Origin of the sequence: Flavobacterium sp. N2820 (genome assembly GCF_025947285.1) — a bacterium.
Lineage (GTDB): Bacteria > Bacteroidota > Bacteroidia > Flavobacteriales > Flavobacteriaceae > Flavobacterium.
The window spans coordinates 1,210,238-1,252,500 of sequence record NZ_CP110008.1 but is presented as its reverse complement, the minus strand read 5'-3'; the positions used below and the strand labels follow the sequence as shown (position 1 = coordinate 1,252,500).

Annotated in this window: 38 protein-coding genes, 1 tRNA gene and 3 pseudogenes (2 of these 42 running past the window's edge); 20 read left to right on the top strand and 22 right to left on the bottom strand. The window is 33.3% G+C overall.

Annotated elements, in window-relative coordinates; genetic code table 11:
- Nucleotides 1-783, bottom strand: partial view of an acyl-CoA dehydrogenase gene (locus tag OLM52_RS06000; RefSeq protein ID WP_264550229.1) — the 5' portion only. 357 nt of this gene lie to the left of the window's left edge; 783 of the gene's 1,140 nt are visible here — the first part of the coding sequence; it begins with the start codon at nt 781-783; its stop codon lies off the left edge, out of view.
- 96 nt (nt 784-879) lie between these two features.
- On the opposite strand from OLM52_RS06000, the gene OLM52_RS05995 reads away from it, so the two are divergent.
- The 10 genes and pseudogenes from OLM52_RS05995 (at nt 880) to OLM52_RS05950 (ending at nt 8,914) form a co-directional block, all read left to right on the top strand.
- Nucleotides 880-1,941 (top strand): anhydro-N-acetylmuramic acid kinase, encoded by a 1,062-nt coding sequence (locus OLM52_RS05995; protein WP_264550228.1) that lies wholly within the window; start codon nt 880-882, stop codon nt 1,939-1,941.
- A 91-nt stretch (nt 1,942-2,032) separates the two neighbouring features.
- Nucleotides 2,033-3,259: a Glu/Leu/Phe/Val dehydrogenase dimerization domain-containing protein gene (locus OLM52_RS05990; RefSeq protein ID WP_264550227.1), complete on the top strand. Its 1,227-nt coding sequence runs from the start codon at nt 2,033-2,035 to the stop codon at nt 3,257-3,259.
- Between the two features lie 12 nt (nt 3,260-3,271).
- The gene (nhaD, locus tag OLM52_RS05985) at nt 3,272-4,648 is read left to right on the top strand and encodes a sodium:proton antiporter NhaD (protein ID WP_264550226.1); all 1,377 of its coding nucleotides are present in this window, start codon (nt 3,272-3,274) and stop codon (nt 4,646-4,648) included.
- Nucleotides 4,649-4,697: 49 nt separating this feature from the next.
- On the top strand, nt 4,698-5,402 hold the full coding sequence (locus tag OLM52_RS05980; RefSeq protein ID WP_264550225.1) for a MotA/TolQ/ExbB proton channel family protein: 705 nt from the start codon (nt 4,698-4,700) through the stop codon (nt 5,400-5,402).
- On the top strand, nt 5,402-5,797 hold the full coding sequence (locus OLM52_RS05975; RefSeq protein WP_264550224.1) for an ExbD/TolR family protein: 396 nt from the start codon (nt 5,402-5,404) through the stop codon (nt 5,795-5,797). The genes OLM52_RS05980 and OLM52_RS05975 overlap by 1 nt, the downstream gene beginning before the upstream one ends.
- Before the next feature lie 115 nt (nt 5,798-5,912).
- Nucleotides 5,913-6,704 (top strand): energy transducer TonB, encoded by a 792-nt coding sequence (locus OLM52_RS05970; protein WP_264550223.1) that lies wholly within the window; start codon nt 5,913-5,915, stop codon nt 6,702-6,704.
- Between the two features lie 3 nt (nt 6,705-6,707).
- Complete coding sequence (locus OLM52_RS05965; RefSeq protein ID WP_264550222.1) at nt 6,708-7,121, top strand: hypothetical protein; 414 nt, start codon at nt 6,708-6,710, stop codon at nt 7,119-7,121.
- A gap of 126 nt (nt 7,122-7,247) precedes the next feature.
- Complete coding sequence (locus tag OLM52_RS05960) at nt 7,248-8,462, top strand: bifunctional folylpolyglutamate synthase/dihydrofolate synthase (protein WP_264550221.1); 1,215 nt, start codon at nt 7,248-7,250, stop codon at nt 8,460-8,462.
- 79 nt (nt 8,463-8,541) lie between these two features.
- Nucleotides 8,542-8,619: transfer RNA gene (locus OLM52_RS05955), tRNA-Val, on the top strand.
- Nucleotides 8,620-8,672: 53 nt separating this feature from the next.
- Nucleotides 8,673-8,914, top strand: a pseudogene (locus OLM52_RS05950) (GIY-YIG nuclease family protein).
- 119 nt (nt 8,915-9,033) lie between these two features.
- Here the strand turns inward: OLM52_RS05950 and OLM52_RS05945 are convergent.
- Nucleotides 9,034-9,894 carry an alpha/beta hydrolase gene (locus OLM52_RS05945; RefSeq protein WP_264550220.1) on the bottom strand — a complete coding sequence of 287 codons (861 nt, stop codon included), beginning with the start codon at nt 9,892-9,894 and terminating at the stop codon, nt 9,034-9,036.
- Nucleotides 9,895-10,059: 165 nt separating this feature from the next.
- Between OLM52_RS05945 and OLM52_RS05940 the strand changes: the two genes are divergently transcribed.
- From OLM52_RS05940 to OLM52_RS05910, 7 genes and pseudogenes are all read left to right on the top strand, one after another.
- Nucleotides 10,060-10,878: a M48 family metallopeptidase gene (locus OLM52_RS05940; protein WP_264550219.1), complete on the top strand. Its 819-nt coding sequence runs from the start codon at nt 10,060-10,062 to the stop codon at nt 10,876-10,878.
- A gap of 55 nt (nt 10,879-10,933) precedes the next feature.
- Nucleotides 10,934-12,229, top strand: a complete 1,296-nt coding sequence (locus OLM52_RS05935) for an MFS transporter (protein ID WP_264550218.1) — start codon at nt 10,934-10,936, stop codon at nt 12,227-12,229.
- A gap of 39 nt (nt 12,230-12,268) precedes the next feature.
- A complete protein-coding gene (locus OLM52_RS05930) occupies nt 12,269-12,811 on the top strand; it encodes a DUF6252 family protein (protein ID WP_264550217.1) in 543 nt (180 codons plus the stop codon).
- Nucleotides 12,812-13,008: 197 nt separating this feature from the next.
- Nucleotides 13,009-15,470 (top strand): annotated as a pseudogene (gene lon, locus OLM52_RS05925) (endopeptidase La).
- A gap of 247 nt (nt 15,471-15,717) precedes the next feature.
- Nucleotides 15,718-16,737, top strand: coding sequence for a type IX secretion system protein PorQ (gene porQ, locus OLM52_RS05920; protein ID WP_264550216.1), 1,020 nt, complete (start codon nt 15,718-15,720; stop codon nt 16,735-16,737).
- 161 nt (nt 16,738-16,898) lie between these two features.
- Nucleotides 16,899-17,582, top strand: coding sequence for a (d)CMP kinase (gene cmk, locus OLM52_RS05915; RefSeq protein ID WP_264550215.1), 684 nt, complete (start codon nt 16,899-16,901; stop codon nt 17,580-17,582).
- Between the two features lie 39 nt (nt 17,583-17,621).
- Entirely contained in the window at nt 17,622-18,380 is a 759-nt protein-coding gene (locus OLM52_RS05910) for a hypothetical protein (protein ID WP_264550214.1), read from the top strand.
- 14 nt (nt 18,381-18,394) lie between these two features.
- On the opposite strand, the gene OLM52_RS05905 is transcribed toward OLM52_RS05910, so the two are convergent.
- The 10 genes from OLM52_RS05905 to truA all read right to left on the bottom strand — a co-directional run bounded on the left by OLM52_RS05905 (nt 18,395) and on the right by truA (nt 29,810).
- Nucleotides 18,395-19,351: an MlaD family protein gene (locus OLM52_RS05905; protein ID WP_264550213.1), complete on the bottom strand. Its 957-nt coding sequence runs from the start codon at nt 19,349-19,351 to the stop codon at nt 18,395-18,397.
- A 6-nt stretch (nt 19,352-19,357) separates the two neighbouring features.
- Entirely contained in the window at nt 19,358-20,101 is a 744-nt protein-coding gene (locus tag OLM52_RS05900; protein ID WP_264550212.1) for an ABC transporter ATP-binding protein, read from the bottom strand.
- Between the two features lie 2 nt (nt 20,102-20,103).
- On the bottom strand, nt 20,104-20,886 hold the full coding sequence (locus tag OLM52_RS05895) for an MlaE family ABC transporter permease (protein WP_264550211.1): 783 nt from the start codon (nt 20,884-20,886) through the stop codon (nt 20,104-20,106).
- A 102-nt stretch (nt 20,887-20,988) separates the two neighbouring features.
- Nucleotides 20,989-21,552, bottom strand: a complete 564-nt coding sequence (locus OLM52_RS05890) for a helix-turn-helix domain-containing protein (RefSeq protein ID WP_264550210.1) — start codon at nt 21,550-21,552, stop codon at nt 20,989-20,991.
- 175 nt (nt 21,553-21,727) lie between these two features.
- Nucleotides 21,728-22,462 (bottom strand): heavy-metal-associated domain-containing protein, encoded by a 735-nt coding sequence (locus OLM52_RS05885; protein WP_264550209.1) that lies wholly within the window; start codon nt 22,460-22,462, stop codon nt 21,728-21,730.
- 472 nt (nt 22,463-22,934) lie between these two features.
- Complete coding sequence (locus OLM52_RS05880) at nt 22,935-24,236, bottom strand: T9SS type A sorting domain-containing protein (RefSeq protein WP_264550208.1); 1,302 nt, start codon at nt 24,234-24,236, stop codon at nt 22,935-22,937.
- A 233-nt stretch (nt 24,237-24,469) separates the two neighbouring features.
- Nucleotides 24,470-25,387: a hypothetical protein gene (locus tag OLM52_RS05875; protein WP_264550207.1), complete on the bottom strand. Its 918-nt coding sequence runs from the start codon at nt 25,385-25,387 to the stop codon at nt 24,470-24,472.
- A gap of 224 nt (nt 25,388-25,611) precedes the next feature.
- Nucleotides 25,612-27,000, bottom strand: a complete 1,389-nt coding sequence (gene lpdA, locus OLM52_RS05870) for a dihydrolipoyl dehydrogenase (RefSeq protein WP_264550206.1) — start codon at nt 26,998-27,000, stop codon at nt 25,612-25,614.
- Nucleotides 27,001-27,238: 238 nt separating this feature from the next.
- Nucleotides 27,239-29,059 (bottom strand): ABC transporter ATP-binding protein, encoded by a 1,821-nt coding sequence (locus OLM52_RS05865; RefSeq protein ID WP_264550205.1) that lies wholly within the window; start codon nt 29,057-29,059, stop codon nt 27,239-27,241.
- The gene (gene truA / locus OLM52_RS05860; protein WP_264550204.1) at nt 29,052-29,810 is read right to left on the bottom strand and encodes a tRNA pseudouridine(38-40) synthase TruA; all 759 of its coding nucleotides are present in this window, start codon (nt 29,808-29,810) and stop codon (nt 29,052-29,054) included. The genes OLM52_RS05865 and truA overlap by 8 nt, the downstream gene beginning before the upstream one ends.
- 96 nt (nt 29,811-29,906) lie before the next feature.
- Between truA and OLM52_RS05855 the strand changes: the two genes are divergently transcribed.
- On the top strand, nt 29,907-30,401 hold the full coding sequence (locus tag OLM52_RS05855; protein ID WP_264550203.1) for a metallophosphoesterase family protein: 495 nt from the start codon (nt 29,907-29,909) through the stop codon (nt 30,399-30,401).
- A gap of 150 nt (nt 30,402-30,551) precedes the next feature.
- On the opposite strand, the gene OLM52_RS05850 is transcribed toward OLM52_RS05855, so the two are convergent.
- Nucleotides 30,552-30,962, bottom strand: coding sequence for a DUF4293 domain-containing protein (locus OLM52_RS05850; protein ID WP_264550202.1), 411 nt, complete (start codon nt 30,960-30,962; stop codon nt 30,552-30,554).
- A 187-nt stretch (nt 30,963-31,149) separates the two neighbouring features.
- Here OLM52_RS05850 and rho point away from each other — a divergent pair, with 187 nt between their 5' ends.
- A complete protein-coding gene (gene rho / locus OLM52_RS05845) occupies nt 31,150-32,931 on the top strand; it encodes a transcription termination factor Rho (RefSeq protein WP_264550201.1) in 1,782 nt (593 codons plus the stop codon).
- 41 nt (nt 32,932-32,972) lie between these two features.
- Here rho and ribB read toward each other — a convergent pair whose 3' ends face one another.
- The 6 genes and pseudogenes from ribB to tpx all read right to left on the bottom strand — a co-directional run bounded on the left by ribB (nt 32,973) and on the right by tpx (nt 40,216).
- Entirely contained in the window at nt 32,973-34,106 is a 1,134-nt protein-coding gene (gene ribB / locus OLM52_RS05840) for a 3,4-dihydroxy-2-butanone-4-phosphate synthase (protein WP_264550200.1), read from the bottom strand.
- 582 nt (nt 34,107-34,688) lie between these two features.
- Nucleotides 34,689-36,122: pseudogene (locus OLM52_RS05835) on the bottom strand (LptF/LptG family permease); the annotation flags it as partial.
- A 10-nt stretch (nt 36,123-36,132) separates the two neighbouring features.
- Nucleotides 36,133-36,777, bottom strand: a complete 645-nt coding sequence (locus tag OLM52_RS05830; protein WP_319800226.1) for an outer membrane lipoprotein carrier protein LolA — start codon at nt 36,775-36,777, stop codon at nt 36,133-36,135.
- A 7-nt stretch (nt 36,778-36,784) separates the two neighbouring features.
- The gene (locus OLM52_RS05825) at nt 36,785-39,310 is read right to left on the bottom strand and encodes a DNA translocase FtsK (RefSeq protein WP_264550198.1); all 2,526 of its coding nucleotides are present in this window, start codon (nt 39,308-39,310) and stop codon (nt 36,785-36,787) included.
- Nucleotides 39,311-39,343: 33 nt separating this feature from the next.
- The gene (locus tag OLM52_RS05820; RefSeq protein WP_264550197.1) at nt 39,344-39,718 is read right to left on the bottom strand and encodes a diacylglycerol kinase; all 375 of its coding nucleotides are present in this window, start codon (nt 39,716-39,718) and stop codon (nt 39,344-39,346) included.
- The gene (tpx, locus tag OLM52_RS05815; protein WP_264550196.1) at nt 39,719-40,216 is read right to left on the bottom strand and encodes a thiol peroxidase; all 498 of its coding nucleotides are present in this window, start codon (nt 40,214-40,216) and stop codon (nt 39,719-39,721) included.
- A 144-nt stretch (nt 40,217-40,360) separates the two neighbouring features.
- On the opposite strand from tpx, the gene OLM52_RS05810 reads away from it, so the two are divergent.
- Nucleotides 40,361-40,930: a fasciclin domain-containing protein gene (locus tag OLM52_RS05810; RefSeq protein ID WP_264550195.1), complete on the top strand. Its 570-nt coding sequence runs from the start codon at nt 40,361-40,363 to the stop codon at nt 40,928-40,930.
- A gap of 72 nt (nt 40,931-41,002) precedes the next feature.
- Here OLM52_RS05810 and OLM52_RS05805 read toward each other — a convergent pair whose 3' ends face one another.
- The 3 genes in view from OLM52_RS05805 to OLM52_RS05795 are tightly spaced (at most 20 nt apart) and all read right to left on the bottom strand, a layout consistent with a single transcriptional unit that may run on beyond the window.
- Nucleotides 41,003-41,641 (bottom strand): alpha/beta hydrolase, encoded by a 639-nt coding sequence (locus OLM52_RS05805; protein ID WP_264550194.1) that lies wholly within the window; start codon nt 41,639-41,641, stop codon nt 41,003-41,005.
- The gene (locus OLM52_RS05800; RefSeq protein WP_264550193.1) at nt 41,642-41,983 is read right to left on the bottom strand and encodes a hypothetical protein; all 342 of its coding nucleotides are present in this window, start codon (nt 41,981-41,983) and stop codon (nt 41,642-41,644) included. It lies immediately after the preceding gene.
- Nucleotides 41,984-42,003: 20 nt separating this feature from the next.
- Nucleotides 42,004-42,263 carry the 3' portion of a dihydroorotase gene (locus OLM52_RS05795; RefSeq protein WP_264550192.1) on the bottom strand. It continues 1,000 nt past the right edge of the window, so the window shows 260 of its 1,260 coding nt (coding positions 1,001-1,260); its start codon lies beyond the right edge, outside the window; its stop codon occupies nt 42,004-42,006.

Sequence of the window (42,263 nt, the reverse complement as noted above, 5' to 3'; positions counted from 1 at the left end):
CGCTAATTCATAAGCACCTTGCGCAATTCCTAATGCTTGAGAAGCAATTCCAATTCTTCCTCCATTTAATGTTGACATTGCGAACGCAAAACCGAATCCGTCTTCACCAATTCTGTTTTCTTTTGGAACTTTTACATCATTAAATAATAAAGTGTGCGTATCAGAACCACGAATTCCCATTTTCTTTTCTTTTGGACCTACTTCAAAACCAGGCATTCCTTTTTCAACAATAAGTACGTTAATTCCTTTATGTCCTTTTGAAGCATCCGTTTGAGCAATTACTAAATATGTAGATGCAGTTCCTCCGTTTGTAATCCAGTTTTTAGTTCCGTTTACTAAATAGTGGTCGCCCATATCAATAGCAGTAGTTCTTTGAGATGTTGCATCTGAACCTGCTTCTGGTTCTGATAAACAAAAAGCTCCGATTACTTCACCTTTTGCTAGCGGTGTTAAATATTTTATTTTTTGCTCTTCTGAACCATATTTTTCTAAACCAGCACAAACTAAAGAGTTGTTTACTGACATAATAACCGCGGCAGAAGCATCTACTTTTGCAATTTCTTCCATTGCTAAAACATACGATAAGCTATCTAATCCAGCTCCGCCATATTTAGGATCCACCATCATCCCCATGAAACCAAGTTCGGCCATCATTTTTACTTGCTCAGTAGGAAATTTTGAATGTTCATCTCTTTCAATAACTCCAGGTAATAATTCTGTTTGAGCAAAATCTCGTGCAGCTTGCTGAATCATTATTTGCTCTTCGGTTAATTTAAAATCCATATTATTTAAATATAATGTTTGATAATTTTTTAATTTGAGACTCCAAATGTAACTATTTATTAGGAAAAATTCAATAACAATTTGTAATTTTAACCCATGTTTAAAGAATACTACAACGTTATAGGAGTTATGTCGGGCACATCGTTAGATGGAGTTGATTTGGCTTACATAAAATTCAATAATTCAGGGCGTTGGTCTTTTACTATTTGTGCATCAGAGACCATTTCATACCCCACTGAATGGCTAACAAAGTTAAAAAATGCCATTCATTTTAACCCCGCTGAATTAGACGAATTGAATGTGTCCTACACTAAATTATTAGCTTCACTAATTTCTGAATTTATTTCTAACCATAATCTTACAGCAATTGATGCGATTTGCAGTCATGGTCATACGATTTTGCACCAACCACAAAACGGATTTACACTTCAGATAGGAAATCTTCCAATTCTTCGAGAATTAGTGCCTCACACCATTGTTTGTGATTTTAGAGTACAAGATGTGCAATTAGGAGGTCAAGGTGCCCCTTTAGTGCCAATTGGAGATGAATTGCTTTTTTCGGAGTATGATTATTGCTTGAATTTAGGTGGATTTTCGAATGTTTCATTTTCTGAAAATGGACATCGAGTTGCCTTTGATATTTCGCCAGTAAACACCGTGTTGAATTTTTATGCAAATGATTTGGGTTTTCCTTACGACGATGGTGGAGGAATAGCAAAATCAGGAACAATCCATCATGAATTATTGCAAAAATTAAATGATTTGGACTTTTATAAAGCACCTTATCCAAAATCATTAGGCATGGAATTCGTTAACGAAGAAATTTTTCCTTTGATGGAATCCTTTGCTATTGAATCTAAAGACAAACTATGCACTTTTGTAGAACATATCGCCATGCAAATTGCTATGATTTGTTCAAAGCCACAATCCAAATTATTTATTACTGGAGGAGGAACTTATAATGCATTTTTGATTGCACGTTTACAACATTATTTACCTACAACAGCACTAATTATTCCAAATGACCAAACGATACAATTTAAAGAAGCATTAATTTTTGGATTTTTAGGTGTCTTGCGATTGCGCAACGAAATTAATATATTGTCCTCAGTAACAGGGGCAACGAAAAATCATTCCTCAGGAGTAATCTTTAAGTAAATGTTATAATAAACTAAAAATTATAGTTTTGGCTTCCGGGCTTAAACAGAATATGTATATTTGTAAAACCAATAAAATTTTAACCCACACAATGAAAGATTTATTACAAAAATTTGAAAACAAAGAACCAGAGATCGTATTTAATTGGAAAGACCCTGAAACAGAAGCAGAAGGATGGACGGTTATCAACTCATTGCGAGGAGGAGCTGCTGGTGGAGGAACGCGTATGCGTAAAGGATTAGATATGAATGAGGTACTTTCGTTAGCAAAAACAATGGAAGTAAAGTTTTCAGTTTCAGGACCCGCTATTGGTGGTGCAAAATCTGGAATTAATTTTGACCCTAATGACCCAAGAAAAAAAGGGGTATTAGAAAGATGGTACAAAGCGGTTTCTCCGTTATTAAAAAATTACTACGGAACAGGTGGTGATTTGAATGTGGATGAAATTCATGAAGTAATTCCAATGACAGAAGATTGTGGTGTTTGGCATCCACAAGAAGGAGTTTTTAATGGTCATTTTAGACCTACAGAAGCTGATAAAATCAATAGAATTGGACAATTGCGTCAAGGCGTAATTAAAGTGATTGAAAATCCTAATTTCTCTCCTGATGTCAATAGAAAATATACTGTTGCCGACATGATTACTGGGTATGGTGTTGCCGAAGCTGCGCGTCATTACTATGATATTTACGGCGGAACTATTGTTGGTAAAAAAGCAATTGTTCAAGGTTTCGGAAATGTAGGTTCTGCAGCTGCTTTTTATTTGGCTCAAATGGGAGCAAAAGTAGTTGGAATTATTGATAGAGATGGCGGTATTATTAACGAAAACGGATATACTTTCGAAGAAATTAAGACTTTATTTTTAAACAAAGACGGCAATAAATTAGTTGCTGACCATATGATTCCTTTTGCCGAAATCAATGAAAAGATTTGGTCAATTGGAGCTCAAGTTTTTGCACCATGTGCCGCTTCAAGATTGGTAACAAAAGACCAAGTTGATAGTATGATAGCTTCTGGATTAGAAGTAATTTCAAGTGGTGCAAATGTACCTTTTGCAGATGCAGCCATTTTCTTTGGTCCTATTATGGAAGAAACGGATAAAAAAGTGAGTTTGATTCCTGATTTCATTGCAAATTGTGGAATGGCAAGAGTTTTTGCTTATTTCATGGAGAAAAAAGTACAAATGACAGATGAAGCTATTTTCTCAGACACTTCAAATAGAATTAAAAATGCTATTCAAAATGCACACACTATCAATTCTGACAAAAAGAATATTAGCGCTACTGCTTTTGAAATTGCTTTAAAACAACTTGTATAATAAATTTTTAAAATGGAAGCATTACTTATTTTACTTTTCGTAATTGGTTATTTATCAATTACATTAGAACATCCTCTTAAATTAGACAAAACAGTTCCAGCACTTTTAATGGCATCATTGATGTGGGCATTATTAGCAATTGGTTTTCATCAAGGTTGGTTTTCTGTTGTTGATGGTCATGGTTCCATTTTTAATATTAATTCTGGAGATATTCATACCCAAGAACATGGTTTTGAAGGGTTATTATTACATCATGTTGGAAAAGTTGCAGAAATTTTGATTTTCTTGATTGGTGCAATGACAATTGTTGAATTAATTGACTTGCACAGGGGTTTTGATGTCTTGAAAGATATGGTAAAAACCAAAAGTAAAATTAGGTTGTTGTGGATAACAGGAATTATTGGATTTATTTTATCGGCGGTTATTGATAACTTAACAGCAACAATTGTATTGATTTCTCTTTTAAGAAAATTAGTTCAAAATCGAGAAGAGCGAATTTGGTATGCCTCCTTAATAGTTATTGCAGCAAACGCAGGTGGGGCATGGTCTCCAATTGGCGATGTTACTACTACAATGCTTTGGATTGCCAAAAAAGTTTCAGCAGGTGGGTTGTCAGAATACATCATTATTCCAGCTATTTTATGCTTCGTAGTGCCTTTTGCTTTAGCATCAAGAATGAAAATATTTAAAGGAGATATTGAAGAAATTGAAACTAAAAATAGCGAAGAAACACATAAATTATTGAGTAGTAAAACCATGCTTTGGTTAGGACTAGGCGCAATTGTTTTTGTACCAATTTTTAAAACAATTACACATTTACCCCCTTATGTTGGAATGATGTTGAGTTTAGGATTTGTATGGTTGGTTTCAGAATATATTCATCCAGAAGATAATTTTGATAAAAGCAGAAAACACTTATATTCAGCTCATAAAGCATTATCACGTATAGAAATTTCAAGTATTTTATTCTTCTTAGGAATTTTAATGTCAGTTGCTGCTCTTGAAAGTTTAGTCTTTGGTGCAATCAATGGGCAAGAAGTAGGAACACTTAGATATGCTGCAGAAAGTATTTCTAATGCTATTCCTAACATGGATATTGTAGTAATATTATTAGGCGTTTTATCTGCAATTATTGATAATGTGCCATTAGTTGCTGCTTCAATGGGAATGTATACCTATGAATTAGATAATCCAATTTGGCATTTTATTGCTTATTCTGCGGGAACAGGTGGAAGTATGTTAATCATCGGTTCGGCTGCAGGAGTAGCTGCAATGGGAATGGAAAAAATCGATTTTATTTGGTATTTAAAAAAAATAACATGGTTAGCTTTTGCAGGTTTTATGGCTGGTGCTCTTGCTTTCCTATTTATTGAACATTATATTCGATAAACAATAATACAATTATATATACGTTTTTAATATAAATTAAATAATAACAATGAATATATTTCTTCAAGTAGATAGTTTAGCAGTAGCAAGTCAAGTAGCAGCAGAAGCTCAACCAACAGAACAAACTTTATCAATGTGGAGTTTGTTAACAAGTGGTGGCGTTGGAGGACAATTAATTATGTTAGTTCTTTTTATTCAATTGTTTTTTGCCTTGTTTTTATATTTTGAACGATTGATGGCAATTAACAAAGCGTCTAAAATAGACTCTAGCTTCATGAATAATATCAAAATGAATATTATGTCGGGTAAAATTGACGCCGCTAAAATGTTATGTGCTCAAACCAATTCACCCGTAGCAAGATTAATTGAAAAAGGAATCTCTCGTATTGGGAAACCATTAGAAGACATCAATACTGCCATTGAAAACGCAGGAAACTTAGAATTGTATAAGTTAGAAAAAAACACCAGTATGTTGGCTACTATTTCAGGTGCCGGACCCATGGTTGGTTTCCTCGGAACAGTTGTTGGTATGATTCTTGCCTTTCATAAAATGGCAAGTGGTGGTGGACAAATCGAAGTTGGCGCATTAGCAGAAGGTATTTATACTGCTATGACCACTACAGTAGTCGGTTTAGTTGTTGGAATTATAGCTTATGTTGGGTACAATCACTTGGTCGTAAAAACCAATAAAGTGGTCAACCAAATGGAAGCTAATGCAGTAGATTTCTTAGATTTATTAAACGAACCAGTATAATGAAGTTAGGCAAAACACGAAATAAAGTATCAACAGAATTCAACATGTCGTCTATGACCGACATCGTGTTTTTGTTGCTTATCTTTTTCATGCTAACTTCTACTATGGTCACCACTAACGCATTAGATTTGGTGTTGCCAAAAGCAAAAGGAAAAACCGATAGTAATAAAAGTACTTCGGTGAGTATTGATAAAGATTTGAATTTTTTCATTGATAAAGATCAAGTAAACGAAGCTGATTTGGAAACTCAATTGTTAGCCTTACTAGGGAATTCTCCTGATAAAGCTATTGTATTGCGTGCCGAAAAATCAGTGCCACATGAAAAAGTGGTTCAGGTGATGGAAATAGCTTACAGAAACCAAATAAAAATGGTAATTGCTGTGAGTCCAAAATAATTAACAGCTATTCCAGCTGTTCGCTATATCTTTTCTTGCTTAAAGAAAGCAAAAAAAGGATGTCGCTTCCATCTGGGCTAGGGCAACCGTTTTTCAGTAGTCAAATTACAGAGATATGAAATTTTTAGAAACACCCGAAGAAAAAAAATCATTTGGCATCACAACTGCCTTTTTTGTGGTGTTGTTCATCTTGTTTGCTTTTTTTGGATTGACCTATTTGGATCCACCACCTGAAAACGGAATTGCAGTAAATTTTGGCACAAGTGATACAGGAAGTGGCGACATTCAGCCTATAGAACCGCCCAAGACTACACAAGAAGAAGCCCAAAGCGAACCAGAAGCCTCAGAAGAGCAAACGCTTACACAAGATGCTGATGCGCCCGTGACACTTCCAAAAACGGAAAAGAAAAAACCAGTTACTAAACCAGCAGAAACCAAACCAACAGAAACACCAAAGAAGAAAGTAAATTCCGCTTTGGATAAAATCAAAAACGCTAAAAAAACAGAAGGCAATGGCGATACAAGTCATGGCGACGATAAAGATGGTGATGGCGACAAAGGAAAAGAAAATGGAAGCTTGTACGCCAATAGTTTTTATGGTGATGGTTCTGGAGACGGAAAAGGAGCCGGTAAAGGTACGGGTTGGGGTTTAGCTGGTAGAAAGTTAGCTGGGAACTCTAAAAAAGTTCAAGATTGTAATGAATCAGGGAAAGTTGTGGTGAAAATTTGGGTAAACAAACAAGGAACTGTAATCCGTGCCGAACGCGCACAAGGAACAACAAATACAAATCCATGTTTGGTTAATCCTGCCATTGCAACCGCAAAAACCTTTAAATGGCAAGCCGATGCCAATGCACCCGATACTCAAATCGGTTTTGTGGTGGTTAATTTTCAAGTTGGAGAGTAAAATATGAAAGCTTTTTATTTACTTTTTTTATTTTCAATAGTGTCTTTTGGGCAACATACAGATAATGATGGCTATGGAAAAGGTGCGCCTGAAAGACCAACCTATGCGAATAGTTTTTATGGAAATGGTACAGCTCCAAAGAACCTTCATTTAAACGGTCGAACTATAGAGAAATCAGATTTTGATATATCGGATATTGATTGTGATGAAGTAGGCAAAGTTGTCGTAAAAGTGGTGGTAAATAAGCAAGGAAGAGTAATAAGTGCAGCTATGTCAAGAGGGACAACAAACAGTTCAGCCTGTTTGGTTAATCCGTGTATTGAAAAAGCTAAATCCTTTACTTGGAAAGCAGATGCAAATGCTCCAGATACTCAAATTGGTTATATTGTTTTTGTTTTTGCCATTATAATGCCTTAATTTTACTTTAACCCCGATAAAGAACTCATTCCGAGTCTTAATTGGATTGTAACGAAAAACGGGAGCTCGATTGCTATCGTGAGGTTAACAAGAAAGACCAAACCTTTCGTTTCCAATAATTTTTAAATGACTTACAAAGAAACCACAGATTGGATGTTTAGTCAGTTGCCCATGTTTCAAACGCAAGGAGCTTCGGCGTATAAAAAAGATTTAACGAATACACATTTGTTAATACATCAGCTCAATCATCCAGAACAAAAATTCAAATCTATACATGTGGCGGGAACTAATGGAAAAGGTTCGACCTCTTCTATGATAGCTTCAATTTTGCAAGAAGCGGGTTATAAAGTTGGGCTATATACTTCACCTCATTTAAAAGATTTTCGCGAACGCATTCGTATTAATGGCGATATGATTTCGGAGGAATTTGTAGTGGAATTTATAGCTCAAAACAAATCTTTTTTTGAAGAAAATCAGTTGAGTTTTTTTGAAATGACAGTTGGCTTGGCTTTTGATTATTTTGCAAAAGAAGCAGTTGATGTAGCTGTTATTGAAGTAGGTATGGGAGGAAGACTGGATTCTACCAACATTATTACGCCTTTGGTTGCTGTAATTACCAATATTGGTTTTGATCATACACAGTTTTTAGGCGATACATTAGCAAAGATAGCTTTTGAGAAAGCCGGAATTATCAAAAAGAATATTCCTGTTGTTATTGGAGAATATACAGCAGAAACAAAAGCTGTTTTTCTTGAAAAAGCGTCAGCAGAAATTGCACCCATTTATTTTGCGCAAGACAATCCACCAGTTACTTATGATTGTGCTTTACTTGGTGATTATCAAGAACACAATAAGAAAACAGTTTTACAGGCGATTGAATTATTGCAATCAGAATTTCATATTGCCATAGAACACATTAAGTTAGGGTTACAACATGTAATTCACAATACAGGATTGTTGGGTAGATGGCAAATCTTGAATGAAAAGCCATTTGTTGTTTGTGATACGGCACACAATAGTCATGGGTTGAAAATTGTATTACATCAAGTGCAAAAATATAATTTTGACAAATTGCATATTGTTTTAGGAGTTGTTAACGATAAAGATTTAGACGCAATTTTACCTTTATTTCCAAAAAAAGCAATATATTATTTTTGCAAACCGGCTATTTCAAGAGGATTAGATGCGACCGATTTACAACAAAAAGCAGCTGTTTTTGAATTAAATGGTAGAGTATATAATTCTGTTTCAGAAGCTTATCAAGCGGCAATGAAATCGGCAATAGCAACTGATTTAATTTACATTGGAGGCAGTACATTTGTGGTTGCAGAAATTGTGTAATTTTTTTTTAAAAACACTTGCAAAAACAAATATTCAGTGTATATTTGCACTCGCAATACGGAAGTAAAGCATCTTATTGGGGCGATTAGCTCAGCTGGTTCAGAGCACCTCGTTTACACCGAGGGGGTCGGGGGTTCGAACCCCTCATCGCCCACCAAATTAAATCCTACAGAAATGTGGGATTTTTTTATACGCCAAAATTAAATTTATATGCCTTATACTGTTTACATCCTCCACAGTCTTGCTAAAGACAAATTTTATATTGGTTACACAGCCAATTTAACAGAACGAATTACTCGTCACAATCAAAAAAAAGCAAAGGTTTTACAGGGTCAACCAACGATTGGACTTTAGTATATTATGAAGAATTTAATTCTCAAAGTGAAGCTATTCAAAGAGAAAAGCAAATAAAAAACTGGAATAGTAAAATCAAAATTCAAGAATTAATTTAGCTGGTTCAGTGCATCCCGATGAAATCGGGAGGGTCGGGGGTTAGAACCCCTTTCCGAAATTCGGAACAAGCAATCGCCTACAAAAAAGCACTTCATTTGAAGTGCTTTTTTTATTTTTTTTATTTTATAAATTCAATTATTTTTTGGGTTACGTTATCATCCCCCAAAATTTTTCGGTGTCCTAAACCTTCGGTAATCATTATTTCTGAATTTTTTAAGTGTTTTTGAATGTGGTACGCTGCTTTTACCGAAACATCATCATCGTCTTTATCATGCACAATTAAAACAGGTATTTCTGTTTTTTCAGCGGCTTTATATGCTGAATAATCATTCATTTTACCCCCAAATTTAGCTTCAAAATGATCTTTTAATTTTACACCATATTCTGGTTTTAATTTTAATTTGCCGATGAAATCATCAATAATATCTTGAATAATATCACCGCTTCCAATAATCACCGCTTTTTTAACTTGTAGATTTTGTTTTATAGCATTTAAAACCGACATACCGCCAAGTGAATGTCCAATTGCAAATTCAAAAGGGCCATATTGCTTGTCAATTTCTAAAATAGAAGCAATAAATTCAGTCATAATTGATGAATTTCCTTTAGATTTTCCATGTGCAGGCGCATCAAAACTAAGGGTCATGTAACCCAATTTGAGCATTTCATCTGCTATTTTAACCAATTGTGTTCCTCTACCTGACCAACCATGTACTAAAAGCACTTTTTTAGTACTGTTTCCATAGTGGTATAGTACAATTTCCTTTTGAATAGAAGGAATAAATACAGTATTTTGGGTACTATTTTGATCCATTAAATACTCTCTTTTAGGAATTTTATGTTTTATGGGTGTAGTAAAAAGTTTGGCTGCAAATAATACGGTAAGTTTTGAAGAAATAGCTTGTAAAATTTTTGCCGTAAGCAGAATTACTTGGGGAATTTCAAGATTTTTTTTGACTTTATTTTTACTTTTTGACATTTTAAAATAATTTTATGCAAATTACAACTATTCCAAATTCAAAAATATTTTTTTACTATAAAAAATAGTTAATTTTAATTTTGATAATTGGTATAAAATTTGATTTATTCTACAACAAAGTTATTGTTAAATAGTGTAAATTTGTAACTATAAAAAAGAGTCCCTATGAATAATAAAATAAAATTTTTAACGCTATCAATCGTTTTGTTGGTAATGTCGTGTGCTAAAAACCCGTTTACAGGAAAAAGCACGTTGGCTTTGGTGCCAAATAGTGAAATTTTACCTTCTGCTTTTCAACAATATAACCAGTTTTTGTCTGAAAATAAAGTGGTTACAGGAACAACAGATGCCAAACGTGTTGAAAATGTTGGTATGAAAATCAAAACAGCTGCAGAACGTTGGTTGAATGCTAACGGACATTCAAATTATCTTGAAGGATATGCATGGGAATACAAATTAGTAGAAAGCAAAGAAGTTAATGCTTGGTGTATGCCAGGAGGAAAAATTGTTTTTTATACAGGTATTATGCCAATTTGCAAAGATGATGCTGGAATGGCAGCAGTGATGGGACATGAGGTGGCTCATGCATTAGCGAATCACGGGCAACAACGAATGAGTGCAGGCGTTTTACAACAAGCAGGTGCAGTTGGTGTTGGATTAGCTACAGGAAACAAATCAGCCGAGACACAGCAATTAGCAATGACCGCTTATGGCGCTACCACTCAATTTGGTGGAATGTTACCATTCAGTAGAGCGCATGAAAGTGAAGCAGATATGATTGGCTTAACATTAATGGCTATTGCAGGGTATAATCCAGATAATGCAGTAACTTTTTGGGAAAGAATGGCTGCTCAATCCGGCGGACAAGCTCCACCTGAGTTTATGAGTACGCACCCTAGTAATGCTACACGTATTGCTAACATAAAAAGTTTAATTCCTCAAGCAAAAGCAGAAGCTGCTAAATTTGGAGTGACTTTTAAATAACTAAATAAAATACTATATTTGAATCCCGACTTAATTCGTCGGGATTTTTTAATTTATGGCAAATTTAGAAAAAGGAAGTTCAAAGTTACTTAACGCTTGGGCGTTTTACGATTGGGCAAACTCTGTTTATACATTAGTAATTTCATCTACAATTTTCCCCATATTTTATGGTGCATTATTTAGAGCCGAAGGAATAGAAGAAGTTGAATTGTTTGGATTTTTAATTCGAAGTGAGTCTTTAATTAGTTATGTAACAGCTTTGGGTTTTTTGATTATTGCTTTTGTTTCCCCTTTGCTTTCTGGAATTGCAGATTATTTAGGAAATAAGAAGTTTTTCCTAAAATTGTTTTGCTATGTTGGTTCCTTATCGTGTATGAGCTTATACTTTTTTTCGATAGCGAAAGAATCTATTATTTTTAGTTTAATAACCTATTTGTTGGCCTTAATTGGCTTTTGGGGCAGTTTAGTCTTTTACAATTCCTATTTACCTGATATTGCGCACAAAGAACAACAAGATAAAATCAGTGCAAAAGGGTTTAGTTTAGGTTATATTGGAAGTGTTGTCTTATTACTGGTTTGTTTGGCAATGGTCATGTCTGTTGAAGGAGCACAAAAAATGCAAATGATGCGCTATTCGTTTTTATTAGTTGGGATATGGTGGATTGGGTTTAGTCAGTACACCTATTACTATCTTCCGAATCATAAAAACAGTAATAAAATGCACAAAAATGTGTTTTTTAATGGTTTTAGAGAATTGTTAAAAGTTTGGCAACAAATTAAAAGCATACTCCCTTTAAAGCGTTATTTAGCTGCTTTTTTTGTGTACAGCATGGCCGTGCAAACTATTATGATTATTGCTGCCTATTTTGGTGAAAAGGAAATAAATTGGGGTAGTGATAGTAAAAGAACTACGGGTTTAATCATCAGTATTTTAGTGATTCAATTGGTCGCTGTTTTTGGCGCTTGGGCTACATCTAAATTGGTGTCAAAATATGGGAACATTAAAATATTAATAGGCTTAAATTTTTTATGGATACTCATCTGTACGTATGCTTATTTTGTGATTACTCCCAATGATTTTTACATTGCGGCATTTTTTGTGGGCTTGGTAATGGGAGGTATTCAGTCCCTTTCCCGTTCAACGTATTCTAAATTTATTCCAGCGGATACAGTTGACACCACCTCTTTTTTTAGTTTTTATGATGTTGCAGAAAAAGTTGGTATCGTCATAGGTATGCTGACCTATGGTTACATTGCTGATATTACGGGTAAAATTCAAAATGCTATTTTATTTTTGATTTTATTTTTTGCAATAGGATTACTTTTATTACTAAGAGTACCAAAAAATTAAATTTACTTATTATATTTGAAAAATTTTACAAATTAACGTATGAAAACTATAAAATCAATTTTAGCACTTCTTGTTTTAACTCTAGCTTTTACGACAACTTCTTGTGATAATGAGCCTATTGATCCAGCTATTGATATAGCTGCCGGAGGATCATCAACAAGTTCATTTACAGCAAAAATTGATGGAAGTAATTTTGTTGCTGATGAGACATTGGGAGATTATTCAGTAAGCGCAATTGGCAATCAATTAATAATTAGTGGGTTAAGTAGTAGTGGTAAAACTATTTCATTTCAAATTATAAATCCAGCTGTAGGGACTTTTCCTGCAAGTATGGAAAGTACAAGTTTGAATTTATTGCAATATTTTGATGCTTCATTAGGTGGTTTAGGTGGAGCTTTTTCTTCATATAATCCAATGACGGATACTTCAATTGGAACAGTTACTATAACAAATTTTGATACAACTAATGATAAAGTTTCAGGTACTTTTAGTTTTGAAGCGTATAATATTTCTAACTCAACTACAAAGTCTATAACTAATGGAGTTTTTACAAATGTTGAGTTTGATAATCAGGTGGATTAATTTTTTATAACCTTTATATCAAAATCCCGAACGAACACTTCGGGATTTTTTTATGGCATACATCTTGAACTAATAGCTTTGAATTGACTATTTAAAATTATTTTATGATTTGATTATCAATAAAATAAGCTTGTTATTCGTAACTTTGAATAGTTTTCATAAATTAATTTACTGACAAAAAGACCATATTTATACGTATGCCACATCACAAAATATTAGCCCTTGACAATTTGTCACTTCAGGAAATGGATCCAGATTCAGAATTGATTCCATTAATGACGCCCGAAGATGAAGAAGAAATGAACAACGAAGAATTGCCAAAAGACATTGCAATTCTACCTTTACGAAATACCGTTTTATTTCCAGGTGTAGTAATACCTATTACCGCTGGAAGAGATAAATCTATTAAATTAATTAACGATGCCAATGCCAAAGGAAAAATCATTGGTGTTGTGGCTCAAATTGATGAAAACGAAGAAGATCCATCACCAAGTGATGTGCATCATATTGGAACGGTAGCGCGTATTATGCGTGTTTTAAAAATGCCAGATGGCAACACAACCGTTATTCTTCAAGGAAAAAAACGTTTTGAAATTGACACTTTTACGCAAGAAGAACCGTATCTTAAAGCAACCATTAAAGAAGTAGCTGAGGAACGTCCGGATGATAAAAATGTAGAATTTAAAACCATAGTCGATGCGATAAAAGAATTGGCAATTCAAATTATAAAAGAAAGCCCAAACATCCCTACGGAAGCTACTTTTGCTATCAAAAACATCGAAAGTAATCCGTTTTTAATCAATTTTGTTTCTTCGAATATGAATCTTTCTGTCGAAGAAAAGCAGCAATTGTTATCGATTAAAAATTTAAAGGATAGAGCGTTAGAAACCTTGCGTTTTATGAATTTAGAACTTCAAAAATTAGAAGTTCGCAACGATATACAATCAAAAGTTCGTTTTGATTTAGACCAACAACAACGCGAATATTTCTTACAGCAACAAATGAAAACCATTCAAGAAGAATTGGGTGGTGTATCGTATGAAGCTGAAATTGAAGAAATGCGTGCCAAAGGATTAAAGAAAAAATGGGACGAAAAAACAGCAAAACATTTCGAAAAAGAACTGTCTAAATTGCAACGCACCAATCCAAATTCACCCGATTTTGGAATTCAACGCAACTATATTGAGCTGTTTTTAGAATTACCTTGGAACGAGTTTACCAAAGATAATTTTGATTTAAAACGTGCCCAAAGAATTCTAGATAGAGACCATTACGGATTAGAAGAAGTAAAAAACGCATCATCGAACATTTAGCGGTTTTAAAATTGCGTAACGATATGAAATCGCCAATTCTATGTTTGTATGGCCCACCAGGTGTGGGAAAAACGTCCATTGGAAAGTCGGTTGCCGAAGCCTTAGGTCGAGAATACATCAGAATGTCATTAGGTGGTTTGCGTGATGAAGCAGAAATTCGTGGTCATCGAAAAACTTATATTGGTGCGATGCCTGGACGAATTCTTCAAAACATCAAAAAAGCAAAAACATCAAATCCGGTGTTTGTTTTAGATGAGATTGATAAATTATCTTCAAGTCATAATGGTGATCCATCTTCGGCTTTGTTAGAAGTTTTAGATCCAGAACAAAACAAAGAATTCCATGATAATTTCTTGGAATTAGGGTATGATTTATCAAAAGTAATGTTCATTGCAACCTCAAATAGTTTATCTCCAATTCAACCAGCCCTTCGTGACCGTATGGAAATCATCGAAATGACAGGTTACACCATTGAAGAAAAAATAGAAATTGCAAAAACACATTTGCTTCCAAAACAATTAAAAGAGCACGGATTAACGGCTAAAGATTTGCAAATAGGTAAAAAACAATTGGAAAAAATTGTTGTAGGTTATACCCGTGAATCAGGTGTGCGTGGTTTAGAGAAAAAAATTGCACAAGTAGTACGTCATGCTGCAAAATCAATTGCAATGGACGAAACCTACAACGTAAAAGTTTCGGATGCCGATATTTTAGAAGTATTAAAATCGCCTCGAATGGAACGCGATAAATATGAAAATAATGATGTTGCAGGTGTAGTTACTGGTTTAGCTTGGACATCAGTGGGTGGTGATATTTTGTTTATTGAATCGTTGATTTCTAAAGGAAAAGGAACGATGACCATGACAGGAAATTTGGGTACAGTTATGAAAGAATCGGTGACAATTGCTTTGGAGTATATTCGCTCTAATGCTGAATTTTTAGGAATTGATCCCGAAGTTTTAAACAATTACAACATTCATATTCACGTGCCAGAAGGTGCTACTCCAAAAGACGGACCAAGTGCTGGAATTGCGATGTTGACTTCTATGGTTTCTTCCTTCACACAAAAAAGAATCAAGAAAAATATTGCCATGACTGGTGAAATCACGCTTCGTGGAAAAGTATTACCTGTTGGCGGTATCAAAGAAAAAATCTTGGCCGCTAAAAGAGCCAACATCAAAGAAATTATTCTGTGTAAAGAAAACAAGCGCGATATTGAAGAAATCAAGCCTGATTATATTGAGGGCTTAACTTTTCATTATGTTGATAAAATGAGCGAAGTTTTAGCAATTGCTATTACCGATCAAAAGGTTAAAAACGCTAAAGTTTTAGAAGTTAAAAAGTAATTATAAAAAAATATTGTAAGAAGAGATTTTCTAAAAAGTCGTAATTTTGTCATTCTGAATTTATTTACTACGTCAGTTCGCAAGCTCGAGTCAGAATCTAAATTTATTGATATTCAATTATTTAGAGAAGCTGAAACGAGTTCAGCTTGACATTAATAGACTTTTGAGACAGTCTCTTCTTTTTTTGTTTCCTAACTGATATAATTTTATCTTCGCAGTTGCGTTATCATTAAGTTAACACCATAAAATGCTCAAGAAAACGATATTATTTTACATATTACTGCTATCGACTACTGCTTTTAGTCAAATAGGAGGTAAGTATGTATATCAGTTTTTAAACTTAGCACAATCACCAAGACAAGCAGCTTTGGGTGGAAAAACCGTTACTGTGGTTGATTTTGATGTCAACCAAGCATTTTACAATCCTGCTACAATTAACCCTGAAATGCACAAACGTTTGTCTGCAAACTACGGAAGTTATTACGGAGAAGTTTCTTATGGAACTGCCGCTTACGCGTATACGTATGACCGTCATTTGCAAACCTTTCATGCAGGAATTAGTTATATCAATTATGGCACTTTTGAAGGTCGTGATGAATTGGGAAATCTAACCTCTGATTTTACGGGAAGTGAAGCTGCATTATCACTTGGTTATGCCTACAATTTGCCTTGGACTGATATGTATATTGGTGCCAATGCTAAATTGATTTCTTCTACCTTAGAAAGTTATAATTCTTGGGGAGCGGCAGTAGATTTAGGCTTTTTGTATATTGATGAGCCAAATGATATCAACTATGGTTTTACGGTGAGAAATATTGGTTTCCAACTCAAGCCGTATGCTGATACCCGTGAAAAATTACCACTTTCCATAGATGCTGGAATTTCGCAATTAATGGAAAATGTTCCTATTCGTTGGCATTTGACTTTTGAAAATTTACAAGAATGGAATATTGCTTTTTCGAACCCAAATCGTGCAGAAGGCAGTTTGGACGGTGGCTCTAAAGAAGAAAAAGTTTCATTTTTTAATAATGCTTTACGTCACGTAATTGTTGGCGCCGAATTATTTCCAGAAAAAGGATTCAATATTCGATTGGGATATAATTTTAGAAGAAGTGAAGAGTTGCGTATTGTAGAGCAACGCCATTTTTCTGGTATTTCAGCGGGTTTTGGTCTTCGATTTGGTAAAATTAAATTTGATTATTCCTATTCAAGATATACTGTGGCAGCTAATACGAGTTTGTTTGGTTTGATGATTGATTTGGAGTAGTTAGAAGTGAGAAGTGAAAAGTAAAAAGTGATAAGCTTAAATGGACTTTATTTTTCGCAAATAGTTACTTAAAAAACTTACATGACTTATATGTTTAAATAAAAGTCAATAGATTTGAAAATAATAAAACTTAGCGCTTTTGCGTCTTTGTGGCAAAACATATGAAAAAAATTACCATAGCAATAGACGGTTTTTCGTCAACAGGGAAAAGTACATTAGCGAAGCAATTGGCTAAAGAATTGGGTTATGTGTATGTAGACACGGGTGCGATGTATCGTGCGGTGGCTTATTTTGCGATGCAGCATAACTTGGTTTCTGAAACGCATTTAGACAAAGAAGGTTTAATTGCACAATTGCCAACAATCCATTTACGTTTTCAATTCAATGCCACTTTAGGATTTGCCGAAATGTATTTGAATAACGAAAACATTGAAACGCAAATTAGAACGATTGAAGTTTCTCGTATGGTAAGTAAAGTAGCTGAAATTTCAGAAGTTCGTGCTAAATTAGTGGAACAACAACAAGCTATGGGCAAAGACAAAGGTATTGTAATGGACGGAAGAGACATTGGAACCGTTGTTTTTCCGGATGCTGAATTGAAATTATTCATGACGGCAAGTTCTAAAACGAGAGCACAACGCCGTTTTGATGAATTAGTTGAAAAAGGTCAACACGTTACCTTTGAAGACGTACTTCAAAACGTAGAAGAGCGCGATTATATTGACACGCATAGAGACGATTCGCCACTTGTGAAAGCGGATGATGCTATTGAAATTGACAATTCTTCGCTAAGTAAAAAAGAACAATTTGAGATTGTGTTGAATTTAGTGAAAGAGAAATTATAAGCTCAATAATAAACATCTATTTTATTTCAAATATTTGATATGCCAAATATTAAATTTTCTACATTGTCAACTTTTTTGATTTTCTGGGTTTTGTTTAGTTGTAACACCAAAGATTCTATTTCTAATAAAATTGAGAATAATAAAATTTCAGAAAAAGTCACTTCTAAATCAAATAAATACAAAGATTGTAATTGTAAAGATAATCTTCAATTAGCAGATTATATTTCTTGTGATGAAACTCTATTTAGTAATGGTGCTAAAATTTATCGACAATTCAATTGTGATTCATCTTGGTTGGTTTTTCAAAATAAAAACTACAAGAAGATAATTTATAGCTTAGATAAGCAAATGATAGAGTATACCCATAAATTAGGTTATGTTGAATGGAATGAATATGAAAAGTCAATTTTAATAGAAAATAAAGTTGTTTCTGGTTGTTGTCAGCCAAATGAATTTGTTTTAATTGATAAAGAGAATGGCAATTTAATAAAAGAACTCGGAAAAGAGATTTTTTTAGATATTGATAATTTTAATCCAATTTTTGTGTCTTTGGATAATGAAAGTAAAAAGTTGAATTTTTATAATTTGAATAATAGAGAATCAAGATCTATTGATTTTAATTTTGATAAAATTGATATTACAATAAAATCTGGTTTTATGTTTCATCCAGAAGAATTGTTTGAAGATGGTTCAATAAAAAATGATGTTTTTAAAATAAAGTATCGTTACAAATTAGATGTGAATGAAAATTGGAAATATGAAAATGTTTCAATTAATTTAAACAAATTGCACAATTAAAATTAGTTTAAGCACTAATTTTTCTCCTCCTTCGCCTTCTCCTTCGCTTGTTTTCTAAAATAGCCTCTAAACAAGAAATTGTGTTTTAACGCTTCCAAATTTTCGTTAAGTTTGGTGCTGGCATCGTTTAAATTGGTCATGGTAGAATCTATTTTTTTGACTAAATTTTCATCATTCGATAAATAATTCAACGCCCCTTTTCCATCTTTTATATTGACAACGGTAGCATTTAAATTGGTCACTACTTTGTCAATTTCACCGCTCGATTTTTCTAAATTGGTGATGATGTTTTTCATTTTTAGGGCAACGTCATTGTCTTTTAAAAGTCCAATAACATTGTCTTCTTGATTCAAGGAAAGAATCATTTTATTCAAATTAGCTACTGATTCAGCTGTTCCGTGCATCGTTTCTTTTAAATCTTTCGACATTAGACTATCTTTTAATAAAACACCAACTGTTCCTTTTCCTTGATTGATTTCGTTGGTAATTTTCAATAAATCGGCTGTTAAAAGTGCGGCATTTTTATTGGTAACATCTAATGTTTTTAGCATTTCGTCTGTGCTCGCTCTACTGTACGATTGAAGCACATCGCCCGCTACAACCGCTTGGGCATTTCCTTTTCCGGGTATAATATTTACAATCATATTGCCTACCAAACCATCCGAACCAATAGTTGCAATGGCATCTTTTTTAATATGGGTCAGCATTTTATCTTCGATAGACATGGCAACATTTATTGTGGTATCGTTAATCATTTCGATACTTTTAACGGTTCCTATATCTATACCGGCATAGCGTACATTATTTCCTACTTGCAACCCACTAACGTTAACAAAAACGGCTTTTAGGTTGGAAGTATTGCCAAACATATTTTGCTTATTTCCCACAAAATATATTGCCGCTAAAAAAAATAATGAGCCAATAATTACAAATAAACCTAAGCGTATTTTTTGAGCATCTGTTTTTTCCATAGTATTTTATTTAAAAAAAGCTTGCACTTTTGGATCGTTTGAGGCGTTTAATTCGTCAAAAGTACCTTCAATATAATTTATTCCATCAATTAGCAAAACCATTCTGTTGGCAATGGCTTTGGCGCAATCTACATCGTGTGTGATGATGATTGATGAAGTGTTGTATTTTTCTTGTATGGATTGCATCAAAAGGATAATTTCTTTTGAAGTTATTGGGTCTAAACCCGTTGTAGGTTCGTCGTATAAAATTATTTTCGGTTTTAAAATCAACGTCCTTGCTAAGGCAATTCTACGTTTCATTCCACCCGAAAGTTCGTTTGGCATTAAGTTGATTGCATTGGCTAAACCCACACTTTCCAATGCTTCCATTACTAAAGGCGTTGTGTCTTCTATTTTTCCAAATTTTTTGGTATGTCTTCGTAACGGAAATTCCAAATTTTCTCGCACCGACATCGAATCATACAAGGCACTTCCTTGAAATAGAAAGCCAATTTCGGTGCGAAGTTCATCAATAGCTTCGCGTTCGAGCTTATTAATTTCTTTGTTCATTACAAAAATAGAACCACTATCGGGCGTTTCTAATCCGATTACACATTTAATCATCACCGATTTCCCGGAACCCGATTTTCCCATGACCACAAGGTTTTCTCCTTCGTTTAAAACCAAGTTAAAGTCGTTTAAAACGGTATTGGTTCCAAAGGTTTTATGCAACTCTTTTATTACAATGATGGGTTCTTTGTTTGTTTCCATAATTACATGTCATAAAAAATATTGGTTACAAAAACAGCAATGAAATCGATTACAAATAGGAGCATAGACGTATAAACTACTGCTGCATTGGCTGCTTTTCCAACACCTGCGGTTCCTTTTTTACAATAATAGCCTTTGTAACAACCTATTAAACCGATGGCAAAGCCAAAGAAAAATGTTTTTATGGTTGCAGGCATAATGTCGCTAAATTCTAAAATATTAAAAACCTGATTGAAATAGAGTTGAAACGATACATTGTCTTTTACATTTTCTACTAAATAGGAACCATAAATAGCCAACACATCGCCAAAAATTACCAAAATTGGCAACATTAAAGTGGTGGCTAATATTCTCGTAATGACTAAATATTTGAATGGGTTGGTACCCGAAACTTCCATAGCATCGATTTGTTCGGTGACTTTCATAGAACCCAATTCGGCTCCAATGCCTGAACCAATTCTTCCGGCACAAATAAGCGCCGTAATGATGGGGCCAATTTCTCTGATGATAGAAACACTAACCATAGAAGCCATCCAAGAAACCGCTCCAAATTCTTGTAATGTGGGACGTGATTGTAAGGTAAAAACCAGTCCAATGATAAATCCTGTAACTCCTACTAAAAAAAGTGAACGATTGCCAATGTAATAGCATTGACGCAAGAATTCTTTAAATTCATAGGGAGGAATTAAAAATTCTTTAAAAAACCGGCTGGCAAAATAAGATATTTCACCTACTTCAATAAAGAATGCTTTTAAAGATGCTGTAAACTTCCTAACCATGTTCATTTTGTGGTATTAGTTTCAAAACGAAACCATTACATAAATTTACGCTTTTTAAATGAATTTTAATCAGAATCGTTGTAAAAAAATTGCCTCTTAAATGTAAGACTACAATTCTTCTAGCATGATTCGTTTTTTGTATTGTTTCATATTTTTGAAATAGGTTGGGGTCAATCCAGTAACTTTTTTGAATTGGTGCGACAGGTGTGCAACACTACTGTATTCCATCAACAAACTGATTTCGGTAAGCGTTAATTCATCATACAATAATAATTCTTTTACGCGTTCTATTTTGTTGATAATGATGTAATTTGCAATAGTAGTTCCCGTAACTTCTGAAAAAAGTGAAGAAAGATGGTTGTAATTGTAATCCAACTGCTCACTAATGTAATCGGAGTAATTAATTTTTGGGTATTTTTCTGAATAATGAATTAATTCAATGATGGTTGTTTTTGTTTTTTCAATCAGTAACGATTTTTTATCATCAATTAATTCAAGTCCCTTTTTCAAAAGTCCTTTTCGCAACGACTCTCTTTCATCGCCCGTAATATTTTTTTTAAGGTTTACTTCACCTAACTCAATGTAAGTATGTTTTAACTTTATTCTGTCCAATTCTTCTTTTACTGCCATTTTGCAGCGAAGCGAAACCATGTATTTAATGTGTATCTTCATGAAATTGGACTGTAATTAGTTGTTGAGTGCTTTTAATGCAACATTACAAGGGGGCACTTTACTAATTTATGTCTTGTAAAGATAGTTTTATAAGCGGTGCAAAGCTAATTTTAATGCAAGTTATATAGTTACATAATTTTATTTTTAATTTATATATTTTCCGGTTTTATGACTTTTAGACCAATGCAAAAATCATAATACCACTCATTACAATCATTAGTGCATCTTCGATAATGGTCACTGTACTCATAGGCAAATTAAAAACAGCTCCCAAGCAGGCACATTGAATTTTTTTCTTATTGAATACCGCTTGTAAAACGCCAATAATACTAATTGTCATTACGATAAAAGTGATACTATTTGTGAGTAATGGAAAAATATTAGACAGAAACGAAAGTCCTAAACCTAATTCAATGAACGGATATAAATACGCCCAAAACGGAATTCTTTTCGCTACAATGTCATACATTTTATAACTGTCTGCAAAGCCTTTTAAATCTAGAAATTTAAAAAAAGAAAAAGCCAAAAAGAACCCTCCCATAAAGTGATTCATCCATTTCATCGCAATTTGATGGATTTCCATTTCATTGCTTTTTATACTTTGGAACGCCATTATTGAGGTCACAACCGTGATATAAAAAAAGATCAATACAATAGGTTTGTAGGTGCTGAACCAACTTTTATTTTCTTCTAACATTGCATCGTCTAGCGTAGTTTCAATGTTATATTTTGTGCCTAAAGCAATTTTTAAATCGTTCAAAGGAACGTGTTTATCCATTGTAATTATTGCCAATTCGGTATCTTTAGAAACGGTTACTGAGGTTATGTTTTCAACCTGTAATAACGAACTCGTTACTTTTTCTTCGCAACTTGAGCAAGTCATTCCCGTGATTTTATAGGTGTGTTTCATGTTTTGATTTGTTTTTTCAATATAAAGATAAGACTATAGTTTTTAAAAAAAAATCCGTTTTGAGGGAACAAAACGGATTTAGACTATTTTATGGTGTTACTACGCTAGTAGTAAGCAAAGCTAATTTTACTGCAAGTTAAATAGTTACATAATTTTATTTTTCATTTACATATTTTACTTTTTTTGGTGACATTTTTTAAATTAGACTTGTCAAATAATTCAATTCCCCTAGGGAAATTGATTCATTCCCCTAGGGGAATTGATTAGTTGCTGTACAGCAATTTTGTAATTCCCCTAGGGGATTTGAAAATATACTCAAGACCAACATAAAAAAGTTCCCGTTTCAAGCAACAAATCCGACCTGCACTTGCAAATCGGATTTTGTGTTTACTATGTGGTTAAGGATTTTGGATTTGAGCTATCGAATTCTTGCGGGAGCTGGAATAAGATTTTCTTTTAATTGTTTCGTCAATTAGTTTTTGATGATTTTTTTATACAAAATTCCTTTATCAGTAATTATTTGTAATGTATATATTCCATTTTGCAGGTTATGAATATCAATTTTATTTTGATTGTTAGAACCAACTTTAGTAGCTATCGTTCTATTATTAATATCTAGTATTATAATTTCGGATAGTATCAAATCATGTGATTCTAAATTAACAATAGAGGAAGAAGGATTTGGATATAGGATGATTTGATTTTCTAATCTAAAAGAATTGTTATTTAAAGTAGAAGTAATCATTCTAATTTTACAACCACCAGATTCACTTATATAGACTTTTCCATCTGTAGCTACTGAAATTCCGATTGGATAATTGAATTTTGCAGCAGTCCCAATTCCGTCCAAATATCCAGAAGTACTTCCTGCTAAAGTAGTTACTACACCAGATGGGGTTATTTTTCGGATACGATTATTGCCCGAATCCGCTACATATATGTCTCCTACCGCGTCAATAGCTACGCCAAATGGATTTCTAAACTGAGCTGTTGTCCCAATTCCATCCGCACTTCCAGAGGTTCCATTTCCAGCAATGGTAGATACATCTCCGTTTTGTTGAACTTTTCGTATTCTATTGTTTTGTTTTTCTGCTACAATAACTGCACCATTTGAATCTACGGCTATTCCGCATGGAGTCCAAAATTTTGCTAAATTTCCATTTCCGTCAGCAAAACCAAAAGTTCCATTTCCTGCCAAAGTGGTAACAAATCCGGTGGATGTGATTTTGCGAATACGATGATTATTTGAATCTGCAACGAAAATATTTCCTAAATTATCAACAGCTATACCTTCTGGGTAACTAAATTTTGCAACATTTCCATCTCCATCAGCAAAACCCGAATCGCTGCCAGCTACAGTTGTAACAACTCCAGTTGGAGAAATTTTGCGAATGCGATGATTATTTGAATCGGCAACGAAAATATTTCCATTTAAATCAATGGCAAGGTGCATAGGATAATTAAACTGAGCATTAATTCCAGTGTCATCTAAAAAGCCAGAAGTGCCACTTCCCGCATAGGTAGAAACCATACCATTAGGTGCAATTTTTCTAATACAATGATTGAGTCTATCTGCAACAAAAAGATTGCCGTTTACATCAACAACAATACCAGCAGAACCGTTAAATTTTGCAGTAGTTCCTAGACCATCTTGATAGCCTGAACTACTTCCAGCTATAGTTGTGACTACTTGCGAATTTGTATTATTAAAAACAAACAAACAAATAATAACTATAATTTTGAAAAAATAGTTTTTTAGAAGAGCTCCTTTCATAGTTTAGTTTTTTTAATCAAAATTTCACAAAGTGGTTAGGAATGATTTTAAATTTTTTAAAAATGAATAGTTTATAAACCAATGGTTTTCAAACCGTTTTTTCAAATTTAATTAAATTTTCTTACAAAGCGGATAATTATTTTTTAGTTTATTCTAATTCTACAAAAAAATCCAACTTGTGGTAGAGTTGGATTTTGTTTTGTAGGCACGGATTGCAAATCCGCGCTATCGGGTTATTTAAGTTTTATAGCGACATTATATCCTTGTTCTGGATATACAATGCCATCAAATTGATATTCCTTAAATGTCGCATTTTCCTTCTTTAATGTAAAGTTTCCTAATATTCCTGATTTCATTAATTCTACTTCCACATCTTCGTCATGATGGAATTGAATTTTCAACTTATGGAGAATTTTTTTAGAGTCAAAACCAATTATGTTATCAATTTTTAAATCTATTGTTCTTTCAGAAGCTTTTTCAACTGCGTATCTTTCTTTGCCCTTGAGTTCTGTGGTCGTAACTTCAAATTTTTCCCCGTACATTTCTTCAGTTTTAGTCACAGAATTTTTAGGTTTTGAACCGTCGATAGTAAACTTTAATAATTTGAATTTTGAAATATCATCTGTACTATGTCCAAATAAGTATGAAGTTGTAATTTTTGAATTTTCACAAACTACATCCAATGTTGCGGTTTCTGTTATTTTTATAATTTTGTTTGCTTTGTCAATTACTCTAAGTTCAATTTGATGTTCGGAATTTTCATAATATGTAATTTCTTTTGTTGGAAAATATGTTTCTCTAACATCTTTTAAAAGCTTCTCACTGACATTTGGAAATTTATTTTGAAAAAGTACTGTGGACATTTTTTCCCATAATTCAGGTAAGTCATTTCTGTTTTCGAGAAACTTTGGCTCATATATGACTTTAATGATCTCCTCTTTAAAAATACCCATAAATTGCATGCTTTTTAAAAGTACTCCAAAGATTCCACCGGTCAAGAAAACTTTACCTATATCTGAAAATACCGCTGATACTTGTTGATTTTCAATATTGCCAAATTTTCCATAAAGAAATGATATCATTCCAATTAGTAGGACAATCCAAGGTAATGCAGATTGGAACCCTTTTGAATTATAAATTTTACTAATCATTTTGATTTATATGTTTGTTGTGTTATAATTGTGGCTAACTAGTATATTTGCGACTTTCGGACTATTATCATGCCTTATTTGCAAGATTATCGCAATACATTTAGGTTTATCAAATATAATCAAATTTTCCTACAAACCTTTTGCAAGTTTTCAACAACTAAAAACAAAAAAAATCCGACCTGCTTTCACAAATCGGATTTAATCTATTTTCTATCTTCTAAAGTCTACAAGTGAATCACTTCACCGTAAGCATCAGCCACAGCTTCCATCACCGCTTCACTCATGGTAGGGTGTGGGTGAACTGCTTTTAAGATTTCGTGTCCTGTAGTTTCTAATTTACGCGCTACAACAGCTTCTGCAATCATATCGGTAACGCCGGCACCAATCATGTGGCAACCTAACCATTCACCGTATTTTGCATCAAAAATTACTTTTACAAATCCGTCTGGAGTTCCACTCGCTTTTGCTTTTCCTGAAGCTGAGAATGGGAATTTACCAATTTTTAATTCGTATCCTTTTTCTTTCGCTTGTTTTTCTGTCATACCCACAGAAGCAATTTCTGGTGTAGCATACGTACAACCTGGGATGTTTCCATAATCTAATGCGTCTACGTGTAAACCTGCAATTTTTTCCACACATAAAATACCTTCAGCCGAAGCTACGTGCGCTAAAGCTTGTCCAGGCGTTACATCACCAATAGCGTAGTAACCTGGTACATTTGTTTGGTAATATGCGTTCACTAAGATTTTATCTCTATCGGTAGCAATACCGGTTTCTTCTAATCCAATGTTTTCGATGTTGGTTTTAATTCCCACTGCTGATAATAAGATATCTGCTTCTAAAACTTCTTCTCCTTTTGCGGTTTTAACGAATGCTTTTACCCCGTTTCCTGTAGTGTCAATTCGTTCCACAGAAGCATTGGTCATAATAGAAACGCCTGCTTTTTTCATAGAACGTTCCATTTGTTTTGAAATGTCTTCGTCTTCAACAGGAACAATGTTTGGCATGAATTCTACAATCGTCACTTCTGTTCCCATTGCGTTATAGAAATGCGCAAACTCAACGCCAATTGCACCAGAACCCACCACAATCATTTTCTTTGGTTGCTCAGGTAACGTCATGGCTTGGCGGTACCCAATTACTTTTTTACCATCTTGTGGTAAGTTTGGCAATTCGCGAGAACGTGCGCCAGTTGCAATGATGATATGATCTGCTGAATATTCAGTTACTTTTCCGTCAGCAGCTGTTACGTCAACTTTTTTACCTGGTTTTACTTTTCCAAAACCATCAATCACATCGATTTTATTTTTCTTCATTAAGAATTGAACACCTTTGCTCATTCCGTCAGCCACATCACGAGAACGTTTTACAACCGCAGAAAAATCTTTGTCGAAAGCTGTAACGGTTAATCCGTAATCTGAAGCATGTTTTAGGTAATCAAAAACTTGAGCCGATTTTAATAATGCTTTTGTTGGGATACACCCCCAGTTTAAGCAAATTCCACCCAAATTTTCTTTTTCGATAACGGCTACTTTGAAGCCTAATTGTGATGCTCTAATAGCAGTTACATAACCACCAGGACCACTTCCTAAAACTATGATATCGTATTTCATTTTATAAAGTATTTCAGTTTTATTTATAAGTTGCGAATTTAAGGAATTAAAATTAAATAAACTTCAAAATTCAAATTCCAAAATTCAAATAAATTATAATTTTAGGAACACAGATTTAAGAAATTTTAAAAATTACTAAAATTTCTTAAATCTGTGTTCCAAAGAAAAAATGTTAGTTCAAGAGATGCTTAACAGCATGACATACCGTGACTGCGACTGAAGACTGCGACTAAGAGAACTACTCAACCTCCACAGCAAACTGAGAATCATACAACTTCTTGTAATATCCATTTGCTTTCATCAATAATTCTTGATGTGTGCCTTGTTCCACAATTTGACCTTTGTCCATTACAATAATTTTACTTGCATTTACAACGGTTGCTAATCGATGTGCAATAACAATTGATGTGCGATCTTTAGTAATGGCGTCTGTTGCTTTTTGAATTAATTCTTCAGAATGCGTATCGATAGATGATGTGGCTTCGTCTAAAATTAAGATACTTGGATTGCTCACATAAGCTCTCAAAAAGGCAATCAATTGGCGTTGTCCAGACGATAACATCACGCCACGTTCTTTTACGTTATAATCGTAGCCTTCTGGTAAGGTCATGATGAACTCATGTACGCCAATTTTTTTCGCAGCTGCAATTACATCTTCTCTCGAAATGGTTTCGTTATGGAGTGTAATATTTTTATAAATACTATCTGAAAACAAGAAAACATCTTGTAAAACAATAGCAATTTGCTTGCGAAGGCTTTCTAAAGTATAGTCGTTAATGTTTCGATTATCGATAGTAATTTCACCCGAATTGATTTCGTAAAAACGATTCAATAAATTAATAATTGTCGATTTTCCAGCGCCAGTACTACCAACAATAGCAATGGTTTCGCCGGGTTGTACTTTAAGATTGATTCCTTTTAAAACTTCTTCATTTTTGATGTAACTAAAACGAACGTCTTTTAATTCGATAGTTCCTTTAAAATGCGATGCTTCAATGGTACCGTTATCTTGCACATTCTCTTCGGTATCTAAAATCTCAAACACTCTATCGGCAGCAACAATTCCCATTTGCATTACGTTAAATTTATCTGCAATTTGACGTAAAGGGTTGTATAGCATGGTAATGTACATATTGAAAGCTACTAATTGCCCAATAGTTGTATCGGTATCGCCATTGATAATCCAAATGGCACCAAAGTACACCACTAAACCAATACTAATATTAGAGATAATATCGGCAATAGGGAAGAAGATGGAGTTGTACAGAATGTTTTTTAACCAAGCTTTATTGTGTTTTTGATTGATTTCTTCAAACTTTTCTAATTCGATTTTTTCACGATTGAAAAGTTGTACGATTTTCATACCGGTTAATCGTTCTTGGATGAACGTATTTAGATTGGTGACTTCATTTCGAACCTCTTTAAAAGCAACTTTCATTTTTTTATTGAAAATGTTGGTAGCAATTAGGATAACAGGCATAATTACAAGTACAATTCCTGTAGTTTTCCAATTTATAACAAGCATAAAAGCAATTACAATAATCATTTTAAGTACATCACTCACAATCATAAATAATCCTTGACTGAAGATACTTGCGATGGATTCGATATCTGAAACCGAACGGGTGACTAATTTCCCAACAGGTTCATTATCAAAATACTTCATTTTAAACGAAGTAATATGAAGGTATAATTTATCGCGTAAATCTTTGATGATATCTTGTCCTAACCAATTGGCTAAATAAGTAAATAAAAACTGAGCAATCGCTTCGAGAGCAAGCGCAATAAACATAATGATTACCAATACTTTCAAATTCGTAGGGTTGTCATTGCCCGCAAAGAAATACTGCATAAATTCTTCAAAATATTGTTGAATTATGTTGGTTTCTTTTTTGGCATCTACTAAGTAATTATCGATAGTAAAGTTCAATAAAAACGGTCTTAAAGCCGTCATAATTGCTAGGAATATTGCCCAAAAGCTCACAAAGTACAATTTTCCTTTGTAAGGTTTTGCGTAAGCTAACAATTTGGTAAACGAAGATGTTTTTATTTTACTCATTAATTTTTTCTCTTTCTTTTATGTATGGATAGGCAACATTTACTAAGTACAAACCTTGTGCTGGAACTGAAAAGCCGGCTTTTCCTCTGTTTTTACTTTCAATGATTGTGCGTAAATCAGCCACTTCAATTTTGCCTAAACCAATATTCACCATAGTTCCCACAATAGCTCTCACCATATTGCGCAAAAATCTATCGGCAGTGATGGTAAAGATAAGTTGATTTCCAGCTTGTTTCCAATGTGCTTCTGAAATTTTACAATTAAAGGTATTCACATCGGTATGTACTTTTGAGAAGCATTCAAAATCGATGTATTCGAACAAAATTTTACATGATTCATTCATTTTTTCCAAATCCAATTGATGGGAATGATACCAACTTCCATCGGTAATAAACGCATCTTTGAACGTGTGCATGTAATATTCGTAGGTTCTTGAAGTGGCATCAAAACGAGCGTGAGCGGCTTCGTGAACCGGAATAATTCTGTAAATCACAATCGATGGAGGCAAAAACGAGTTCAATTTGTGAGACCAATACTCAGAATCTAACTCCAATTCGGTTTCAAAATGCGCATACATTTGTTTGGCATGCACACCGGCATCGGTTCTTCCAGCACCTACAATGGCTATAGTTGATCTAAATAGGGTAGAAAGCGCTTTTTCCAGAGTTTCTTGTACCGACGAAGCGTCAGGTTGGCTCTGAAATCCGTGGAAGTTTTTTCCGTTGTAGGCAAATTCTATGAAATATCTCAAAATATAGTGTTCAGTTTTCTCAATAGCATGCAAATTTACAAAATTCAAAAGTAAAGTTCCTTCCAAATTCTGATAATAAAAACTTAATTTTGCTTTATGAAGAAAATTTTGCTTTTATCAGATACCCATAGCCACATAGATGATGTTATTTTGAAATACGTAAACCAAGCGGATGAGGTTTGGCATGCAGGTGATATTGGTGATTTAGCAGTTACCGATGCGATTAAAAAGTTAAAACCACTTCGGGGTGTTTATGGAAACATCGATGATGATAAAGCGCGAATGGAATTTCCATTAAATAATCGGTTTTTTTGTGAAGGAGTGGACGTTTGGATTACACATATTGGTGGTTATCCAGATAAATACAATCCAACTATTCGAGCCGAAATTACTACAAATCCACCAAAGTTATTCATTTGCGGACATTCGCACATTTTAAAAGTACAATTTGATAAGCAGTTGAATTTACTACACATGAACCCAGGCGCTTGTGGGAAATATGGTTTTCATCAAGTACGAACGATGTTGCGTTTTGAAATTGATGGTGATAAAATACAGTGTTTAGAAGTGATTGAACTTGGTAAGAAATAGTGGTCAGTGTTCAGTATTCAGTGTTCAGTATTCAGTATTCAGTATTCAGTGTTCAGTGTTCAGTGTTCAGTGTTCAGTTTAAATAAACAAAAAAATCCGAAACTTTCGCTTCGGATTTTTTCTTCGCACTAATAAACTAAGATGATAGGTTTATCGTAATCGATCTACAGATTTTACGAGATCTTCGTCCTTTTTTATTGCCTTGTTTGCCAAGACTAATAAAACGATAGAAATTGCAGGAAGAAACATCCCAATACCCTTCTCTGAAACAAACGTTTCTCCGGATAAGTTTAGCGAGCGATACACAAAAAATCCTAGTAAAATAAAGTTAAATATCATGTTCAATCTGTTTAACACAAATTGATGTTGTCTCTTTTTAAAATTTAAAATACTATAAATAGATAATACGGTTGACAAAACAAACAGACTAATAAAAACAATAGAAGAGGTAAAAAAAACGTCAACTTTATTTTTATCTGTCCATAATTCAAAAACAAAAGGTAGCGCACCAGTAACAATTGCACTGGCTAACATATAAAGTGATTGAATGCGTTGTAACATTATTTTCTTTTTTGATAAAGCAAAAATAGTATTTCTTTTTAATTTAAACTATTGTTATTTCCAAATTTATTCGTACTATTGCATAGTATTAGTCGTAAGTACTTCATTCTGCGACACCTTACACTGCAAAAAAAATCTTATCATTTTTTGTTTTTATTCAACCAACAATTTTATTCAAAATATATCCATGTTTGATATTGAAGTATTAAAAGAGATGAAACTCTCTGATTTGCAAGAAATTGCAAAAGTAGCTAAGATTAATAAATACCGTTCGCTAAAAAAAGACGATTTAGTGTATCAAATCTTAGATTTACAAGCAGCCAAGCCCGAAGTTATAAAATCGGAAATTCCAACAGAAAAAAAGGCTGAATTACCAAAAGAAAAAAGGACTAGAATTCTTCCGAAAAAAGAAGTGAATCAAGCACCAAAAATTAAAAAAGACTTGTTTTCGCAACCTTTAAAAGAGTTACCTGAAGAAGTAATTCCCGTTAAAGAGGAAGTTATTGAAGAAGTTAAAGCGGAAGCACCAAAAGAATTTGCTCCCAAACCAAACAACAAGTTACCCCGTAAAGATTTTAAAGAAAAAAAACCTTTGCCCCATAAAGTTACTAAAGAGGAAGCACCAAAAGTAGTTCCAACTGTAACTGAAAGCTCAGAAGCAGCTGAAATGGCTCAAAATGAGAAAAATTTGTCTAAAAACCCTAATTATAAGGCAAATCAAAATAACCCCAATCATCCTGATTACAAAAAAAGTAATCCAACAGAAGGAACGAATGGCAACAACGGAACTGGAACTCCTAACAAAAATCCACATCAAAATAAAAAACAAAATTTTAGAGAGCCCGATTATGAGTTCGACGGAATTATTGAAAGTGAAGGGGTATTAGAAATGATGCCTGATGGTTATGGATTTTTACGTTCGTCAGATTACAACTATTTAGCTTCACCCGATGATATTTACTTATCTACTTCACAAATTCGTTTGTTTGGATTAAAAACTGGTGATACAGTAAAAGGAGTTGTACGTCCTCCAAAAGAAGGTGAAAAATATTTTCCTTTGGTAAAAGTATTAAAAATCAATGGACATGATCCGCAAGTGGTTCGTGATAGAATTTCGTTTGAGCATTTAACACCCGTTTTTCCAACAGAAAAATTCAATTTAGCGGATAGAAATAGTACAATTTCAACCCGTATTATTGATTTGTTTTCGCCAATAGGAAAAGGACAACGTGGAATGATAGTTGCCCAACCAAAAACGGGTAAAACAATGTTGTTAAAGGATGTTGCAAACGCAATTGCAGCCAATCATCCAGAGGTTTACTTGATTGTTTTATTAATTGACGAACGTCCTGAAGAGGTAACCGATATGCAACGCAGTGTGCGTGGTGAAGTAATTGCTTCAACTTTTGATAGAGAGCCACAAGAACACGTGAAAATTGCAAACATTGTTTTGGAAAAAGCAAAACGTTTGGTAGAATGTGGTCATGATGTGGTCATTTTATTAGATTCTATTACCCGTTTAGCAAGAGCTTATAATACCGTGCAACCAGCCTCTGGAAAAATATTAAGTGGTGGTGTTGATGCGAATGCGTTACAAAAACCAAAACGTTTCTTTGGAGCGGCTCGTAATGTTGAAAACGGTGGTTCGTTGAGTATCATTGCAACAGCATTAACCGAAACAGGTTCTAAAATGGACGAAGTTATCTTTGAGGAATTTAAAGGAACGGGTAACATGGAATTACAATTGGATAGAAGAATTTCAAACAAACGTATTTTCCCTGCGATTGACTTGGTTTCTTCAAGTACGCGTCGTGATGATTTATTATTAGATGAAAATACAATTCACAGAATGTGGATTATGCGTAAATACCTTGCCGATATGAATCCAGTAGAAGCAATGGACTTTATTCACGATAGATTTAAGAAAACGCGAAATAATGAAGAATTTCTAATTTCGATGAATCAATAAACAAAAAAAAACTCCGATGAAAATCGGAGTTTTTTTTTGTTTTAATAATTGACATATTCTGTAATTTCTAATCCATAACCAATCATTCCTACTCGCTTAGTTGGAGCAGAGCTGTTTGATAATAATTTAATTTTAGTAATGTCTAAGTCATGTAAAATTTGGGCACCGATACCAAAATCTTTGGTGTCCATTTTAATTTGAGGAGCTCTCATTTCCCCTTGACTTTGTAATGTTTTTAGTGTTGTAATTCGTTCTAATAATTCCAACGATTTTACTTCTTGATTGATGAATACAATAGCCCCTTTTTCGGCGTCATTTATTGAACGAAAAACACTGTCCAATTTCTTATCGTTGTCACTAGTTAAAGTGCCTAAAATATCATTGTTAACTTGTGTGGTATTGATTCGGGTTAAAACAGATTCTCCTGCATTCCAAGTTCCTTTGGTTAACGCAATATGTACTTGTTTGTTGGTCGTTTGTAAATAAGCTCTCATTCTAAATTTACCGAAACGAGTTTCAATATCAAAATCTTCTTTCTTTTGAATCAAGCTATCGTGTTGCATTCTGTAGGCTACTAAGTCTTCAATTGAAACCAATTTTAGATCGAATTTTTTTGCTACAGCTACTAATTGTGGTAAACGTGCCATAGAACCGTCTTCGTTCATGATTTCTACAATTACTCCAGCGGGTTTAAAACCTGCCAAACGAGCAAAGTCTATAGCTGCTTCGGTGTGTCCGGTTCTTCTTAAAACACCACCTTGTTTTGCAATCAATGGGAAAATGTGCCCAGGTCGTGCCAAATCAAAAGGTTTTGTTTCTGGATCAATTAAAGCTTCAATAGTTTTTGCTCTATCGGATGCAGAAATTCCAGTGCTAACCCCTTTTCCTTTTAAGTCAACTGAAACGGTGAAAGCAGTTTCCATGTGATCTGTATTATTGCGCACCATGGCATGAAGGTCTAATTCTTTACAACGAGATTCAGTTAAAGGTGCACAAATGAGTCCTCTACCGTGAGTTGCCATGAAATTAATCATTTCAGGTGTTACCTTTTCGGCTGCAGCTAAAAAATCACCTTCGTTTTCTCTGTCTTCATCATCGACTACTATGATTACTTTTCCTTGACGGATGTCTTCTATAGCTTCTTCAATGGTGTTTAGTTGTATGTTGTTTGACATGGGGTTTAATTGTTGTCGTTAATTATTAAATTCTGTAATTGCCTCTTTTAATTGATTTCTGTTGTATAAATAAATAAAAATATAGAATGGAAATCCTAAAAAAAGCGAAATGTAAATGTTTGAGAAATTATGTCTATTTGTAATTTTGCTTATTTCTTCTAAGGTTTGTTGAGACTTAAATATTAAGACGTATAACAAAATTATACTTAAAAGACTTAATATAATTATTATCAAATTGTTTGTTGTAGCAAGAATAGATAATATGAATGAAATTACATATATAGCAATTGTTGAATTTGATAAACTATTATATTGTTTTTTCAAAAATGTAAGTTTCAAGAATTCTTCATTATAAAGTGATTTTTTCTCAAGTAATTCTTGTTGAGAAATGCCTCTATTTTCAAGTACTTTCAAAGCAATTAATCTTTGTTCAGAATTGTATTTAAATTGTTCAGAATTTTTTACAATGTTTATCAAAACACTCGTTTCATTATTAATTAACGCATTTGTAACAGCATCATTTTCATTTAACTGTACGGTATCTAATGAAACAATTTCTTTTTTAAATTTAATTTCTTTAGTATTGTTTTTATTGAATAATTTTATAATCGGATCTGTAATCCAATCCCAATTAATCATTATTCCGATATCATTTGTTGCTCTATAGGTTAAGAAAATAGCTAAAGGAGTTAAAATTATCGAAGATAATGAAGAACCTAAGATGGCAGGAATACTATCTTCTTGTGCTAATTTTCTACCAAAGGTATTGATGAAGTGAAACGTTATAAAAACCAGCATTGCAAAGACAATGGGTAATCCTAATCCACCTTTTCTAATAATAGCTCCAAGTGGTGCACCAATAAAAAACATTAGTAAACATGAATAGGCAATAATGAATTTTTCATAAACCGCTAACCAATGTTGATTGATGTTTTTAGACTTGTAGTCTAGATCAGTTTTACTATTGTGAATACTAAATTCGGTACTGGAAACATTATTTTTAGCTGTTTCTATTATTTTAATTTTTTCGGCAGGCGTAAAAATGGTTAGTAAATCTTTAACTTCATTCTCTTTTTTATTTGACATAGTATTTTTATAAAGATTCTTTTTTATAAAAACATTGTCACTTCTGGAAACTATATTATCTGCAAACGACAATACATCTTTTTTGTAGCCTTGGTCTAATGAATCAATTGTATAAATCAATTCAGAAACGGTAAGCATTTTTTCAGATGTTATAGTTCCATCTTCTATCTCAGTTTGATTAAGTTTCGTTAAATCAATATTTATAACATATTTTTTAAAGCTACTTTTTGCAAAGGGCACTTTTTTACGATCTTCGTATTTTTTGGGATGAATGTCTTCATAATAAAAGCCATCATACAATTCTAATTGTAAATAATTTGAATCATCTTCACTAGTTAATAAACCTCTTTTTGCTTTAATAATAGTGTTTGCGCCAAGTCCCATGTTATTGTTTTTAACATGCATCGTCACACCTTCTAAGATTTCACCATTTTCGCCCGATTTTTTATCAACTTTTATATTCGAAGTACCAATCGTGTTAAACTGTCCTTCAGCAATTGCCATGGCTGGCTTTTGCTGCACAATTGTTTTTCTAAGATTAATAAATTTATATTGTGCTTCGGGAATAACATTATTCGCAAAAAAGAACGAAACAAAGGCTAGAATTCCTATGGTAATAGACAGCATTTTCATGGCTCTTTGCAATGAAATACCTGATGATTTCATAGCAGCAAATTCATAGTTTTCGGCAAAACTACCAAATGTCATGATGGCGGCTAAAAGTACGGATAGCGGTAAAACCATCGGAACAATAGTAGGAGCATAGAAGGATAAGAATTTTACAATGGTAAATAAGTCTAAATCTTTTCCGGCTAATTCGGCAATGAATAACCAAATTCCTTGTAAAACGAATATAAAAAACAAGATTACAAATACCGTAGTAAATGTAATCATGTAGGATTTAATAATGTATTTATCTAAAATTTTCACCCGAACTTTTTTAGTCTAATTTATTGATGTAATAATTAGGATATTTTGATTTGGTAAAGGTAAAATGATTTTTCGATAATGGCTGATTTGTTTTAAAAGAATTAACAGTTAAAGTTGTTTTAGATCCGTTTTTTCCAACTTCTATTACATTGTAAATGTGTTTGGTTTGCGTATCAATTCCCACAAGGATTTCTTTGCGTGTATCTTTTGTGCTATTCGGGATTAATTTTACATATTGAATTTTTCTTCCTTTAACGTTTTGAAGTTCATCCCAAGCATATTTATACCCCGTATTAAAAAAGGTTAACATTTTATTAGGGGTGATTGCTTTGTCATCTTTAGGGTCAAAATTTTCAACAGTGATTTCTTCATCTTCTGGCACAATTGTGTAGACTTTTTTGCCGTCAAATATTTTGGTAACACCCATGAAATTTAGATGGTATAAATTGCCTTGAAGAGCAACATTGCCATTACTTTCTTGGTTGATTTTTTCTTTCGGATTGCTTAAAGAATATTTAAAGTCGATTACAATATTGTTATACGATTTTACCTTTGCCGACACTTGATCCAAAAGCTCTTTTGCTTTTTTTGCATCTTGTGCTTGCATTGATAATCCTATAAAAAGTACGAATACGACACTTAAAATACGTTTCATTTTGTTGTTAATTTTGTTCATTATTTAAAAAATGTTCTAGGGCAACTAAATCAGGAATTAAAACTGAACGGGCTTTACTTCCTTCAAAAGGGCCTACAATTCCAGCAGCTTCTAATTGATCAATCAATCTTCCTGCTCTGTTGTAACCTAATTTAAGTTTTCTTTGGATTAAAGATGCGCTTCCTTGTTGTGCAGTGACTATTACTTCGGCAGCATCTCTAAATAAAGAATCTCTTTCGGATATGTCTATATCAAGTTTTATGCCACTTTCCTCGCCAACATACTCTGGAAGTAAGTAAGCTTCAGGATATGCTTTTTGTGAACCAATGAAATCACAAATCTTATCTACTTCTGGTGTATCTACAAAAGCACATTGCACACGTACAATTTCGTTGCCTTGTGTATACAATAAATCACCTCGTCCAATTAACTGATCTGCTCCGCCTGAATCCAAAATGGTTCTTGAATCTATTTTTGAAGTTACTCTAAAAGCGATACGAGCTGGGAAATTGGCTTTAATCATACCTGTAATAACATTTACCGAAGGACGTTGCGTAGCAATAATCAAGTGGATTCCGATAGCACGAGCTAACTGCGCTAAACGTGCAATTGGTGTTTCTACTTCTTTTCCTGCAGTCATAATTAAATCAGCAAACTCATCAACCACCAAAACGATATAGGGTAAAAAACGATGTCCGTTTTCTGGATTTAATTTACGGTGTCTAAATTTTTCATTGTATTCTTTAATGTTTCTAACCATTGCATCTTTTAATAAAGAGTAACGGTTGTCCATTTCAATACACAATGAATTTAAAGTGTTGATTACTTTTGTATTATCGGTAATAATCGCATCACCACCATCAGGTAGTTTGGCTAAATAATGACGTTCAATTTTATTAAAAAGAGTCAATTCTACTTTCTTTGGATCCACCAAAACAAACTTAACTTCTGCAGGATGTTTCTTGTACAATAATGAAGTCAACACCGCATTTAATCCTACCGATTTTCCTTGTCCGGTTGCACCTGCCATCAATAGGTGAGGCATTTTTGCTAAATCGACTACAAATGTTTCGTTAGAAATGGTTTTTCCTAAAGCAATAGGTAATTCCATTTCGGCGGTTTGAAATTTGGGTGAAGAGATTACGCTTTTCATTGAAACCATCGTCGGATTATTATTAGGTACTTCGATACCAATTGTTCCTTTTCCTGGGATAGGAGCAATGATACGGATACCTAAAGCCGCTAATGAAAGTGCAATATCATCTTCTAAGTTTTTAATTTTTGAGATACGAATACCAGCTTCGGGAACAATTTCGTATAAAGTAACTGTTGGACCAACAGTTGCTTTAATTTGCGAAATACCAATGCTATAATTCTTTAAGGTATCTACAATTTTATTTTTATTTTCTTCTAGTTCGGCTTGATTGATGGTAATTCCGCCCGAAGAATATTCTTTTAATAAATCAATTGGCGGAAATTGGTAGTGCGATAATTCTAATGTTGGGTCAAATTCACCAAAATCTTGTACTAATCGTGCAGCTAAATTTTCTTCAACTAAAACTTCTTCTTCTATTTTTTCAATAACAAAGGCATCTTCATTAACAAAGGTTTCTTGCGGAATACTTTTATCTTCTATTGAAAAATTAGTTACTTGTGGAGTTTCAGTTTTTATTTTTGGCTCTAAACTTAATTCAGAAGCGTTTGAAATGGTTGGCTTTAGAGCTTCTTTGTTGATTTCAAAAGAGTTTGGATAGGTTTTTAATTCAAAATTACCCATTTCTTCTTCATCTTCAGTCAATATAAAATCTTCTTCTTTTGAAGAAATTGGCACGATTGGCAAATCATTTTCGGTTTCTAAATGTTCTTCAGTTGGAAGGGTATCTGCTAATGAACTTTCTGTCGTTTTTTCGGCTACTAAATCTTCTTTATAGGAATCGTTAGATTTTTCAAAAATAGAAGTAAAGCTATCGGGTGATATTTTGATTTTAAAGACTAAGAAAATTACAATTCCGAAAAGTAAAACCAATAAAGTTCCTGTTTTTCCGATGTAATCTTGAATAAATAAGTTCATTTCATAGCCAACAGTTCCACCTAATTGCGGAATCACATTCCAAAAGAACCCTAACAAAACAGAACCGATAACAATTAGAAATAAGTCCCAAAAGAAACTTTTTTTCAATTTAGTCAACGCCATATCTAATACTAGATAGGCTCCAACTAAAAATACAATTCGAATGAATATAAATGAAGTTACTCCAAATCCTTTGTATAAGAAAAAATCGGCTAAAAACGCACCAATTTTGCCCAACCAATTATCGGTTTTCGCACTTCTATTGGCGAATTGACTAACTTCGCTTTGGTCAACATTTCCTGTAATGAAATAGGAAATAAACGATAATAATAAAGCTAAAGAAAAGAAAATAAGTAGCACTCCCACAACAAATTTTTGTTGACGGCTAAGTTTCCAAGAGAATTTTTCTTTAGAATTATCAGGAGCTGTTTTAACGGAATCTTTTGAGTTTTGTTTGGCCATTTAAACGGAACAATTTTTACAAAAGTAGCTAATTTAAAACAAATATGGAAAATAAATAATACATCCTATTGCTATTGCGGTTAAGGCTGCAAAAAACACAGCGCCAGCTGCAATATCTTTAATAAAACCAATGCGTTCGTGGTAATTAGGATGAATAAAATCGGCAATTTTTTCAACAGCTGTATTTAAACCTTCAATGCTTAAAACCAAACCGAACGCTAAGATTTGCATCATCCATTCCATTCGGTTAATGCCAAAATAAAAACCAGCAATCGTCATTAGCACTGCTAATGACGATTGAACCATTACACTGTGTTCAGTTGTAATTAATTTAAAAGCACCTTTGAGTGCAAATACCATACTTTTTAGTCTACCGGTAAAAAGTGTTTCGTCTTTTTCAAATTTCATCTATAATACAGCTAAAGCAGCTTCATAATTAGGTTCGTCTGCAATCTCGTTTACTTGTTCAGTGTGAAGTATCGTTCCGTTTTCGTCTAAAACTACAACCACACGAGAATGTAAACCTGCTAAAGGTCCGTCTGTAATTTCTAAACCATAATTTTTTCCAAAACTACCTTCTTTAAAATCAGAAAGGTTGATGACGTTTTCTAATCCTTCAGCACCGCAAAAACGTTTTTGAGCAAATGGTAAATCTCTTGAAATACAAAGTACTTTTGTGTTTTCTAAAGTACTTGCTTTTTCGTTGAATTTGCGCACAGATGCAGCACACGTTCCCGTATCTACACTTGGAAAAATATTTAATACTACTCGAGATCCTGCAAAATCAGCTAAAGATGCAGTTTCTAAATCGGTTTTAACTAAATTAAAATCTGTAGCTTTTGTACCTACTTTTGGTAATTCACCTGATGTGTGAATTGGATTTCCTCCTAATGTTACTGTTGCCATACCTTTATTTTTTTTAGATAACAAATTTAAAGAATATAATCGAATTTGAAGAAATAAAGTCTTAAGATTAAATTATTTTTCATTTTTTAAATCCAAAAAAATGTTTTCAGCGTAAATGCAATTATAACTTAAAAATCAAAAAAAATGAAAACCTACAAAATTTTAGCTACCAGTATAGTAGCCTTCGGATTATTATTTAGTTCAACAACATTTGCACAATCTAAAGAGAAAACGGTTGAAGTGGGTGGCGCTCCAATGTACCCAAGTAAAAATATTGTTGAAAATGCAGTAAATTCTAAAGACCATACTACTTTAGTAGCCGCAGTAAAAGCAGCAGGATTAGTAGACGTATTAATGTCAGATGGACCATTCACCGTTTTTGCCCCAACAAATGCAGCGTTTGATAAATTACCAAAAGGAACTGTTGAAACATTACTAAAGCCAGAAAATAAAGAAATGTTGCAAACTATTTTAAAGTACCATGTTGCGGCAGGAAAATGGAGTTCAAAAGATATTGTTGATGCCATCAAAAAAGGTAATGGGAAATATTCTTTTAAAACGGTAAGTGGCGGCACACTAACCGCTTGGATGAAAGGTAAAGATGTTTACATTACAGATGAAAATGGGAATAGTGCTAAAGTAACAATTGCAGATGTGAATCAAAAAAATGGTGTTATACACGTTATAGATGCTGTAATAACACCTAAATCATAAGCTCATAATAAGTTGTTTAGTTTAAAGTTGGTTAGAAAAAGGCTCCGAAATTGCGATCGGAGCTTTTTTGTTTTATTTGGTTAACCATACTTTAAAATCAAAGAAATTTTTTGGTGAAACACCATGACCAATTGGGTATTCTTGGTATTCGGTTTCTAAGCCTAATTTTTCTAAAGCAGGTTTAGCTTTGCGGGCCCAATCTACAGGGATAACTTGGTCAACACTTCCGTGAGAAATAAAGAATTTTAAATGCGAAATAGCTTTTGTATCGAGAACTTCAGGTATGATTTCTTGATTTAAATAACCACTTAAAGCAACAACTTTTGTTACTTTTTCAGGATAGGTTAGGGCAGTGGCATAACTTAAAATGGCGCCTTGACTAAAACCAATTAATGCAATATTTGATTCATCTATTGGATATTTTTTTACGATTTCATCAATAAAATGAGCAATAAGTTCAACCGATTCTTTTGCTTGTTCGTTATCTGAAAATTTATTTTCATCAGCATCAAAATGAATCGCATACCAAGCATGACCATAAGGTTGTAAATCATAAGGTGCGCGAACAGAAATCACATAACTATCATCGGGCAATTCGGGAGCGAAAGAAAATAAATCTTCTTCATTGCTGCCATAACCATGTAATAGTAGTAATAACGGGTTTTTATCGTGTTTAACTTTTGGTTCTTGTATTAAATAGTGTAAATTCATTTAAAAAGATTTGAATAATTTTTGATATAAATTTCCAACTAATGGAATTGGTTTCGTTTCACCTTTAATAGCGGATAAAATTCCAAAAACCCATAATATAGTAAAAAACACCCAAAACGAAACATAGATTTGTGTATTACTAAAGTTAGAAATTACTAATCCAATTGAAATAAAAGTAAGATTTAATCCTAACGCTTGTTTGATATGAAATGAAGCAAACTTATTTTTTGATTCAGCATTCATTGAAAGCGCAATTAATATTCCTACTATCAAAATATAACTAGTAATTGCTGTAATTTTTCCTTTTTCGATTTCACTTTTTCCTTGTTCAATTTCGTTCATAGCACTAAAATTAGTAATTATCAATCATTCATTATCAATTGACCATTATTATAAATTCCTACAGCTTTTCCTTTCATTTTTTGTCCTAAGAAAGCCGAGTTTTTTGATTTTGATTCGATATTTTCTTTACCAAATACCCATTCGTTATCAGTTGTAAAAAATGAAATATCAGCCTTATTTCCAACTGCAATTGTAGGGTTTTTAATATTGAAAACCAGTTTATTAGCGGTCAATTTATTAACTATTACTTCAAGTGGTAAAATTGTAAGTAAAGCACCAA

Coding starts and splice junctions, on each gene's coding strand:
- OLM52_RS05995 (WP_264550228.1), top strand. CDS start 880: ATGTTTAAAGAATACTACAACGTTATAGGAGTTATGTCGGGCACATCG.
- OLM52_RS05990 (WP_264550227.1), top strand. CDS start 2,033: ATGAAAGATTTATTACAAAAATTTGAAAACAAAGAACCAGAGATCGTA.
- nhaD (WP_264550226.1), top strand. CDS start 3,272: ATGGAAGCATTACTTATTTTACTTTTCGTAATTGGTTATTTATCAATT.
- OLM52_RS05980 (WP_264550225.1), top strand. CDS start 4,698: ATGAATATATTTCTTCAAGTAGATAGTTTAGCAGTAGCAAGTCAAGTA.
- OLM52_RS05975 (WP_264550224.1), top strand. CDS start 5,402: ATGAAGTTAGGCAAAACACGAAATAAAGTATCAACAGAATTCAACATG.
- OLM52_RS05970 (WP_264550223.1), top strand. CDS start 5,913: ATGAAATTTTTAGAAACACCCGAAGAAAAAAAATCATTTGGCATCACA.
- OLM52_RS05965 (WP_264550222.1), top strand. CDS start 6,708: ATGAAAGCTTTTTATTTACTTTTTTTATTTTCAATAGTGTCTTTTGGG.
- OLM52_RS05960 (WP_264550221.1), top strand. CDS start 7,248: ATGACTTACAAAGAAACCACAGATTGGATGTTTAGTCAGTTGCCCATG.
- OLM52_RS05945 (WP_264550220.1), bottom strand. CDS start 9,894: ATGTCAAAAAGTAAAAATAAAGTCAAAAAAAATCTTGAAATTCCCCAA.
- OLM52_RS05940 (WP_264550219.1), top strand. CDS start 10,060: ATGAATAATAAAATAAAATTTTTAACGCTATCAATCGTTTTGTTGGTA.
- OLM52_RS05935 (WP_264550218.1), top strand. CDS start 10,934: ATGGCAAATTTAGAAAAAGGAAGTTCAAAGTTACTTAACGCTTGGGCG.
- OLM52_RS05930 (WP_264550217.1), top strand. CDS start 12,269: ATGAAAACTATAAAATCAATTTTAGCACTTCTTGTTTTAACTCTAGCT.
- porQ (WP_264550216.1), top strand. CDS start 15,718: ATGCTCAAGAAAACGATATTATTTTACATATTACTGCTATCGACTACT.
- cmk (WP_264550215.1), top strand. CDS start 16,899: ATGAAAAAAATTACCATAGCAATAGACGGTTTTTCGTCAACAGGGAAA.
- OLM52_RS05910 (WP_264550214.1), top strand. CDS start 17,622: ATGCCAAATATTAAATTTTCTACATTGTCAACTTTTTTGATTTTCTGG.
- OLM52_RS05905 (WP_264550213.1), bottom strand. CDS start 19,351: ATGGAAAAAACAGATGCTCAAAAAATACGCTTAGGTTTATTTGTAATT.
- OLM52_RS05900 (WP_264550212.1), bottom strand. CDS start 20,101: ATGGAAACAAACAAAGAACCCATCATTGTAATAAAAGAGTTGCATAAA.
- OLM52_RS05895 (WP_264550211.1), bottom strand. CDS start 20,886: ATGAACATGGTTAGGAAGTTTACAGCATCTTTAAAAGCATTCTTTATT.
- OLM52_RS05890 (WP_264550210.1), bottom strand. CDS start 21,552: ATGAAGATACACATTAAATACATGGTTTCGCTTCGCTGCAAAATGGCA.
- OLM52_RS05885 (WP_264550209.1), bottom strand. CDS start 22,462: ATGAAACACACCTATAAAATCACGGGAATGACTTGCTCAAGTTGCGAA.
- OLM52_RS05880 (WP_264550208.1), bottom strand. CDS start 24,236: ATGAAAGGAGCTCTTCTAAAAAACTATTTTTTCAAAATTATAGTTATT.
- OLM52_RS05875 (WP_264550207.1), bottom strand. CDS start 25,387: ATGATTAGTAAAATTTATAATTCAAAAGGGTTCCAATCTGCATTACCT.
- lpdA (WP_264550206.1), bottom strand. CDS start 27,000: ATGAAATACGATATCATAGTTTTAGGAAGTGGTCCTGGTGGTTATGTA.
- OLM52_RS05865 (WP_264550205.1), bottom strand. CDS start 29,059: ATGAGTAAAATAAAAACATCTTCGTTTACCAAATTGTTAGCTTACGCA.
- OLM52_RS05855 (WP_264550203.1), top strand. CDS start 29,907: ATGAAGAAAATTTTGCTTTTATCAGATACCCATAGCCACATAGATGAT.
- OLM52_RS05850 (WP_264550202.1), bottom strand. CDS start 30,962: ATGTTACAACGCATTCAATCACTTTATATGTTAGCCAGTGCAATTGTT.
- rho (WP_264550201.1), top strand. CDS start 31,150: ATGTTTGATATTGAAGTATTAAAAGAGATGAAACTCTCTGATTTGCAA.
- ribB (WP_264550200.1), bottom strand. CDS start 34,106: ATGTCAAACAACATACAACTAAACACCATTGAAGAAGCTATAGAAGAC.
- OLM52_RS05830 (WP_319800226.1), bottom strand. CDS start 36,777: ATGAAACGTATTTTAAGTGTCGTATTCGTACTTTTTATAGGATTATCA.
- OLM52_RS05825 (WP_264550198.1), bottom strand. CDS start 39,310: ATGGCCAAACAAAACTCAAAAGATTCCGTTAAAACAGCTCCTGATAAT.
- OLM52_RS05820 (WP_264550197.1), bottom strand. CDS start 39,718: ATGAAATTTGAAAAAGACGAAACACTTTTTACCGGTAGACTAAAAAGT.
- tpx (WP_264550196.1), bottom strand. CDS start 40,216: ATGGCAACAGTAACATTAGGAGGAAATCCAATTCACACATCAGGTGAA.
- OLM52_RS05810 (WP_264550195.1), top strand. CDS start 40,361: ATGAAAACCTACAAAATTTTAGCTACCAGTATAGTAGCCTTCGGATTA.
- OLM52_RS05805 (WP_264550194.1), bottom strand. CDS start 41,641: ATGAATTTACACTATTTAATACAAGAACCAAAAGTTAAACACGATAAA.
- OLM52_RS05800 (WP_264550193.1), bottom strand. CDS start 41,983: ATGAACGAAATTGAACAAGGAAAAAGTGAAATCGAAAAAGGAAAAATT.